Annotated in this window: 58 protein-coding genes and 1 pseudogene (2 of these 59 running past the window's edge); 35 read left to right on the forward strand and 24 right to left on the reverse strand. The window is 62.1% G+C overall.

The annotated features are described in order from the left end of the window. Together NKF25_RS20595 and NKF25_RS20600 are read right to left on the reverse strand one after the other, a co-directional pair. A protein-coding gene (locus NKF25_RS20595; RefSeq protein WP_253228515.1) for a hypothetical protein crosses the window boundary here: on the reverse strand, positions 1-78 show its start. Its footprint begins 141 nt before the window's first position; 78 of the gene's 219 nt are visible here — the first part of the coding sequence; it begins with the start codon at positions 76-78; its stop codon lies off the left edge, out of view. After that, positions 75-335, reverse strand: coding sequence for a hypothetical protein (locus tag NKF25_RS20600; RefSeq protein ID WP_253228516.1), 261 nt, complete (start codon positions 333-335; stop codon positions 75-77). Before NKF25_RS20600 ends, NKF25_RS20595 begins: the two co-directional genes overlap by 4 nt. A gap of 205 nt (positions 336-540) precedes the next feature. Between NKF25_RS20600 and NKF25_RS20605 the strand changes: the two genes are divergently transcribed. Next, entirely contained in the window at positions 541-1530 is a 990-nt protein-coding gene (locus NKF25_RS20605) for a hypothetical protein (RefSeq protein WP_253228517.1), read from the forward strand. A 21-nt stretch (positions 1531-1551) separates the two neighbouring features. On the opposite strand, the gene NKF25_RS20610 is transcribed toward NKF25_RS20605, so the two are convergent. The 7 genes from NKF25_RS20610 to NKF25_RS20640 all read right to left on the reverse strand — a co-directional run bounded on the left by NKF25_RS20610 (position 1552) and on the right by NKF25_RS20640 (position 7921). Next, the gene (locus tag NKF25_RS20610) at positions 1552-3060 is read right to left on the reverse strand and encodes a hypothetical protein (protein WP_253228518.1); all 1509 of its coding nucleotides are present in this window, start codon (positions 3058-3060) and stop codon (positions 1552-1554) included. Positions 3061-3305: 245 nt separating this feature from the next. Next, positions 3306-3986: a helix-turn-helix domain-containing protein gene (locus NKF25_RS20615; RefSeq protein ID WP_253228519.1), complete on the reverse strand. Its 681-nt coding sequence runs from the start codon at positions 3984-3986 to the stop codon at positions 3306-3308. An 88-nt stretch (positions 3987-4074) separates the two neighbouring features. After that, positions 4075-4488, reverse strand: a complete 414-nt coding sequence (locus NKF25_RS20620; protein WP_253228520.1) for a DUF6114 domain-containing protein — start codon at positions 4486-4488, stop codon at positions 4075-4077. Between the two features lie 24 nt (positions 4489-4512). Further along, a complete protein-coding gene (locus tag NKF25_RS20625; RefSeq protein WP_253228521.1) occupies positions 4513-5118 on the reverse strand; it encodes a DUF6230 family protein in 606 nt (201 codons plus the stop codon). A 220-nt stretch (positions 5119-5338) separates the two neighbouring features. Next, positions 5339-6640: a malate synthase AceB gene (gene aceB / locus NKF25_RS20630; RefSeq protein WP_253228522.1), complete on the reverse strand. Its 1302-nt coding sequence runs from the start codon at positions 6638-6640 to the stop codon at positions 5339-5341. A 1-nt stretch (position 6641) separates the two neighbouring features. Continuing rightward, complete coding sequence (gene aceA / locus NKF25_RS20635) at positions 6642-7700, reverse strand: isocitrate lyase (protein ID WP_253228523.1); 1059 nt, start codon at positions 7698-7700, stop codon at positions 6642-6644. After that, positions 7697-7921 (reverse strand): hypothetical protein, encoded by a 225-nt coding sequence (locus NKF25_RS20640; RefSeq protein ID WP_253228524.1) that lies wholly within the window; start codon positions 7919-7921, stop codon positions 7697-7699. The genes aceA and NKF25_RS20640 overlap by 4 nt, the downstream gene beginning before the upstream one ends. Before the next feature lie 304 nt (positions 7922-8225). Here NKF25_RS20640 and NKF25_RS20645 point away from each other — a divergent pair, with 304 nt between their 5' ends. The 3 genes from NKF25_RS20645 (at position 8226) to NKF25_RS20655 (ending at position 10719) form a co-directional block, all read left to right on the forward strand. Next, on the forward strand, positions 8226-8579 hold the full coding sequence (locus tag NKF25_RS20645) for a hypothetical protein (protein ID WP_253228525.1): 354 nt from the start codon (positions 8226-8228) through the stop codon (positions 8577-8579). Positions 8580-8714: 135 nt separating this feature from the next. Beyond that, the gene (locus NKF25_RS20650) at positions 8715-9377 is read left to right on the forward strand and encodes a hypothetical protein (protein WP_253228526.1); all 663 of its coding nucleotides are present in this window, start codon (positions 8715-8717) and stop codon (positions 9375-9377) included. A 46-nt stretch (positions 9378-9423) separates the two neighbouring features. Then, the gene (locus NKF25_RS20655) at positions 9424-10719 is read left to right on the forward strand and encodes a hypothetical protein (protein WP_253228527.1); all 1296 of its coding nucleotides are present in this window, start codon (positions 9424-9426) and stop codon (positions 10717-10719) included. 1 nt (position 10720) lies between these two features. On the opposite strand, the gene NKF25_RS20660 is transcribed toward NKF25_RS20655, so the two are convergent. After that, a complete protein-coding gene (locus NKF25_RS20660) occupies positions 10721-11959 on the reverse strand; it encodes an MFS transporter (protein WP_253228528.1) in 1239 nt (412 codons plus the stop codon). Between the two features lie 125 nt (positions 11960-12084). Between NKF25_RS20660 and NKF25_RS20665 the strand changes: the two genes are divergently transcribed. Beyond that, complete coding sequence (locus tag NKF25_RS20665; RefSeq protein ID WP_253228529.1) at positions 12085-12396, forward strand: hypothetical protein; 312 nt, start codon at positions 12085-12087, stop codon at positions 12394-12396. Positions 12397-12439: 43 nt separating this feature from the next. Then, positions 12440-13843 (forward strand): carotenoid oxygenase family protein, encoded by a 1404-nt coding sequence (locus NKF25_RS20670; RefSeq protein ID WP_253228530.1) that lies wholly within the window; start codon positions 12440-12442, stop codon positions 13841-13843. Positions 13844-13846: 3 nt separating this feature from the next. Here the strand turns inward: NKF25_RS20670 and NKF25_RS20675 are convergent, their stop codons facing one another. Both NKF25_RS20675 and NKF25_RS20680 read right to left on the reverse strand, forming a co-directional pair. Next, complete coding sequence (locus NKF25_RS20675; protein ID WP_253228531.1) at positions 13847-14995, reverse strand: mechanosensitive ion channel family protein; 1149 nt, start codon at positions 14993-14995, stop codon at positions 13847-13849. Between the two features lie 112 nt (positions 14996-15107). Beyond that, positions 15108-15521: a hypothetical protein gene (locus NKF25_RS20680; protein WP_253228532.1), complete on the reverse strand. Its 414-nt coding sequence runs from the start codon at positions 15519-15521 to the stop codon at positions 15108-15110. 125 nt (positions 15522-15646) lie between these two features. Between NKF25_RS20680 and NKF25_RS20685 the strand changes: the two genes are divergently transcribed. Both NKF25_RS20685 and NKF25_RS20690 read left to right on the forward strand, forming a co-directional pair. Further along, positions 15647-16984, forward strand: coding sequence for a PQQ-binding-like beta-propeller repeat protein (locus NKF25_RS20685; RefSeq protein WP_253228533.1), 1338 nt, complete (start codon positions 15647-15649; stop codon positions 16982-16984). Beyond that, positions 16981-18189, forward strand: a complete 1209-nt coding sequence (locus tag NKF25_RS20690) for a PQQ-binding-like beta-propeller repeat protein (RefSeq protein WP_253228534.1) — start codon at positions 16981-16983, stop codon at positions 18187-18189. Before NKF25_RS20685 ends, NKF25_RS20690 begins: the two co-directional genes overlap by 4 nt. Here NKF25_RS20690 and NKF25_RS20695 read toward each other — a convergent pair. Beyond that, positions 18186-19835, reverse strand: a complete 1650-nt coding sequence (locus NKF25_RS20695) for an AMP-binding protein (RefSeq protein WP_253228535.1) — start codon at positions 19833-19835, stop codon at positions 18186-18188. The genes NKF25_RS20690 and NKF25_RS20695 overlap by 4 nt on opposite strands. Positions 19836-20012: 177 nt before the next feature. On the opposite strand from NKF25_RS20695, the gene NKF25_RS20700 reads away from it, so the two are divergent. Next, the gene (locus tag NKF25_RS20700; protein WP_253228536.1) at positions 20013-20426 is read left to right on the forward strand and encodes a hypothetical protein; all 414 of its coding nucleotides are present in this window, start codon (positions 20013-20015) and stop codon (positions 20424-20426) included. A 92-nt stretch (positions 20427-20518) separates the two neighbouring features. Then, positions 20519-21196 (forward strand): helix-turn-helix domain-containing protein, encoded by a 678-nt coding sequence (locus tag NKF25_RS20705; protein WP_253228537.1) that lies wholly within the window; start codon positions 20519-20521, stop codon positions 21194-21196. A 5-nt stretch (positions 21197-21201) separates the two neighbouring features. Here NKF25_RS20705 and NKF25_RS20710 read toward each other — a convergent pair whose 3' ends face one another. Further along, positions 21202-21837 (reverse strand): helix-turn-helix domain-containing protein, encoded by a 636-nt coding sequence (locus NKF25_RS20710; protein WP_253228538.1) that lies wholly within the window; start codon positions 21835-21837, stop codon positions 21202-21204. A gap of 146 nt (positions 21838-21983) precedes the next feature. Between NKF25_RS20710 and NKF25_RS20715 the strand changes: the two genes are divergently transcribed. The 4 genes from NKF25_RS20715 (at position 21984) to NKF25_RS20730 (ending at position 27311) form a co-directional block, all read left to right on the forward strand. Further along, on the forward strand, positions 21984-24503 hold the full coding sequence (locus tag NKF25_RS20715; RefSeq protein WP_253228539.1) for a PAS domain S-box protein: 2520 nt from the start codon (positions 21984-21986) through the stop codon (positions 24501-24503). Between the two features lie 60 nt (positions 24504-24563). Then, the gene (locus NKF25_RS20720; protein WP_253228540.1) at positions 24564-24965 is read left to right on the forward strand and encodes a hypothetical protein; all 402 of its coding nucleotides are present in this window, start codon (positions 24564-24566) and stop codon (positions 24963-24965) included. A 229-nt stretch (positions 24966-25194) separates the two neighbouring features. After that, positions 25195-26355, forward strand: coding sequence for a glutathione-independent formaldehyde dehydrogenase (locus tag NKF25_RS20725; protein WP_253228600.1), 1161 nt, complete (start codon positions 25195-25197; stop codon positions 26353-26355). A 698-nt stretch (positions 26356-27053) separates the two neighbouring features. Beyond that, positions 27054-27311, forward strand: coding sequence for a hypothetical protein (locus NKF25_RS20730; protein ID WP_253228541.1), 258 nt, complete (start codon positions 27054-27056; stop codon positions 27309-27311). On the opposite strand, the gene NKF25_RS20735 is transcribed toward NKF25_RS20730, so the two are convergent. From NKF25_RS20735 to NKF25_RS20745, 3 genes are all read right to left on the reverse strand, one after another. Beyond that, positions 27308-27589 (reverse strand): DUF6360 family protein, encoded by a 282-nt coding sequence (locus NKF25_RS20735; RefSeq protein WP_253228542.1) that lies wholly within the window; start codon positions 27587-27589, stop codon positions 27308-27310. The genes NKF25_RS20730 and NKF25_RS20735 overlap by 4 nt on opposite strands. 80 nt (positions 27590-27669) lie before the next feature. Next, on the reverse strand, positions 27670-29448 hold the full coding sequence (locus NKF25_RS20740; RefSeq protein ID WP_253228543.1) for a ferredoxin--nitrite reductase: 1779 nt from the start codon (positions 29446-29448) through the stop codon (positions 27670-27672). A gap of 107 nt (positions 29449-29555) precedes the next feature. Beyond that, a complete protein-coding gene (locus tag NKF25_RS20745) occupies positions 29556-29876 on the reverse strand; it encodes a hypothetical protein (RefSeq protein WP_253228544.1) in 321 nt (106 codons plus the stop codon). A gap of 327 nt (positions 29877-30203) precedes the next feature. Between NKF25_RS20745 and NKF25_RS20750 the strand changes: the two genes are divergently transcribed. From NKF25_RS20750 to NKF25_RS20765, 5 genes and pseudogenes are all read left to right on the forward strand, one after another. After that, positions 30204-30353, forward strand: coding sequence for a hypothetical protein (locus tag NKF25_RS20750; RefSeq protein ID WP_253228602.1), 150 nt, complete (start codon positions 30204-30206; stop codon positions 30351-30353). Continuing rightward, positions 30350-31147 (forward strand): annotated as a pseudogene (locus tag NKF25_RS24495) (CbiX/SirB N-terminal domain-containing protein); the annotation flags it as partial. The gene NKF25_RS20750 and the pseudogene NKF25_RS24495, both read left to right, overlap by 4 nt. A gap of 51 nt (positions 31148-31198) precedes the next feature. Continuing rightward, positions 31199-31876 carry a DR2241 family protein gene (locus NKF25_RS24500; protein ID WP_342766344.1) on the forward strand — a complete coding sequence of 226 codons (678 nt, stop codon included), beginning with the start codon at positions 31199-31201 and terminating at the stop codon, positions 31874-31876. After that, positions 31873-32706, forward strand: coding sequence for a uroporphyrinogen-III C-methyltransferase (cobA, locus tag NKF25_RS20760; protein WP_253228546.1), 834 nt, complete (start codon positions 31873-31875; stop codon positions 32704-32706). The genes NKF25_RS24500 and cobA overlap by 4 nt, the downstream gene beginning before the upstream one ends. Then, a complete protein-coding gene (locus NKF25_RS20765; RefSeq protein WP_253228547.1) occupies positions 32706-33734 on the forward strand; it encodes an anthranilate phosphoribosyltransferase in 1029 nt (342 codons plus the stop codon). Before cobA ends, NKF25_RS20765 begins: the two co-directional genes overlap by 1 nt. Positions 33735-33737: 3 nt before the next feature. On the opposite strand, the gene NKF25_RS20770 is transcribed toward NKF25_RS20765, so the two are convergent. The 3 genes from NKF25_RS20770 to NKF25_RS20780 all read right to left on the reverse strand — a co-directional run bounded on the left by NKF25_RS20770 (position 33738) and on the right by NKF25_RS20780 (position 35787). After that, positions 33738-34403, reverse strand: a complete 666-nt coding sequence (locus NKF25_RS20770) for a bifunctional precorrin-2 dehydrogenase/sirohydrochlorin ferrochelatase (RefSeq protein WP_253228548.1) — start codon at positions 34401-34403, stop codon at positions 33738-33740. Further along, the gene (locus tag NKF25_RS20775) at positions 34400-35242 is read right to left on the reverse strand and encodes a DUF3891 family protein (RefSeq protein WP_253228549.1); all 843 of its coding nucleotides are present in this window, start codon (positions 35240-35242) and stop codon (positions 34400-34402) included. Before NKF25_RS20775 ends, NKF25_RS20770 begins: the two co-directional genes overlap by 4 nt. A gap of 74 nt (positions 35243-35316) precedes the next feature. Then, entirely contained in the window at positions 35317-35787 is a 471-nt protein-coding gene (locus tag NKF25_RS20780; RefSeq protein WP_253228550.1) for a cupin domain-containing protein, read from the reverse strand. 199 nt (positions 35788-35986) lie between these two features. Here NKF25_RS20780 and NKF25_RS20785 point away from each other — a divergent pair, with 199 nt between their 5' ends. After that, entirely contained in the window at positions 35987-36265 is a 279-nt protein-coding gene (locus NKF25_RS20785; protein WP_253228551.1) for a hypothetical protein, read from the forward strand. Between the two features lie 20 nt (positions 36266-36285). Here the strand turns inward: NKF25_RS20785 and NKF25_RS20790 are convergent, their stop codons facing one another. Continuing rightward, the gene (locus NKF25_RS20790) at positions 36286-36594 is read right to left on the reverse strand and encodes a cupin domain-containing protein (protein ID WP_253228552.1); all 309 of its coding nucleotides are present in this window, start codon (positions 36592-36594) and stop codon (positions 36286-36288) included. A 124-nt stretch (positions 36595-36718) separates the two neighbouring features. On the opposite strand from NKF25_RS20790, the gene NKF25_RS20795 reads away from it, so the two are divergent. Next, positions 36719-37111: a hypothetical protein gene (locus NKF25_RS20795; RefSeq protein ID WP_253228553.1), complete on the forward strand. Its 393-nt coding sequence runs from the start codon at positions 36719-36721 to the stop codon at positions 37109-37111. Here NKF25_RS20795 and NKF25_RS20800 read toward each other — a convergent pair. Further along, positions 37103-38782 carry a right-handed parallel beta-helix repeat-containing protein gene (locus tag NKF25_RS20800; protein WP_253228554.1) on the reverse strand — a complete coding sequence of 560 codons (1680 nt, stop codon included), beginning with the start codon at positions 38780-38782 and terminating at the stop codon, positions 37103-37105. The genes NKF25_RS20795 and NKF25_RS20800 overlap by 9 nt on opposite strands. A 378-nt stretch (positions 38783-39160) precedes the next feature. Between NKF25_RS20800 and NKF25_RS20805 the strand changes: the two genes are divergently transcribed. The 4 genes from NKF25_RS20805 (at position 39161) to NKF25_RS20820 (ending at position 42353) form a co-directional block, all read left to right on the forward strand. Continuing rightward, positions 39161-40369 carry a polysaccharide deacetylase family protein gene (locus tag NKF25_RS20805; protein WP_253228555.1) on the forward strand — a complete coding sequence of 403 codons (1209 nt, stop codon included), beginning with the start codon at positions 39161-39163 and terminating at the stop codon, positions 40367-40369. A 208-nt stretch (positions 40370-40577) separates the two neighbouring features. Then, complete coding sequence (locus NKF25_RS20810) at positions 40578-40823, forward strand: hypothetical protein (protein ID WP_253228556.1); 246 nt, start codon at positions 40578-40580, stop codon at positions 40821-40823. Between the two features lie 136 nt (positions 40824-40959). Continuing rightward, positions 40960-41883, forward strand: a complete 924-nt coding sequence (locus NKF25_RS20815) for an EamA family transporter (RefSeq protein WP_253228557.1) — start codon at positions 40960-40962, stop codon at positions 41881-41883. 62 nt (positions 41884-41945) lie between these two features. Continuing rightward, the gene (locus NKF25_RS20820; RefSeq protein WP_253228558.1) at positions 41946-42353 is read left to right on the forward strand and encodes a hypothetical protein; all 408 of its coding nucleotides are present in this window, start codon (positions 41946-41948) and stop codon (positions 42351-42353) included. A gap of 117 nt (positions 42354-42470) precedes the next feature. Here the strand turns inward: NKF25_RS20820 and NKF25_RS20825 are convergent, their stop codons facing one another. Then, positions 42471-43490 (reverse strand): bifunctional oligoribonuclease/PAP phosphatase NrnA, encoded by a 1020-nt coding sequence (locus tag NKF25_RS20825; protein WP_253228559.1) that lies wholly within the window; start codon positions 43488-43490, stop codon positions 42471-42473. An 87-nt stretch (positions 43491-43577) separates the two neighbouring features. Further along, positions 43578-44027: an ester cyclase gene (locus NKF25_RS20830; RefSeq protein WP_253228560.1), complete on the reverse strand. Its 450-nt coding sequence runs from the start codon at positions 44025-44027 to the stop codon at positions 43578-43580. A gap of 161 nt (positions 44028-44188) precedes the next feature. On the opposite strand from NKF25_RS20830, the gene NKF25_RS20835 reads away from it, so the two are divergent. The 10 genes from NKF25_RS20835 to wtpA form a co-directional block, all read left to right on the forward strand. Further along, positions 44189-44617, forward strand: coding sequence for a hypothetical protein (locus tag NKF25_RS20835; RefSeq protein WP_253228561.1), 429 nt, complete (start codon positions 44189-44191; stop codon positions 44615-44617). A gap of 124 nt (positions 44618-44741) precedes the next feature. Then, on the forward strand, positions 44742-45758 hold the full coding sequence (locus tag NKF25_RS20840) for a universal stress protein (RefSeq protein WP_253228562.1): 1017 nt from the start codon (positions 44742-44744) through the stop codon (positions 45756-45758). 221 nt (positions 45759-45979) lie between these two features. Next, positions 45980-47344, forward strand: coding sequence for a diaminobutyrate--2-oxoglutarate transaminase (locus NKF25_RS20845; protein WP_342766345.1), 1365 nt, complete (start codon positions 45980-45982; stop codon positions 47342-47344). Next, a complete protein-coding gene (locus NKF25_RS20850) occupies positions 47341-48852 on the forward strand; it encodes an aspartate aminotransferase family protein (RefSeq protein WP_253228564.1) in 1512 nt (503 codons plus the stop codon). Before NKF25_RS20845 ends, NKF25_RS20850 begins: the two co-directional genes overlap by 4 nt. Continuing rightward, entirely contained in the window at positions 48849-50654 is a 1806-nt protein-coding gene (locus NKF25_RS20855; RefSeq protein WP_253228565.1) for an IucA/IucC family protein, read from the forward strand. The genes NKF25_RS20850 and NKF25_RS20855 overlap by 4 nt, the downstream gene beginning before the upstream one ends. Further along, complete coding sequence (locus NKF25_RS20860) at positions 50651-51244, forward strand: GNAT family N-acetyltransferase (protein WP_253228566.1); 594 nt, start codon at positions 50651-50653, stop codon at positions 51242-51244. The genes NKF25_RS20855 and NKF25_RS20860 overlap by 4 nt, the downstream gene beginning before the upstream one ends. After that, positions 51241-52647: a lysine N(6)-hydroxylase/L-ornithine N(5)-oxygenase family protein gene (locus NKF25_RS20865; protein ID WP_253228567.1), complete on the forward strand. Its 1407-nt coding sequence runs from the start codon at positions 51241-51243 to the stop codon at positions 52645-52647. Before NKF25_RS20860 ends, NKF25_RS20865 begins: the two co-directional genes overlap by 4 nt. A gap of 2 nt (positions 52648-52649) precedes the next feature. Continuing rightward, positions 52650-54473: an IucA/IucC family siderophore biosynthesis protein gene (locus NKF25_RS20870; protein ID WP_253228568.1), complete on the forward strand. Its 1824-nt coding sequence runs from the start codon at positions 52650-52652 to the stop codon at positions 54471-54473. A gap of 236 nt (positions 54474-54709) precedes the next feature. Next, on the forward strand, positions 54710-55333 hold the full coding sequence (locus NKF25_RS20875) for an archaellin/type IV pilin N-terminal domain-containing protein (protein ID WP_253228569.1): 624 nt from the start codon (positions 54710-54712) through the stop codon (positions 55331-55333). Between the two features lie 146 nt (positions 55334-55479). Continuing rightward, positions 55480-56285 carry the 5' portion of a tungstate ABC transporter substrate-binding protein WtpA gene (gene wtpA / locus NKF25_RS20880; protein ID WP_253228570.1) on the forward strand. It continues 301 nt past the right edge of the window, so 806 of the gene's 1107 nt are visible here — the first part of the coding sequence; its start codon is at positions 55480-55482; its stop codon lies beyond the right edge, outside the window.

The raw sequence follows: 56285 nt of genomic DNA on the forward strand, positions 1-56285 counted from the left end.
TACCGTGTCCCGGCCACAGTCGGGACAGGATTCGACGATATCGGTCACGAACCCGTCACCGGACTTCGTCGCGGTCATGGGAAAATCACCCCCGTCGCCGGCCCGGGGCCGAACTGGAAGCGGTCCCGACGGCTTTCCATCTCCCAGCGATATCGGTACGCGGGCGATTCCCGCGGTTCCGCGTCGACTACGACGTCGGTTTCGTGTTGTGGGACTCCATAGAACGTCAACTCCGGGTCGGTCCTTCGCGTCGAATGCTGTGGCGGCCCGTAGAGCGTCTCCTCGATGGAGGGGGTTCTCCTCTCGGTCGTGTCGTTCCGGACTGTAGATTTCATTTGTTTTCGACTCCGTTTGGACCGTCTGTGGTCGTGGGTGCGATTCGCTGACCTATTTCGTACCAGCGTGCGGGATAGAAAAGGAGGTTCTGACCACTTTCTCAAAACGTCGGTCACGATATCGTCCGAGAAACATACCGAGAATTACAAAACAATAATTATAGTTTGGGAGATGATTAAATAGATGGGCATGTTGTAATCGATCATGGGTTCACCGGGTACAGTCCGACTACTGAGCGCCCTTCGAGAGGGGACGCTCGACGAAATTCGACCGGTACTGGACATCGAGACGGGGACGGTCACCTACCCCGACGCGGACGAGTATCTCGACGACTACGACGGGGACACCTTCGAGGTGCTCGAAACGCTGTCCGAACGCGACCTCCTTCACCGCGAGTTTCAGGAGAAACAGTACATCTGTCCTCGCTGTGAAGCGAAGGGAATGCAGTACACGACGGCGTGTCCGTCCTGTGAATCGCCGAACACGATCCGAACGGACAGCTATCGCCATCCCGAGTGTGGCTACGAGGGGATGCGGGAGCAGTTCGTCGGCGAGAACGCCGTCGTCTGTCCGAACTGCGAGACCGAACTCGACTCGCTGAAACACCTCGAATCGGATGCGGCACACGTCTGTGAGGACTGTGGCGACGTCTTCGAAAACCCCGTCAACCGCCTTCGATGCCGTGACTGCCATCACGTCGCCGATCCGCTCCAAACCATCGAGCGGGTGCTGTACCGGTACTTCTTGAGCGAAGACGGAGCCACATGGGTAGACGAGCAACTCGTCGCGCGGCAGGCCCTCGCCGAAGCGTTCGAGGACAGGAAACTCCGAACGGAGATCGACAGTACCGTCACCGACGCGTCGGACGAGGAGGTCCCAGTCCACGTCTACGCACGCGATGACCTGCTGAACGACCACGTCATCGGCGCGGTTTACGAACGTCCCGACAAGGACGACATTTCGGCCCTCAGAAGCCTCGCATCGGGTGCTGGCGCACGCGCGACGCTCGTCACCACGTCCGGGACCATCGTCGGGAACGACGCCGGAACGCTCCTCACGGACGGCGACCTGACGATCCTTCGGTTGACGAGGGAAGGGACGCTGGAACGCGAGTACGAGGTCGTAGAAGGGACGCATCCGAACAACTCGTTCGTCGGCCGTCTCGCCGACATCTTCAAACCGCAGAACAGCTAAACCGTCGTCGACAACGGGAAGTCAGAATTTCGTCACCGACGAACTAGCTGTCCGTTCCAACAGCGATCCGTCGTCCGTTCCGCCGGTTCCGTTCTTCACCGCCGTTCCTATCGTGGAGTTACCGCCCGCGTCAGTACCGGTGCTGGCGTTCCCACCGGCAGTCGACGTATTTTGGACGGCATCCGTCGTGCTGTCAGCGGTCGTCGTGAGACCATCCACCGTCTTTCCCACGCCACCTGAGACTTCATCCGACGTGTTCTCGACACCATCTGCGACCCCATCTGATGTGTTCTCGATACCGTCGCCGACCGTCTCGGTCGTCTCGTCTACCGTCCCAGTGGTTTTACTCGTGGTGTCGTCCACCGTGTTCGTCGTCGTATCGACGCCGTTCGTGACTTTCCCTGTGGTATCGTCCACTTCATCCGTGGCCTTGTCGGTCGTTTTATCGACCGTATCCGTCGTATTGTCCACCCCGTCCGTGATCGTATCGGCACTCCCGTCCGCTTTGTCCGCCGTCTTGTCCACACGGTCCGTGATTTTGTTTGTGGTGTCGTCCACCTCACCAGTGAGTCCGTTCGTGGTATTATCGACCCCATCCGCCGTCTCATCGACGCCGTCCGTGACTTTTTTCGTCGTATCGTCGACCGAGTCCGTCGTGTTATTCACGCCGTCTAAGACTTTTTTCGTCGTGTCGTCAACCCTGTCCGTGGTGTTATCGACACGGTCCGTGACATTGTCAGTCGTATCGCTTATTGTATCAGTCGTGTTGTCCGCGCCGTCCGTGACTTCGTTCACCGTATCATCCACCGTGTCCGTCGTATTGTTCGCGCCGTCCGTGATTTTATCAGTCGTATCGTCCACCTCGTCCGTCGTGTTATTCACGCCGTCTGAGACCTTTTTCGTCGTATCGTCCACGCCGTCTGTGACGTTCCCGGTGGTGTCGTGTACACGGTCAGCGACATCGGTGCGAGTATCGTTCACCCCGTCCGTGACGTTGTCGACTCCGTTTCCGACTTTCTTCTTCGTATCGTTGACCCCGTTTGCTGGGTTGTTGTCCTCACCGCTTCCCTCAGTGGAGTCGTTCACGATGGTCCCCACTCGGTGAGTCGTGTCGCCGGGTGCAACCGTTCGATTCTCGTTTACACCCGAGTTCGATCCAGTGCCCGCGTCGTCGTTCCCGTCATTCGCTCGGTCTCCCCCTATCAGTAGGGAACGGAATTGGCGGCCGATCCCCTTCGGGACGTCGAACGTTATCGCGTCGGCCGTCGCCCGTTCGAACCGCATGTTCGCCCCCCGAAGTTTCGTCTTCTTCAACACCGCGTCGTGAAACGTCATTCTGATGCCCGCATCGTCTCCAGTCGGCTTCACCTCTAGACAGACCGACTCCGCGTGTATCCGTTCGACCTGAACGCTGAGCGCTGTATCGTTCGTCCGCGGACCATCACCGATATTTCCGGACATCGCCCCCTCGACGTCGAGACTGTGGGCGTTCTGCCGGTAGGCAGGGAAGTTCATGGTCCGGAGCGTCACGTTCTGGAAGCAGCGTTTCGAGTCCGATAACGACTGCTGGGCGGATGCACCCGACGTTTCACGGTGTGTGCCCGCCGCCGGAGATACCGAAGCGATCACGAGACAAAGGATAACCACGAGGATGGTTCGGTGTTTCATCGAATATCACTATCTTCTATGATTGTTCCTACCATACGACCGCAGAGGAATATTTATTCCCGCATTCATTCACGGTTATTTATATCCCGTCGAATCTTCGTTGGACGTCACTCCTGGTGTCCGAAAAGGGTCGAAAAGAGGTGGTACTCCGCCTTTCGGAGGTGTTCGTCCACGGTGCTCGGCGCACAGCCGAGTCGTTCCGCGATGTCCGCATGTGTCGCTCCTCGTGGGCTCTGATAGTGACCTTGTTTGACGGCGGTTTCGAGCACCTCGTGTTGCCGATCGGTCAGCCCCGAGAAGAGGTGGTCGGAATCCGGTGCGTACTCCCCCGTCTGTTCCACGCGGATATCGATTTGTTTCGGTAGCTCGCGGAACGCCCGTTGTATCATCTCCTGCTTGCCGACGACGGTGGCGAGAATGTCGTTGGAGTCGGTGTACGTGAGCGGCGTATTGATTATGAGTGCATACTTCTCGACGACGTACATGAGCGTTCCCGCCGGCTCACCCGCTTCGACGTGTATGTAGATGTGAAACAGATCGTCTTGGACGTCGAGTATATCGTAAGCCAAGACCGACTCGTGTGCATCCAACTCCTCGACGAGTCCGTTCGAGTTCCCACGCAGTCGATAGAGAAGTACACCACCACCGCTGAAGAGGGAGTTGACGTGGAGGAGTTGATCCCGTTGGACGTCGGGTCGTGCAGCGATAATGTCGCCGACTGGATGGATTCCCTTCCCGTCCAGGACTAATTTGAGGGTTAGATATCTCATCATCTTCGATCCTATCACGCACTCATTCTCGAAACGTACATAATTATTTGTTGTCTAAACTGAAGACTCGACAATACGATTCGCCCAAAATGGAACCCTCCGACGATCACACTGCCGGTGTTGTTTCTTCGGTGTCGGTCTCGGTGGTCTCAGATGGTTCCCATGCGACACAGAGCGCACCGCCGAGCGTGCCGAGTATCATCCCCACGCCGAACCCTCCGAGCGCCCCGAAGATCGAGGCGATCGAAAGCAGGATGCCAGCGGCACCGAAGAACTCGGCGAATTCCGGGCGCAGTAGAGCGAAGACACCGCTCAAGAAGACGAAGACTGCGAACACCAACCCCGCAAACATGAACGTACTCGGAACGAGCGCGAAGGTTATCGCCAGCTGTGCGGGGATGATACCGATGACGAGTCCGGCGAGGATGACGAGGAGTGCACCCCAGAACGGCCGGTCGTGGCGCCACGACGCGAACCTCGTCCGGTACGATGCGAACTGCGTTATGTGAATTGAACTCATATTGTGATCCTCCGTTCGCTCGGATCAGTTTCCTCCCGCTGCACACTGGCTCTTCGGGAAGCTAGTGGTGTTTTTCGGGTTCACGACCGTCTTCACGTGTGCTCCGGAGAGCGTGATGCTCTGTAGGAATTGGCTTTGTGCCTTGATCCTCCCGTCATCGATGACGATGGTCGGTGCCGAGAGCGAGAACGAACTCTTCATGCTGTTGGGATCGGACAGCGTCTTTTGGTTCTCCATCTTGAGGTTCCCTTGGAGATAGGTGAACTTCTGTGTCATTCCCCTGAATTTCACCGTCTTATCAGAGGAGATCATGAGACGGACGGTGGTACCACCGCCGGGCATTCCCTTCGGAATTTCAACGTCCTTGTACATTTTTAACCCCTTGATCGATCCTTGGTTGATTTTTGCAACCGCCGATGGGTACGTTCCGCACTCGCTCGAATTCTCGAGCGATGCGTACTGCGTGAACCCTTGACCCTCTAGTTGGTCGAAAGTGACGGTGAATCCACCCACACCTGCCGTGGGCACTGCGATGGCTGTTCCTCCAGTCGCGATTGCGCCGACAGTGGCGGCTTGTAGCACCAACGCTGCACCGATCACGATCGCGAACTTTTTGGTATTGATTGCCATACCCGTACAAAGATAATTTAATACATTAAGGATTGGCGCGGTTTTACACGGTGATATACAAGGGGGTGGATTTTAATTCAAAAATATTATTATGAAATAGATATGATATTAAAAATATATCGATACTACTCCCCGGTCGATCGACTTCGTCGTGGCACGGGAAAATCGAACTGCAAATCGATGGGCGAACGGTCGCCGACGAGTGCCGGTGAACCGTTCGTCAGCCGACCTGCATCGCTCGTTCGACCACGTTCTCGCCGTACAGTTCCGCCAACGCCTCGTGTTGGTCGGGCCGGTTCTCGTACACGTCTTGGAACACGGCGATCGGCGTCATCGCGGCTTGGTACGTGGCTTCGTCCCACATTCGGTCGTTCTCGATGTCGACCTCGACGCCGTCGATGACGACGGTCGTCGCCTGCGTCATGGCGATGGCACCCCTCCCCGCTTCCTTCGCGGCTTCGAACTCCTCCATCGAATCGACGATGTCGTCCATGCTCGGGACGTATTCGGTCATGTCCAGCAGTTCCTCGCGGAGTTCGTCCTCGTCGAGTTCCCGCTCGTCGTCGCCGACCCGAAGGCGATAGCCGTCGCCGGTCTCCGACAGTCCGACTCGATTTCCGTCGTAAAACTGCGTGTCGTCCTCCCGTTCGAGGTCGGTTCGTTGACCGTCAACGTCGAGCAGCCATCTGCCGGTTTCCGGCGGCAAGGGTGCCTCGTTCGCCGTCACGACTTGGCCGGGGGTCAGCGACCAGATGCCGATCATTCCCTTGGCCCGGTTGGCGGTCATGCGCTCTCGGTAGCCGTCCACGTCCCGGATGTCGTCGTACGGACCGTCGACCGCGATGAGTCCGGCGGCGCTCGCACCGCGCGACGTGTTGTGGCGCAGTTCCTCCCACTCCGGGAGGCCACCGGTGGGCGTCATCGCACGCATGTCCTTGGTGTAATCGACTTCGCCGTCCACGAGCATGAACAGGCGTTCGAGGTTGTTGTCCGGCTTTCCCATCTCCTCGCGGAGGTCGCCCATCGCCAATTCCGCCGCTCCGCTCTCGATGATGACGGACATGGCGAGGCTCCCCTCTTCGAGGCCGTGTTCGTTCTCGACGAGGGTTATGAACTCGTCAGCCTTCTTCCAGTCGTCGATGCCGCCGACTTCGGGAACCACGAACCCGTCGATGTGCTCGATAGCTCCCCGCTCGGGGTCGGCGATTCGCAGGATGTGCTGGAATCCCTGATAACGGGTTCCGGGGGCGTCCCGGTGCCAGACGATGCGCGGGTGGATTTCGCCCGGGAACTCCTCCCCGTGCTCGGCCACCACTTCGACGATGTTCTCGGCACCCTCGTCGCGCATCGACGGGGCCGTCGCGTCCTCGTTGTCCGGGACCCAAACGTCGGGGGCCTGCATCCCGCGTAGTTGTGCCGCGCTCCGTAGCATCTTGGCGGAGTCGTCCTCCCCCTCGACCGCCGTCGGCGAGGTAAAGAACGTCCGCACGAACGCTCGTTCGTGTCGTCGTTCCGTGGTCATATCAGTCGTCTCCCTGCTCGGAAGCGACCACCTCTTCGTCATCCTCCGAGTTAGAGGTAATGGGGGTCGATTCGTCCTCGCTGAACCCTTCGGATCCCTCGATTCGCTCGCGAGCCTCCGGGTCGAACTGCGTCTCGATGTCCTGATACCGACTGACGAACGAGAGTTCGTGGTGCGATTCCGTGGGGTGGTCGAGGTATCTGCCTTCGAGGTCGAACTGCGCCTGCTCGTCGTCCTCAGCGAGTCGTTCGAAGTCCTCGTAGACGCTGTGTGCACCCGAGTGGAGCGCGAACAACGTGATGAAGATGTACTTGTAGCCGAGGTCTCCCAGTTCCTCGAAGATGAGCGGGTCGTCCTCCTCCGACCACGCGAACGACGAGGAGTAGTTGAACGCGAGTTTCAGATCGGGATGGGTCTCGTGGATGGTTTCGGCGTACTCGACCGCGTCCTCCCGACTCGGGTCGGGCATCTCGGGCCAGACTATATCGACGCCCGCGTCGGCGTAGATACGGCCGCGTTCGAGGTGTTCCTCCCAGTCGCCGTTCGCTGACCCGTAGGCGTCGGTTCGGGCGATGATGACGGTGTCCTCGGACTGCTTCGCATCGACGGCGGCCTCGAAGCGGGCGCGGGCTTTCTCGCGGGAGACGATTTGCTTGCCCGCGATGTGGCCACAGCGTTTCGGCGTCGTCTGGTCCTCGATGTGGATGGCGGCGACACCGGCCTTCTCGTACTCGCGCACGGCCCGCCGGACGTTGTGGATGCCGCCGTAGCCCGTGTCACAGTCGGCGATGACGGGGAGGTTGGTGGCTTCCGCGATGCGTTTCGCGTTCTCGACCATCTCGGTCATCGTCACCATCTCCAAATCCGGGAAGCCAAACTGGCCGAGCACGGTCGAATAGCCGCTCATGTACGCGGCGTCGAGTCCGGCCATCTCCGCCAGTCGGGCGTCGAGGGCGTGATAGAGCCCGGGTGCGAAGACGTAGTTCTGGTCGTTCAGCATCTCTCGGAATTTCTTTCCGGCGCGGTTCTCGATGTCTCTTGTCGGTGTTTCGGGTTTCATCTGTCGTCCTGTAGGGTGGCTTCGATTCGGTCGAGTTGTGCTCGGAGCGTTCGGAGTTCACGCGTGAGTTCCGGCAGCGTCTCCGTTCGCTCGGCGGTGCGATAGCCCGTTCGTCGTCCGGTCGTCGGTCGGTACGGGGTTGGTCGGCGCTCGGTTTCGGGGATGAGCGGAACGAGCGGTGCTTCCTCTTCGGTGCGGTCGTAGCGTGTTCGGTCGGTCATATACGTCGTGTCGTTCGGTTGAATTTCGTGGGGCGAGTCGTTCTGCGAGCGGTTCCGTCGCGTGCCGATGAGCGTGCTGCGTGTACGAACATGTGTTTCACTGCAGTTCTGGCGAGGACAGTACCGACAATAAACATTATGATTTATAATGATAATATTCATTAATGAGGTTTAACGCCCCAAGGCCGTTCAAGGACGTATTAGTGACGCGTGGTACCACATGACGTCCTGCTCCCTGATTTCGGCTTCCCGTGCGCTTATCTCCGTTCGTCCCCGAGTTATCGTATGAAACGAAGGTGGGAGCGTGCGGAATAGGGTTCCCCGCCGATGGTGGCTCCTTCGGATGCTGTTGCTGTTCGCGTTCCTCGCCGGGGGTCGAGGAGTTCTCGGCGGCAAAAAACTGCAGGACGTGCCGTACGTCCCCGGGACGAACAACACGCTCGTGCTCGTCGCGCTCGTCGGCGCTGTCGTCCTCATCGGCGGCGTCCTCGCGTATCGAGCGGGAGCGCTGCCGGGAACGTCTTCGGCATCCGAAACCGAAACGGACGCGCCGGAGGACGGGTACAACTGTCGATACTGCGGGCGGAACTTGGAGCGGTACCGCAACCGGTGTCCCTACTGCGAAACGCGTGACCCGGTCGGTAACGAGGACTGGTAACCGGATTTTTGGGAGGGATACGAACGGCCGGAGAGTTGTTGGGCCGTTGGGATTATGCGCGTCCCTCCCGATACACTATTCTCATGGAGAGACGACAGTTTCTCGAACGATTGGGGGGAGTAGTGGCCGGAATCGGTGTCGTTGGGGGGGGTGGCCAACGGCGCGCAATCGGACGTGTACCGGAAACCGGTCATCACGTCATCGCTGATTCGTGAATGGACGCTCGAAGACGAGCGGACGGACAAAACGCCGATTCAGCAGGCGGGTACGTCACTCGGTGATGCCTACACGAGCACGCTCATTTACAGAGACGCGGAACTCGCATCGGTGCTCGACAAGTACGTCAGCGGGAATTTCGACGGTATCGTTGGCGCGTTCATGGCGACACGCGTCACGTTCGACTCCCCGGTGGCAATCTTCGCCCAGCCATCGCTGGTCGCCGGAATCGCAAAACGGCGATTCGAGGAGACGTTGAGTAGCCTCGGTTTTTCCGACATCCGCGAGCGTTCCGCGTCGGAACGCGAGACGACGAACGAACAGGCCATCGCGGAGTACGAAGCCTACTACGACGCGAGCAAATACATCACGCGACCGAACTCGCCCGTCTACGCCCTCCCGTCCGTCACGTCCGACGGGCGCGTGAAGACGGTCCTGTATCTGGAGGTGTTGAAACCGGGCGAGACGCTCCTGATAACGTCGGGTGTTCGCCCGACGAATCGAATGCTTCGTGACGTGTTCCACCGCGATCCGAACGCGTACCGGACGGAACTCATCCGACTGATGCACAGCGTGAAGTAGGAAAACGGCGAAAAGCCTGAAATCCATCGAGTTCGATACGCAAGCGATGGCCAATTCTCCCGCTTCGGAGCGTCGATTTCTCCCGTTCTTCAGGCGCTACACGAAGACGTGGGTTCACGCGGTGGCGACAGCGGGACTGACCGCGTTCGGCACGTTGACCTTCGTGGACCAGGCCTTCGCGCTCGTCGCCGTCGCCATCTACGTCCTCCCGCCGGTCGTGCTCTACCTTCGCGGCGCGAATCCCGGCGTCGAAGGCGGCGTCGTTTCCCCGGAACGCGGCGACGGGGAGACCACGAAAATCGACCCGGACGAGGATGACGAGGGGGAAGTGGATGGCAAAAGGGGGGAGGATGACGGGAAGGACGAACGCGAGCGCGAACCGCGGGAATCCAACTCTTCGAAGGAATCCGAACCGACGGGAGGATCCGGACCACTGAAAGGGTCCGACCCCTCGAACTCCCCGGCGTGGACGCGCGCGTCCACGCCGGATGCCGGAACGTTGTTCGACGCCGTCGTTACCGAAGACGGCGCGTACGCCGCCGGTGAAGGCGGCGTCGTTCTCCGCGGTACGACCGCGAAGAACGACTGGGATTTCGTACTCGAAGACGGACCGGGTGCGAACAGGGCCGACCTCCGCGGCATCGATTCGACGAGCGACGGTGCTACGGTCTGGATCGCAGGGGATGGCGGCGCACTCGGTCGGATCGAGACGGAAACCGACCGACACACCGACTACTCGGCACCGAACGGAGTCACGGACAATTGGACGGCCGTCGCGGCCGCCGGAACGGCGGGCGACGAGACGATTCTGCTCGCCAACGGTTCCGGGCAGGTGCTCCGCGGGCGATACCGAGACGGCGACCTCGCGTGGGATGCGCCCACGAAACCCGGAAGCGGGTCGAGTCTGTGCGCCGCGACGATGGTCGATTCGTCCGTCGGCTACCTCTGCGACACGAACGACGGCGTGTTCGAGACGACGGACGGCGGCGGGAGTTTCCGTCGAATCGGCATCGAGAACGTGGACGGCACCCTGACCGACGTGGCGGCGGTCGAGGACGCCGACGGGCCGTACGTGACGGCCGACGACGGCGTCTGCTGTCGATACGCCGACGGGACGTGGACGCCGAACCGTCTCGGGGATGCGGAACTTCGGGCGATTTCGATGACGGACGAATTGGCAGTCGTCTGCGGTGCGAGCGTCGTCTTCGAGCGGCGGAACGGAACCGAGTGGGAGCGTACCGTCGTCCCAGCGGACGGGGACCTTCTCGGTGTCGGGGTCGGGTCGACCCGTGCCGTCGCGGTCGGTTCGGAGGGAACCGTCGTCGAGCGAAGTCGGCGATAGTTCACCGGAGGAACACGAGCGCGGCGACCCCCGCGACGAACGCCAATCCCGCGCTCAACAGGAAGGTCGGTGACCAACCGATCCGAATCACGAGGAGGCTGGCAACCACCCCGCCGTAGATGCCGCCCCACAACTTCGCCGTGAGCATCACGGCATAGTTTTCCGAGGAGTACTCCTCGCCATAGTACTCGCCGACGAGTCCCGGAAGGATGGAAAACGAGGGAGCTCTGAAGAACATCGTCAGCCACGCGAGCGCGACGAACACCCACTGTAATCCCATCCCCCCCGAGACGACCAGCGCCGTGAGCGCGATACCACAACAGACCACCGAACCGGCGAGGGCCCGTTCCCGTCCCAAGCGGTCGGACGCGGTTCCGATGACGATGACGCCGGTTGCCTGCCCCAAAGCGACCATGGACGCCGCCGCCGTCGCGGCCGTCACGGAGAGGCCGAGGTGAGTCGCATACACGATGACCTTCTCGATGAGCACGAGACCGACGCCGTTGACGACGGCGAAGAGGACGTACAACAGCCAAAACCGACGCGTCCGAATCATCGTCCGCCACGTGACGTTCGATCCGGCGGCCGTCGAATCGGCGGCCGCCGGATCATCGTCTTTCGAACCGGGGGTCGTGTCAGACCCGTCGTCTTCCGATTCGTCGTCCCACTCTTCCTCGGGATCGTGAATGATGAGACCGGCGACCACACCCGCGACGCCCGCGGCGACGCCCAAAACGAACAGGGTCGGGGAGAAGGAGGTTTCGACGGCGCTCTTGATGAACGGGATGAGCAGAAAGCTCGTTCCGCTGAACGCCATGCTCACCGCACCGGTCGCCATCCCGCGGCGCGAGACGAACCAACGCGAGGGGGTGTTTATCGCGACGTCGTAGGCGATGCCCATACCTGCCCCGCCGAGCGCGAACCAGAGGTAGAGCGCTGGGAGCGACGGGACGAAACTGGCACCGACGAACCCGCCGAACAGCAGGGCCGCGGCCACGAAAAACGGGAGACGGGGGCCGTAGCGGTCACGGATCCATCCGGCGGGGAACGCGGTGAGCGTCTCCGCGACCACCAACACCGAGAATATCGCCCCGAGTTCCGTTCCGGAGGCCGAGGCGTGTGCTCCTAACTCGCCGCGAATCGCTGGCCACGAGAACTGATACGTTCCGGCGGTTCCGACGGCGAGGACTGCGGCGACGATGTACCACCACCGTGCGGAGCGGAAACGGCCACCCACCATCCCAGAGTAGCTACTCGATACGTCACCACACAAAATATACTCGGCGGTTGAACTGTCTCCGCTGGGTCCTGTCCCCGGCACATCGTCGAATACAGAGCTAAGTCGATGCGGTGCCAGTAGGTCTCATGAGCCTCGAAACCCTGTTCCGAGTGTTCGTGGCTGGCGTTCTCGTCGTCGCGCCGACGGTACTGTTTCTCGGTCTGTGGCGGGGGATGATGGCACTCCGCGACGGCGACCTCGTCAACCGGACGATGAACGGCGATTTCGGACCGATACCCGAATCGCCGATAACGGCCGCCATGTTCGGATACGGTGGCGTACAACGGTCCCGAACGACCAGTTCGACGGCCGGAGGACAAGTACGATGTGGACAGTGCGGTGCGGTGAATCCCGAGTACGCCGACTACTGCGGAAACTGTCTGGACGAACTGAAGTGATCGGGCCTAACAGTTACGATTCGTCGGTGCCTCATCTCACGAAATGACTGCCCGGTCCTCCATCGGTTTTCGCTCGTTGACCGACGAGATCGACCACGATTGTTCCGTCACCGGAACCCTGCCGGACTGGCTCTCGGGCACGCTGATTCGAAACGGTCCCGGCGCGTTCGAGATGGCCGGTTCGTCGGTGGACCACTGGTTCGACGGGTTGGCGATGCTCCACGCGTTCACCTTCGGCGACGGCGTCACCTACCGAAACCGATTCGTTCACAGCGACGCCTACCGATCCGCCCGAGAGGGGAACTTCGAGAGCGGGTTCGCGACGGGGAACACGACGCTCCGCGACCGCCTGAAGGCGTTCTTCTTCGAGAAACCGTACGACAACGCGAACATCATCGCCGAACGGATCGGCGACGACTATCTCGCATTGACGGAACTGCCGCGCTGGGTCGCGTTCGACCCGGACACGCTCGAAACGCTCGGTCACGTCCAGTACGACGGGCCGGAACCCGCCGGAAACCTCGCCTGTGCCCACCTGAAACGCGACCCGGTGACGGACGAACTCGTGAACTTCGAGACCTCGTTCGGGCGGAACTGCCACTATCACGTCCACTCGATACCCTCGGCGACCGACCGCGAACACATCTGCTCGATTCCCGTGGACGAACCCGCGTACATGCACAGTTTCGCGCTGACGCCGAACTACGTCGTCCTCACCGAGTTCCCGTTCGTGGTGAACCCGCTCGACTTCATCAAACCGGGTTCACAGGGCCCGTTCATCGAGAACTTCACGTGGAAACCGGAACGCGGGACGCGCTTTTTCGTCATCGACCGCCGACGCGGGACCGTCGTCGCGGCACTGCGGACGGAGGCGTTTTTCGGCTTCCACCACGCCAACGCCTACGAGGACGACGGCGAAATCGTCCTCGACCTCGAAACCGTGCCGGATGCGACCGCCATCGAGGTGTTGTACCTTGACAACCTTCGAGACGGTAATTTCGGCGGGCTGAGCGGCCGATTGGAGCGCTTTCGTGTCGATCCCGAATCGGAAACCGTCGAGCGCGAGCGGATGTACGACGGGACGGCGCTCCCGACGACGTCGCCCGACCGCTGGTGTCGAAAGCACCGATACGTCTACGCGCAATCGCCCGACCCACAGATGACGACGTGGCCCGAGGCGATTGCGAAGATAGACACCGAGACGCACCGGGCGGTGGAGTTCGCGGACGAGGGCAACTATCTGGGCGAACCGATTTTCGTTCCCAACCCGGACGGCGAGCGTGTGGACGACGGCGTCATCCTGACGCTCTCGCTCGACCCCGCAACCGAACGGTCGTCGCTGATCGTCGTGGACGGCGAGTCGCTCGCCGAACTCGCACGGGCCGAGGTCCCACACCCGATTCCGTTCGACTTCCACGGTCGATTTTTCCCCGAACTGACCGGCTAACGGTCACTCGGAACGCTCGGAGCGCTCCGAGCGTTCCGACCGGCCGCGTCGGTCGCGCCGTTCGCTCGCGATTCGAAACCCGTCGGTGTCCTCTCTTCCGGCGATTTCCCGCTGTGGGACGGGGATTTTGATCCCTTCACGGTCGAACGCCGTCTTCACCGACGCGATGACGTCGGTCGTCGCGCGCCATCGGCGGCGACTGCTCGGTCGGTCGATCCAGAACCGGAGTTCGAGCAGGACCGCCGACTCCCCGAACCCCGTCAGCACGGCGTCCGGTTGCGGGACGTTCAACACCACCCGGGAGTTTTCCATCGTCTCCTTCGCGATGTCGATGGCGCGATTCGGGTCCGAACCGTAGTCGATGCCGACTTCGACCTCCAACCTGAGCCGTCCCTTTCGGTTGTAGTTGACGAGCGTGTTCGACCCGACGAGGTCGTTCGGGAGGATCACGTACTTCCCCGAAAACGTCTCGATTCGTGTGGAAAACAGCGTAATGTCGGTGACGATGCCGTCGGTTCTCGTCCCGTCTTCCAGCGGCACCTGAATCCAGTCCCCGATCTCGAACGGCCGCGAGAACATGAGCGTGAACCCGGCGATGAGAGCACTCAATGTTTCGTTCGCGGCGAGACCGATGATGATGCCGAGGAATCCCGCGCCGATGAGGAACGCACGGATGTCCACCTGCCAGACGCTCAGCAACAACAGCGCAGCGAGGAGGTACACGCCGACCTCGGTGAGGCGGGAGAACACCTCACCCTGATGTCCCGTGAGTTGGCCGGTTTCCGTGGTAAATCGATCCACGGCCCGGACGAGCATGCCCGATCCGATGTAGGCCGCCGCGACGACGCCGACCGTGATGAGGACGCGGATACCGGTGGACCGTAGGTCGACGTTCGGCGCGTTCGGTTGTGCGCTCGGCCAGAGCGACAACGCATACTGGCCGATGAGGAGCGCGACGATGCCGCTCACGACGAGGAGAAAGACGTCCACCGCGCGTGGGTCGGTTCGACGCTTCAATCTGGGGGCGATCCGCCAGAGAAACCACACGGCGAAGACGAGAACCACCAGTAGAAACGTCGATTGCAGGACCCTGGCTCCCGGGATGGGAAGCAACGGAACGGGTCGGAACGAGTCGAGGGACAGCGGTGTCATGGCGAATCTCCGAGTGGTCGCTTTCTCCGTACCACGAAAACGAACCACAGAATCCGGACAATCGCTCTCTGCTTCAGTGTATCGGGTGGAATCGGTGATTTCGCCGCGACGTTCACTCCGCGCTCGAATTTCCCATCGTCTGGACGGTCCACTCCTCGGAATCGCGCAGGTAGTTCGGAATCTCCTCGGCGTCCAGTTTCTCGTGGATGTGGATGGTGTCGTCCTCGACCGCGCCGCGTCCGAGGTCGATGAAGAGCCGTTGGAGACCGTTTCGCCACTCCGCGTCCACCAACTGTCGCCAGCACGACTCGAAGGCGTCCTGTTCGGTTTGGCTGGGACCGCCGCTCTCGCGGGCGATTTCGAGACAGCACTCCGGACAGTTACAGACGGAGACGGGTTTCGTGAGGGCGTGAATGTGGCCGTCGAAGGTGACGACCGGCGCTTGTTGTTCCATCTGTCCGTGGCGTTCACACGTCGCGTCGTCCGGTTCCGTGCCGATGTAAATCGGGCGTCTGTTCTGTGACATGGGTCGGATGAAAAGGGTCATCGGTTGATAGGAGTATCAAGCTACTGGCGGCGATCAATTTATCAGAGGGACGAGGTGGCGCACAGAAAGCTCATATAGGGGCCGTAATAATCGGCACAACTGACATGCCCTTCCAGCGTCCCACTCGGCGGCGGTTCCTCGCCGGTCTCGGTGCCGGTGGCGTGACCGCCGTTTCCGGGTGTGCTTCCTCCCGCTCGACACCCGCGACCGCGGCGCTCGATTGGCCATCGGACGAGTGGCCGGTCGCCCACGGGACGCCGACGAACACGGGCTACACCCGCTCCAAGAGCGCACCGCGAACGAACCCACCGATGCACGTGTGGAAACTGTGGGAACGCGTCGAATCGGAGGACGAGAAAAAGAACATACTCCATGGGACGACCTCTAGTCCCATCGTTTCGAACGGAACGGTATTCGTCGCGACTGGACTTCCCAGCGGATTCACCATCGATGCCGACGGCAAACTGTACGCCCTCGACGCAACGACTGGAAAAACGAAGTGGTCGGCAACGCTTCCGAAGGGAGGAACCGGAACGCCAGCGGTCGCCGACGGACTCGTATTTGCGGGGTCGGCCGACCGCGCGCTGACGGCGTTCGACGCCGCGTCGGGTGCGGTTCGATGGAGAACAACGACGAGCGCACCCGTGGGAACCCCGACCGTCGCGGGAGGCAACGTTTACGTCGGCGACCGACACGGGTCGGTTCACGCGTTTCGGCGGACGGACGGAAAGCTCGAATGGCGGTACGGACAACGAACGCTCGGGTCGTTCTTTTCCGAGAAAACGTGGTGGATTCGGTCGAAACCGGCCGTTACGGACGACACGGTGTACGTCTCGACCGGCATCGGACAGAACGGCCGTACGACCAGCAGCAACCTTCTCGCGCTCTCCCGCGACGACGGGGGAGAACGCTGGCGGTACGAATTTTCACAGGACAGGTTTAGTTACGAACCGCCGCGCGCGCCGGTCGTCGCGGACGGAACCGTCTTCGTCTCCGATACCTCGCTCCACGCAGTCGATCCGTCAGATGGAACGAAACGGTGGCAGTTCGCGTTCGGCTACCGCCGACCGGTAAGTGCGCCTGCAGTCCACGACGGAAGCGTCTACATCGGCGCGAAAAACGTCTACTCAATCTCCGCCGAGGATGGTACCGAACAGTGGCGGTTCGTGAACCGGGCCTCAATGGCCACGATGGAACATCGTGTCCCGATGGAGAGCGCGCCAGTCGTCACCGACGAAACGGTGTACATCGGTGCTGGCGCGCTCGACTCGTCGTCCGGCGAAAAGTTGTGGGGCGACCTCGGGAATCAGGACGACAGTCAATTCTTCCTCTCCGATACCAACGAAAACGCCACGCTCGAAGGCCCCGCAATCGCGGGAGACGCGGTGTTCGTGGCGACGGAGTACGGGAGCATCATCCGGTTCGCGGATGGGGACGCATGAACCGCCGCGCGTTCCTCGTTACGGGCGGAATCGCCCTCGGTGCCGGGTGCTCCGGTCTGATGGGCCACTCGAAGCAGAAGACTCCGAAACCACCCGCGGAGTGCGCCATCGATTCGGACGTAACCCCCGGAACACCGGGATGGCCGAGTGCGTCGGGTGGCTCGAAGAACACGCGCTCGGTGCCGTCCGCAGATGGTCCGAGGCCGCCGTTGCAACTCGACTGGACGTTTACGACGGGCGGGCACGCGGCCGCCCCGGACCCCATCGTCGCGAACGGAACCGTCTACGCGACCAACTACGACGACGAAGTGCACGCCGTGGACGCGGAGACGGGGGAGCATCGCTGGCGAGTAACCATTCCGGTGAATTCGCGGGTGGCGGTCGCCGGAAATCGGCTGTTCATGGTGAGCGACGAGTCGCTTCGTGCGCTCGACACGGAAACCGGCGATGGCGTGTGGACGACCGAACTGACCGCCGAATCCAGCAGAATCTCGGGAAGGATACAGGTGACCGAGGACACGGTGTTCATCTTCGGACGCCTGTTCCTCTCCGCATTCGACACGAAGACGGGGGAACGACGATGGCGGTTCACAAGCGGCCTCCAAACCGAGAGCACACCGGCAATCTCCGACGGTGTCGTGTACGTCGGGAGCGACGACACCTACGTCTACGCGCTGAATGCGAAGACCGGGCAGCGGAGGTGGCGCTACAAAACAGATGGTCGCGTTTCCTGTGACATCGCGGTCGCTGCCGGTACCGTCTACGCCGGGTCGGAAGACGGGCACGTGCACGCCCTCGACGCGAAAACGGGGGAGAAACGCTGGAAACGCCGGGCTAAAAACGTCGAAATCATCGCTGTGGACGGTGGCCACGTGTACGCGGGTGGAGGACGGGGTGACACCTCGACACTGCACGCGTTTACAGCGGAAGAGGGGACTGCGTGCTGGTCCTCGGACGAGGACAAATTGGGATACACGGGCGTCATCGCCGCGAGTTCCGACAGGATCTATCTTCCGGTCGAGTTTTTCAGCGGCGGGGAGACACTCGGCGTGCTGAACCCGCAGACGGGCGAATGCGTGTGGCGAGACGAGGAATCCGGCATGAAGTTCCAAGGCGGCCTGGCCGTCGACGACGGTGCAGTGTATATCGGCGGTTGGGACGACGACAACGTGTTGGTCGTCGCCCGATTCGTCCCGAAGAACTAATCCTCGGTTTGGTCGCGCAGTTCCGTCCGGCGAATCTTTCCGGTCACCGTTTTCGGCAGTTCGTCCACGAACTCGACCTCCCTGGGATACTCGTGGGCGGACAATTCCTGTTTGACGTGGTTCTGAATGTCCTCGACGAGTTCGTCCGACGGGTCCGCGCTCGCGCTCGGGACGACGTAGGCCTTGACGATGTTGCCGCGTTCGCGGTGGGGTTTCGGCACCACGGCGGCCTCCGCGACGGCGGGGTGTTCGCCCAGCGAACTCTCGACCTCGAAGGGACCGATGCGGTAGCCCGCGCTCAGGATGACGTCGTCGGCACGCCCCTCGAACCAGAAGTAGCCGTCCTCGTCCAGATGACCGAGGTCGCCGGAGAGGTACCAGTCGTTCACGAAGCAATCCGCGGTCTTCTCGGGCTTGTTCCAGTACTCAGCGAAGAAACACGGATAGTTCCCGCGTTCGGCGATTTCGCCCGTCTCGCCGGGTTCCAGCGGTTCGCCGGTCTCCGGGTCCACGACGGCGGCCTCGATGCCCGGCAGCGGCTTACCCATGCTTCCCGGCCGCACCTCCATCGTCGGGTAGTTGTTGATGATCATGTTGCCCGTCTCGGTCTGGCCGTAGGTGTCGTGGATGGTGACGCCGAGCGTGTCCTCGCCCCACGCGACCACGCCCGCCGACAGCGGTTCGCCGATGGAGAGCGCGTGACGGAGGTCGAGGTCCACGCCCTCCAGCACGGACTCGTTCTCGCGGAGCATGCGGTAGGCCGTCGGGACGCTGAACAGCACCGAGATGGGGAACTCGTCCAGCAGGTCCGCCCACGTTTCGGGGTCGAACTCGCCCTCGTAGGTGAACTGGGTCGCCCCCCAGAACCACGCGCCGAGCGTGTTGATGGGCCCGGTCAACCACCCCAAATCGCCCGTGGACCAGTAGCAGTCCCCTGGTTGCAAATCGACGGCGAACTTCTGGGTCGCGGCGACGCCCGCGACCCAGCGGTGTTTGTGGAGGACGCCCTTCGCCAGTCCCGTCGTGCCGCTCGTGTAGTAGAGCAGCGCGTTATCCTCGCCACCCGTCTCGGCCATCTCGAACTCCTTGCTCGCGTTCGCCATCTCGGAGTGGTAGTCGATGTCGTCCCGTTGTGTCCCGGTTCGCTGCTCCCCGATGACGATGACGTGTTCGACCGATGGGGCGTCTTCGAGCGCCTTGTCCATCGTCTCCCTGTTTTCCGGCGTGGTGATGACCACCTTCGCATCGCAGTCGTCCAGTCGATAGGCGATGCCATCCGGACCGAACCGTTCGTTGATGCCGCCCCAGACGCCGCCCGCCTTGAGCGTCCCGATGAGCGCGACGTAGTGCTCGGGAATCCGCGGCAAGTAGGAGAACACGCGGTCGCCCGAATCGATGTGCTCCGAGAGGACGTTTGCGAAACGGTTCGATCGCTCCGCGAGTTGCCAGAACGTGAGCGTCTCGCGCTCGCCGTTCTTGCCCGCATAGTACAGTGCTACCTTCCCCCGGTCGTTCGCGTGGCGGTCACAAACCTCGTGCGCGATGTTCAACCGTTCGGGCGCGTTCCAGTCGGCGTCCGCATAGATGTCGTCCCACTCGAACGTCTCCCGCTCGCTGTCATAATCATGCAGATTGTGACCAGTCATCACGACGTATGTCGTAGACTGCACGTATAATCGTTATTCACATTTGCAATCATTTCGGCGGCGGCTTCCTTTCGGCACCCGTCGCACCGAGGGTTGTGTGTTGAGAGCCGCCCCCTCTAAAAGAGGGTGAAAACGAAACCAGAGAAAGAATGCCGATACTGATAGTAATCCGTGTGAATGGATCCCTCCGAGTCGTCACCCCTGTCATCTGAACCGCCACCCACCGAGGACGACGAGTCCTACCGAACCTCCTCGCTCGTCATCGATACCACGGACTCCGTCACTCGGCTTTTTTCGGTTCTCGCGAACGAAGAATCGCGTCTCATCATCTACACGCTCTTCCGGGAGGAGAAAACGACGGTTCCGCTGACGAAAATCACCCAAACGGTCGCGGCGACGGTTGATGGCGATACTGAATCGATCCGTGAACGGATAGTTCGCGTACATCTCCCGAACCTCGGTTTACTCGGGATCGTCGATTACGACCTCGCCGGAGACCCGCGCGTGTGGCTCTCGGAGAACGTGGACATCGTGAACAAACGACTGCTCCACGATGTCGTCGAACAAACCGAGCGATACGAACGTTCATAAACGGGTTGCAACCGGAGCCCAATAGTAGATGGTAGTTGACTGCAAACCCGTAGCCGGTGACGGAGAGTGACATATTCAGGGAGCATGTTTGAATGAGCACGGTCGTGGAATTCACCCTACCGACGGACGAGTTCGTCCTCGCCGAGACGTTTCGCGCGGTTCCAACCGCCACGTTCGAAATCATCCGATTGGTGGCACACGACGCGGACCGCGCATTTCCGTACCTCTGGGTGTCGAACAACGATATGGAAACCGTCGACGAGGCGCTCGCCACCGACCCGAGCACGGAGAACCTGGAACGAGTGTCCACGTTCGACGGGACGAGCCTGTATCGGATGGATTGGATCGACGCCATCGAGGTCATGATTCAAATCCTCGTTGAGGAGAACGGAGCGATCCTCAACGCCAACGGGACGAGCGAACGCTGGAAGATGCGGGCGCTGTTTCCGGACAGGGACTCGTTCTCACGCACGCACGACCATTGCAAGGAACGGGAGTTGACGATGACCATCGACCGCATCTACCCGCTCACGGATTTTCCACACGGCCAGTTCGGCTTGACGAAAGAACAGTATGCAGTGTTGGCCCTCGCCACTAAACGCGGATATTTCGACGTCCCACGCACCAGTTCGATGGCCGACCTCGCGGACGAACTCGGCATCAGCCAACAGGCGGTGTCGGAGCGGCTTCGGCGCGCCCACGACACGTTAGTCCGTGGGGCACTCGCGGTCGGTCCCGAGATCACGACCGAACCGGAAATCGGCCGATAGAAACGTTACGTCGGTATCGAATTCCCGATGAGTTGATCGTGTGCACGTCGGATCCGTTCGGACACCGCCTGGTGTGAGACCCCGATTCTGTCCGCCAGTTCGCCGACCGTGATTCCGCGTGGAATGTCGTAGTACCCGTGCTCGAACGCCAGTTGCAACACTTCCAATTGCTCTTCGCTGAAGTCGATCTGCTCCCCGGAAACGCCGTCCAGTTGCTGAAGCCGTCGAATCTCCATCGAGATACCACAGTCGGTACACCGATGATACAGCCTCGATGCCACCTCTCGGGTGGTGGTTCGGAACCGAAACGTCCAGTGTCGTTTCGTGGCGGAAACGTGACTGATGACGACATCATCTTCGAGGATCGTCTCGAAGACGGACTGCGGCGTCGATGTCCAGCGGACGGCAAAGAGCGTCGAACTCGCGTCCGAAACGATCGTTTTCACCGAAGCGAGGGTCGGATCCGTTCGGAGCACGTCGGCGACCTCTCGGTCGCTTTTCACACGGAGGAGCGGCGGGCCTGTCTCAGATCGGTACGAGATCGTGGGAAGGAGTTCGAACCGGGCCTCCGGGACCGATACGAACGTCTCTTCCAGGGCGAAATCCGCGACGGGAATCGCCACTTCGACGAGCGTGTTCATGTAGAGTAACGTCCAGCCAGCACCCAGTGGCTTTCACTCGTATATACAAGTCTTTTATATCCCCTCCAGTAGGCGTATTCCAACGACCGATCGGTCCGATTTCGAGCAAAAGTCTATTACACCCTCTACCCGTGCGTATCCCAACGATGTCTGAACCGTTCCGTTCGGACGATAGTGCTCGGGCGAACTCCTCGCTCGTCGAAACGGAAACGGGAGAGGAAGCCGCCTTTTTCAAGCATATCGTCCGAGACGCGCTCGATGCGGTGGTGACGGTATCCGGTGACGGAACCATCGTGTTCGCAAACGAGGCTGCCGGTCGAATGTTCGGCTACGACGTGGACACACTCCTCGGGGAGTCGATACGGAGGCTGTTTCCGGAACGTCACCGCGACGAGTATTTTGCGGAGTTCCGTGAGCAAGTCGAGGATGCCGACACGTCCACCGAATACACCGGCCTCGAACGAACCGGAGTCCGCCGGACCGGCGAGGAGTTTCCCATGTCGTTTTCCTTCCGTCGGCACCGGTATCACGATCGAACGCTGTTTACCACGACACTGCGCGATATCACCGACAGAAAGCGTCAGCAGAACGAACTCGAAATCGCGACCGAGAAGTATCGAACGCTGGTGGAGGCCGCACCCGACGCGATTTTCCTCGCCGACGTAGAGACGGGCAAGATCCTAGAAGCGAACCGAGCGGCGGCCGAACTCCTCGACCGACCGATAGAGGAACTCGTCGGAATGCACCAGTCCGATCTCCATCCGGAAGGGGAGTTGGAGCGATACAAGAACCTCTTCGAGCGGAGGCATGACCTCGACGAGTCGACCCCTGACGATCACAACATGTCCGTGATCGATTCGAACGGGAATCGAATCCCCATCGCCATCAACTCGACCAGTACCGAACTGAACGGTCGTCGGGTCGCACAGGGGATATTTCACGACATCAGCAACCGGAAACGACGTGAAGAAGCGCTCAGTTCGCTTCACGAGACGACGCACGAACTGCTCGAAACCTCATCACCCAAGCTCATCTGCCAGCACGCAGTGGAAACGGCCGTCGACGTGCTCGACCTGCCCGCTTCCGGTATCTATCTCCACGCGGAAGACAGGGACGTACTCGAACCCGAGGTGCTGACCGACACGGTCGAGGAATTGTTGAACGACGCGGTTCCGACGTACGCGCTCGACGACAACCTCGTCGGAACGGTCTTCGAGACGGGTGAACCGCGGGTGATCTCCGACTTCCAGACGACGCCGAACGTGGCACAGCGGGACACGCCGATGAGAAGCGCCATCATTACTCCGTTAGGCGAACACGGAGTGTTCATCACGGCGTCCCCGTCGCCGCGGGATTTCGACCGAATCGACTTCGACCTGATGCGTGTGCTGGCGGCGAACACCGAAGCCGCCTTGACCCGCGCGGAACGCGAGCGCGACGTCGCCCGCCAGCGCGACGAGTTGACGACGCTGAACCGTATCAACGCCATCGTTCGGGATATCAACCAAGCGCTCGTGGCCGCGCCGTCACGCGAAGAGATCGAACGAACCGTCTGCGAGCGACTGGCCGCTTCGGACGCCTATCACGGTGCGTTCATCGCTATGGGGTCGTCTACCGAAGAAGGAATGTTCGTCCAAACGGCCGCCGGAATCGACGACGAATATCTAGACGCGATGCCGGAGAACACCGCGGAGAGCGGACAGGGACCCGCCGCACTCGCGCTTCGGACAGGGGAACTCCAGATCGTGGAAGACGTGAAGTCCGATCCGTCATTCCCGCCGTCCCTTCGGAATGCTGCGCTCGACCAAGGATACAACTCTGCAGCCTACATTCCGATCGTCTATGGGGAGACCACGTACGGGGTATTGACCCTCTATACCGACGATCCGGCCGTCGTGGGCGAGCGCGAGCGGGACGTTTTCAGCGAGTTGGGGGAAACCATCGGTCACGCCATCAACGCGGTCGAAAGCAAGCGACTCCTCTACTCCGATCGTGTCGTCGAACTCGAATTCTCGCTCACGAACACGGAGTCGTTTTTCGTCACGACGTCCGACGAGTTGGAGTGTTCGCTCGACCTCGATGGGGTGGTTCCGTCGAGCGACGGAACGTACATCTTCTACGTTACCGCGAGCGGCGTTTCGCCGGAGCGGATACTCGAACGGGCGTCCGAATCATCGATCGTCGAACGTGCTCGTCTGGTTCAAAAGCGGGACGAGGAAGCCATGCTGGAGGTCGCGTTTCACCGTACGGCGACGATCGCGCAAGCGCTCATCGAACGCGGTGCGTACGTCCTGCGCGGGTCGATAACGGACGGTGAGGGAAGCATCGTCGTCGAAGTGCCGGGAAACACCCGTATCCGTCCGTTCTTGGACGCAGTCGAGTCGGTGTACTCCGAAGGGAACCTGCTCTCGAAGCAGTCCCGCGAACGACCGTTTCACTCGACGTCCGGCTTTTATCACGAACTCAGCGAGACGCTCACCGAGCGACAGGCGGAAATTCTCCACGCAGCGTATCTCGCGGGATACTTCGACTATCCCCGTGCGAGTTCCGGCAAGGAGTTGGCCGAAACGCTGGACATCTCCTCACCGACGTTCCATCAACACCTCCAAGCGGCCGAGCGGAAGTTCCTCACGCTGCTGTTCGCGGGACAGTCGGGTATCGTCTGAGTTCGATACCTCAGTATTGAGGCAAAGGACTGGTACCCTCAGAACAGTTCGTAAGAGATGATGAGCGACTCGGAGCAACCAAACGACACCCATTTAGACACGAGTCGAAACCATCCGGAAGAGGAGTGTGACAGTTCGCTCCCCACCGGAACCGTGGAGCGAATTCTCTCGGACCAACAGCGACGTGTACTCTGTGAGTATCTCTCGAACAACGGGATCGCCTCGATGGACGAACTTATCGATCTACTTGCGGACGAGGGGTGTAGCGACGAAACGGCGTTGATTCGGCTTCACCACATTCATCTCCCGATGTTGGAGGACTGTGGGATCCTGGCCTACGAAGCGCGAAGCGAGACCGTCCGGTACTGGGGGCACGAGGAAGTCGAACGGAGAATGGACCTCTGCCGGACCATCTCGTCCGCGTTGGACGAAGGGAAGAGCAGTCCCAAGACCCGAACGTAATCGAACGGTACGGCCATGCGGAATCGCTGGCGTCTTTTCCAAACCGCTTGCCCTCATAGTGATCGTTCGGTACCGGCAACCATTCCCACCCAGGTAGGACAACTGTTCGACAATTTTCGGGCGGAAAGGAGTGGTTTGGGGGCTCTGTTCACGCCGAAGATACCATATCAATTCGAATAACGACATACGTGAGAATGGCGTGCCCTCTTTGGGGTGGAAACATATGTCAATGGACGCGGTCGTATACCAAGGACCGCACGACGTAGAAGTCGAAGAAGTAGACGAACCAGAAATCGAACACCCGAACGATGTCGTCATCGACATCACCACGAGCGCCATCTGCGGGTCGGACCTCCACATGTACGAGGGACGGACGGACGCCGACCCCGGCATCGTCTTCGGTCACGAGAACATGGGTATCGTGGACGAAGTGGGCGACGGCGTGACGACGCTCGAAGAGGGGGACCGCGTCGTCCTCCCGTTCAACGTCGCCTGTGGCGTGTGTAAGAACTGCGAGAACGGCTATACTGGGTTCTGCCTGAACGTGAACCCTGGCTTCGCCGGTGGGGCGTACGGATACGTCGCAATGGGGCCGTATAAGGGCGGACAGGCGGAACGGCTCCGCGTGCCGTTCGCGGACTTCAACGCGCTCAAACTCCCGGAAGGGACGGAACACGAGGATTCGTTCATCCTGCTCGCGGACATCTTCCCGACGGGATGGCACGGGACCGAACTGGCGAACCTCCAACCCGGCGAATCGGTCGCCATCTTCGGTGCTGGCCCGGTCGGACTGATGGCCGCCTACAGCGCGAAGATCAAGGGCGCGGCGGAAATTTACGTGGTCGACAGGGTCGACAGTCGACTCGAACTCGCCGAGAAGCACTGTGATGCGACGCCCATCAACTTCGAGGAGAGCGACCCGGTCGAGCAGATCAAGAACATCCACGGCAGCGGCGTGGACAAAGGCGTTGACGCGGTCGGATACCAAGCCGTGGACCCCGACACCGACGTGGGCGACGACGCCTACGACCCGGCACGGGAGAACCCCGCAGTGGTTCTCAACCAACTGATTCAGGTCGTCCGGGCGACCGGACAACTCGGCGTCCCCGGCCTGTACGTCCCCTCGGACCCCGGAGCACCGGACGAGATGGCCGCACAGGGCCGCCTCGGCATCGACTTCGGGAAGTTCTTCGAGAAGGGTCTCAAGGTCGGGACCGGACAATGTAACGTCAAGGAGTACAACCGCCAACTCCGCGACCTCATCATTCAGGGCCGCGCCGACCCGAGTTTCGTCGTCTCACATCGCGTCGAACTCGATGACGCGCCCGAGATGTACGAGCGATTCGACAGCCGTGAAGAAGGCGTGACGAAAGTGTTGCTCGAACCCTGAACTAACTCGATTCTCGCTTTTTTTGGTGTCGTGATATGGGGAGGAACAGGTACCGACACAGCTACGGCACTTCGTGGGGACGAAGCGTCCAATTAGCAGTGCTGCACTGCTTTGCTCTCGTAATACAAGCCAGAACCGGGTTCTATCCTGAAAATTATCCCCACACAATCCGTCTTGCCATGGACCTGTGTGGTCGTATCGACGGTTACCGGAGTATCGTCCACCGAGACCATGACGACGTAACGGCCGGAATGCTTGACTGGGCGTTCGGTGTAGTAGACGGACGATTTTGGCGACATACCCGAGTACGTCTCCAGGTGATGAGTCTCTGCCAGTACAATCTTCGATGCATCCTTTACCCGTAGGTGGACATCGACCGCGTGATTTCGCTTGTTTTTGATGGAGATGAAGTTGATTCTCGATTTCGGTTCGGGCTTCGAGCGCGAGAGGCATCCAGCACCGGCAATCAGGGAGCTACTGACGCCCCCCAGAACAGCACGACGTGAGAGATATCCCATCCGTATACGGGAGATTAATCACACTCAGCATATGCTTTGAGGTCGTCATTCGCCACCCCGTAGAACGAACACCGTCCAACCTGACTATCGATCGATATGCGAAACGGTAATGAATACCTTGCAAACAATGAGTGCTAGTTAATGTCTGTCGCACTCCTTCGTTCACATGGTGGTTAGCATATGCGAACACGAGTGCGACGATCGGCAGGCAGAACCGAGAAAGAGCGGCAACTCCAGCAACTCGCGCGGCTTCAGCGGCAGATAACCGAACAGCGACGAAAGATCGCCGAGATGGAACGGATCCGGGACGAGATGCTCCGCAGGGGGGCGGGCTCAGTCGCGTACGAGGGAGTCTGTGCGGAGTGCGGTATCGGCGTCATCGTTCGGAAGAACGACTCGCTTCGCTGTACCTCGTGTGACTTCCACTACAACCTCTAAGCCTGCGCGTCCTCGACCTTCTCGGCGTAGCGTTCGAGTTCCCCGGCGAGCGTCCGCGCCTCGTCGGGCGAGAGCGACACCGTGTCGGCGTGCGCCGGGAGGTTGTCCAGCGTGCCGTTGTCCAGTTCGAGTTGGAGCAGGACTTCGTCCGGATTCTTCCGCGGCGTTTTGACGTTCAACACGGCCATTGCTTCGTCCGTCCAGCCGTGGCCCTCCGCGACGGCGTCGAGCAGGTCGAACGTGGTGTAGGCGTTCACCGAGAGGACGCGGTCCGCCATCTCAGTCATCCCCCGAAACCGCGCGAGACGGTCGCCTTCGGCGCTGCGACTCGCTGGCTTCCGGGACTCCTTTGCTACGCTCAGTCATCGCCGGAAATCGGGTCGGCCGGGCTGTTGGGGGCCGGACTGGCGTCCATGTCGTCGTCCTCGGCGTACGGGTACCACGTCTTCTTCGTGTTGTGCATGTACGGGTCCTCGTAGCTGGTCTCCTCGGGGCTGGCGAGGGTTTCGAGTTCCTCGGCGTGGAGCGAGTGCACGAACTCGCGGAACGTCTGGCCGTCCTCGCGTCGGGCCGCGAAGCCGTCGATGAGGTTGCGAATTGCGCCGGGCACCTCGTCCACGGCGATGCGCTCCTGGATCCACGTCGCGAAGCTCGGTTCCTTGCCGAGTCCGCCGCCGACGCCGATGTCGAGGGCTTCGACGGTTTCGCCGTCCTTGCGCGTCTTCATGCCGCGCAGGCTGATGTCGGCGATCTGCGGCTGAGCACAGGACGCGGTACAGCCGGAGAGGTGAATGTGGAAGTTCTCAACGTCGTCCGGAAGTTCCACGTTCTCCTTGAGCCAGCGCGAGAGACGCACTTGGCGGTTCTTCGTCTCCACGATGGAGAGCGAACAGAACTCCGTTCCCGTACAGGCGATGGAACCGCGCTGGAACGGGTGCGGGTCGGGGCTGTAGCGTTCGAGGACGGGTTCGTCGAGCAGGGCGTCGAGGTTCTCCTCGGGAATGTCCGTCAGGATGATGTTCTGGCGCTGGGAGAGTCGCGCCTCGCCGGAGCCGTACTTCTCGGCGATGTCGGCCAGTTCGATCATTTCCTCGGCACCGACGCGGCCGACGAGGACGTTCAAGCCGACGTAGTAGTTCCCGTCGGGTTGCTCGTGCACGCCGACGTGGTCGGCGTGCCCGTGGTCGTCCGGGACGCCCGCGTTGTACGAGTACTCCTCGCGTAGGTCGTCGCCCGCCGTCTTGAGGTAGAAATCCACGTACTCCTCCTGAAGCGTCTTACGGACCTTCTCCGGCCCCCACTCGTCCACGAGGAACTTGATGCGGGCGCGGCGGCGGTTGTCGCGGTTACCGTAGTCGCGGAACAGTCCCGAAAGCCCACCGAGGACGGGGACGACCTCGTCGGGTTCGGCGAACACGTCGATGTCGCGGGCGAAGCGCGCTTCGCGGCCCGCCAGACCCCCGCCGACGCGGACGTTGAACCCGCGGACGGTCTCGCCGTCGATTTCCTTCTCGGCGGGTTCGATTCCGATGTCGTTGATGTCGCCCTGGCCACAGCCTTCGCGGCAGCCAGTCACCGACACCTTCCACTTCCGGGGGAGGTTCTCGTATTCGGGGTTGCCCTTGAAGTTCTCGTTGAGGTCCTTGACGACGGGAACCGCGTCCACGAACTCTCGTTTGTCCTTTCCGGAGACCGGACAGCCGACGATGTTCCGCCACGAGTCACCGCAGGCCTGCTTGGTGGAGAGACCGGCGTCTTCCAAGCGGTCCCAGATCTTCGGCACGTCTTCGATGTTTATCCAGTGAAGTTGGACGGCCTGTCGCGTCGTCACGTCGGCGTAGCCGTTGCCGAACTCCGGGTTCGCGGCCGGGCCGGTGGCGAAGTCGCGGGCGATCTCCCCGATGACCCGGAGCTGACCGGGTTCGAGGTAGCCGCTCGGCGGCCCGATGCGCATCATAAAGTAACTTTCCTGGCCGTCGCGCTGGTGGTACAGCCCCCACCATTTGAACCGCTCGAACCACTCGTCGTGTTCGTCCTCCGGGATGGCTTCCCAGCCCTCCTCGGCGAATCGACGCATGTGGTCCTTGATCTCTTCCCCATAGATATCGTCCTTCCATTTCTCTACGTCGGTCGGCATGGGAATCGCTACAGCACACACGCCTAAACACCCCATCCCCGCGTCAATGCCCGCCGGGGGTCGGAAAAAGCGGCAAGTATCGCGGAGACATGGCAGCGCCCCACTCCTTATTCCGAGAACCGGGTGTTCGACGGCCGTTGGCCCCCTTCGTAGTCGATGGGGCGGAATTCGTCTCCGTCGGCGCGTCCGATTCGAAGCCACCCCGTCGCGCCCCGTTCCCCACAGCCGATGCACTGTCCTGCCGCACGGGCTTCCACCCACGGACCGTCCACTCCGATGTCGGTGAACACCTCGACGAGGAACAACGCGGTATCACAATCACAGACGTCGTGGTCCACGAGCGGCCAGATATCGCTTACGCCGACGATTCGGGTATTGTTCACGTTGACCCACGCACCCTCGTCCAGCGTCCGAACCGCAGTTACCATGCCCTATCTCCGCGTCTCCGAACCCTCAATACATCGGCGGACGCAATCCCCGCCGAATCGCCTGACGCGTCGAAACGGGCGGAACACTCGATACCTACACGGCCAACCTATTTCCTGCACGAATTGCCGGAATACGGGAGTCGGAGATAGCAGTGGTTCTTACCGGTATGTGGGAGCAGTGGCCGGAATTACGGGTAGAGACGCGATTTAGGGGATTCCCGTCATAGGGTGTCCTGATGAATATCAGTGATGTAGCGACACGCCGACTCGTGGACGAGTCCGTTGTCGAACCGACAGCGGTAGTTTCACAATGGGGTGTGACAATCAGTGACTAAGGAACACGTGAGCGAATGCCACAGAAACGAATCTCAAGACGACGACCACCTACAAGACGTCCCTGATGGTGCAGGATGTACGGAAATCTGGGAGCACCTCTCCGACCGACGGGACGAGGAGGACGAAGAACCCGAAGAATGATCGAGGACACGGCGCTCGTACTGGTTGGTCACGGTTCACACCGGAACGCCGGGTCGGCGAGACCCGTCTACGACCACGCCGACGAGATACGCGCCCGTGACCGCTTCGCGGAGGTTCGGGAAGCCTTCTGGAAGGAAGCACCGTCACTGCGCGAAGTCCTCAGAACGGTCGAATCGACCGACGTAGTCGTCGTTCCCCTCTTCACCAGCGAGGGGTATTTCACGGAGCAGGTGCTCCCCCGTGAACTTCGGCTCACCGACGAATGGGACCTCGACGTGGACAAGCGAGTTCGCTACGCCGACCCGGTCGGGACCCACGAATCGATGGCCGACGTCATCGTCGAACGTGCCGAACACGTCACCGACGACCCGAGCGTCGGGGACGGCGTCGGACTGGCCGTCGTCGGCCACGGCACCGAACGAAACCCGAGGAGCGCGAAGGCGACCCGCGACCACGTCGCGGGTCTCGAAGCACGCGAGCGCTTCGACGAGGTGCGGGCGCTGTTCATGGACCAAGCGCCGTACATCGACGACCTGACCGATCACTTCGAGAGCGACGAACTCGTCGTCGTCCCGCTGTTCGTCGCCGACGGCTACCACACCCAAGAGGACATCCCGGAGGACATCGGTCTGACCGACGACGCCGAATCGGGGTATCCCGTCCCTGCCGACGTCGATGGCAAACGGGTCTGGTACTCGGGTGCCGTCGGAACCGAACCGCTCGTCGCGGACGTCGTCATCGAGCGAGCGCGAGCGACGCTCGATGACGGGGATGAGCCGGTCGAAACCACAGAGCAGGCCGCCGACGCCGAGCGTAGCGAGGCCGAGACGGCCCGCGATGCGTTTTTGGGCTGGCTGGCGGACGGCGGGAGCGACGAACACCACGACGCGACCCGAACGTGGGGGCAACTCGCCATCACGACCACGCGGACCGCTGACGGTAGCCGTCGATACGAGATTCGGCACGTCGAGGACCGCGACGAGGAATTGGACGAACTCGACTCCCACGCCGACCCCGCAGAAACGCGCGACCGGGTGCGGTTCACGGACGACGGGGAGTACCGCCCGCTGGCAACGGCGTCGACGCTTCCCACCGGCTGGGTGCTTTCGGACCTCGACGCCGCCGACCTCCTGCGGGCCGTCGAGTTCGTCTACCCGGCGACGATTTCGAACTGGTACCGCGAGCGGAACGGCGAACTCGACGTGAGCCACTTTCGGGAGACGGCCGAGCGCCAAACCGGCGTGTACGCCGACGTGGGGGACATCGGACGCGAAGCGCTCGACCACGCCGTCGAAGCCTGCTGTGTGGATTCACAGTGCAGTGCGCGGCGCGAATGGGACGCGGCGGACGACGACGAAATCGCGGTTCCGCGCGGGGACGGCGAGTTCCCCTGCCGGGAGCCGTGTTCGTTGTTCATCGCGAAGGTACGGGAGTTTCAGAAGATGGAGGAGTGCGGGGAAGACGACGCCGAAGACGGCTACCGAGCGCGGTACCGGAGCGCACGACGCGGAGGACGAACATGAGCATGCACACTGGAACGGTTTATTTGGTTGGTGCAGGACCGGGCGATCCGGAACTGCTGACGGTAAAGGCGCGGAGACTACTCGACGACGCGGACGTCGTCTGTCACGACAACCTCGCGGACGACCGAATCGTGGAGTCGTGTCCCGAGACCACGGAGCGGATGTACGTCGGCAAGCGACCCGGTCCGGACGGCGAGCGAACCACACAGGAGGAGATAAACTGCCTGCTCGTTCGACTGGCACGCGAAGGGAAGGACGTCGTTCGGCTCAAGGGCGGCGACCCGACGGTGTTCGGCCGCGGCGGCGAGGAAGCAGAACACCTCGCGGCCGCCGGAATCGACTTCGATATTATCCCGGGGATTTCGAGCGCCGTCGCCGCGCCGGCGGTCGCCGGAATCCCGGTGACCCACCGCGACCATGCCTCCTCCGTGACGTTCGTCACCGGCCACGAGGACCCGACGAAAGCCGAGAGCGCGCTCGACTGGGACGGACTCGCGGCGACGGTCCGAGCGGGCGGGACGCTGGTGATCCTGATGGGCGTCCGTCGCCTGCCGGACAACGTGACCGCACTGCGGAACGCGGGACTTCCCGAGGATACGCCCACTGCGATGATCGAGAAGGCGACGCGTGACGACGAATTCACCGTTACAGGGACGCTCGACACCATCGTGGAGCGGCGCGACGAGGTGGGCATCGAACCGCCCGCGGTCACCGTCGTCGGCGACGTCGTCTCCGTGCGCGACCGTGTGGCCGAGTTCCTCGAAGGTGCGCCGTCGGTCGGCGTGCCGTCGTTCGCGGACGCCGCCGTCTCGGAGCGAGGTGTCGAGTGATGACTCGTGAGTTTCGGGACTTCGTCGGACACGTCGGCTCCGGGCCGAAGTCCGCCGACGACATGAGTTACGAGGAGGCCAAGTTCGCCTTCGGGGAAATCCTCGCGTGCGACGTGTCCCCCGTCGCGCTCGGCGGTTTCTGGGTGGCGAACCGCTGGAAGCGCAACACGCCCGAGGAACTGGCCGGTTTCGTGGACGCGATGCGCGAGGAGTCGGTCGAAATCGCGGCACCGGACTGTGACCCCGTGGACTGCGGCGCGAACTACGACGGCAAATCCCGGACGGCGCTCCTCGGCGTCGCGTCGGGACTCGTCGCGGCGGCCGCCGGAACCCCCGTCGTCGCCCACAGCGGCGACCGCGTCCCCATGAGCGAGGGCTCTGCCTACCGGCACGTCCTCTCCGAACTCGGCGTGGAAACCGACCTCTCACCCGAAGAAAGCGCCGCGATGACGGACGAGGTCGGCTTCGGTTTCTACGACCAAGCACAATTCAATCCTGCCGTCGCCGCCCTCGAAGACGACCGGCGGGCGCTCGGCGTGCGGACGTTCGTCAACACCGTCGAAACGCTCGCCAACCCCGCTGACGCGTCGGTCCATCTCGGAAGCTTCTTCCACACGACGTTCGGCGAGCGGATGATCAACACGCTCTCCGAGAGCCGAACGCAGGACGTCGAGCGCGTGCTGATGTTCCAGGGATTGGAGGGCTACGACGACGTTCGACCGGGCCACACGACGTACGTCGAGTGGGACGGCGCGGAGATCGAGACCGACCGCCACGGGATGGACTTCGACGGCGACGCGCTCGCCGTCGAGGACGTGGCGACCGACTCCGCCGAAATCACCGAGGCGGTTCTCACCGGCGAGCGCGACGGTGACCTCGCGGACGCCGTCGCGTTCAACGCCGGACTTCGGTTGTACGCCCGCGACGACGTGAACACCATCGACGATGGCGTCGAGCGAGCGCGGGACGCGCTTGCCGACGGATCGGCTGAGGACCGGTTCGTCGCGCTCCGACAGTTCGAACCGTAACCATTACAAAACTCGTTCCACGATCGCATCCGCTTCCTCTCTCGCGCTTTTCTCGTCCTCGGCGTTCCATACGGCATCCGAGTCGACAACCGCACGAACGGCGTCGCGCCGTTCGTGCGGGGGAACGTCCCTTCGTTTCAGTGCTTCCCGCAGGTCGCTCGTGACCGCCGCGACGGTTTCGGCCCCCTCCAGTTCCGGTTCGATCCGTTTCCTGAGTTCCTTGCTCAGTGCCGGACTGCGCCCGCCGGTTCCGACGGCGACGACCACGTCGCCGTCGCGGGCCGTCGCGGGAACGACGACGCTTCCCGACTCCCGTTCGCCGCTCCGGTCCGCGCGGTTGACCAGAATTCCGCGCTCGCTCGCCGCTCGCTCGATGGCCGCGTTGCACTCGTCGTCGCTGGTCGCGGCGACGACGAGTGCGGGTTCCGTCCTGTCGAGCCACGAATCCACGTCCCCCGGCGAGACGTGCGCCCGGACGAGTGAGGTGCGTGCGCCTCGCTCGTCCGATTGTCGGTGTTCGCCCAGTTCTTCGAACTCGTCAGTGAACTCCGCTCCGACCACGACGACCGTCGCTTCGCGCGCGAAGCGACGGGCCTTCCGGTAGCCGACCCGTCCCCCGCCGAAGACGAGTACGCGCTCCCCGCGGAAGTCGTGAAGCAGCGGAATCATGCGTGAAGCGTGAACTCGACCGTCTCGTACTCCCCGGCGTAGTACGCCCGACAGAAGTCGTCCTCCGTCCCGTAGTCGCCCTTCGGGACGACTCGAGCGGCCACGGAGACGGTCAGGGGCGACTCGTCGAACGGGTACGGATCCAGTTCGAATTCACCGTCGCCGACCGGTCTCACCGTGATGGAAACCTCCTCGCCGGGTGCCGTCGGCACGTCCTCGATGGTCGTCTCGTCCGGCGATTCGGTCGTCCCGAGGATCAGCGACAGGACGTCCCACACTTGTAGGAGTTCGTAGTTACACCAGAGGCGACTCGTGGGTCTCTCGGGCGGTTCTCCCTGCTTGTGAAGCGCGGTGAGCAGTTCCATGTCCTCGTCCGAGAGTTCCTCCTCGTCCTCGTCGGCTTCCATCAACTCGCCCGCCAGTCTCGTCTGTCGTTCCTCCTCCTTCGCCACGAACTCCTCGAACGCGGGTTGCGTGTCGGGCCACGACGTGGAGAGGCCGTAGCGTCGGCGGCGGAGTCCCGAACCGTGCATGGACGCCAGCAGTCCGGCGTAGGTGTTCAACTCGGCAACGCTGCTGATGCCGCCGTCGTAGAATTCGACCCACTCGTCGGCGGGTACGCTCACGAAGTTAACGAGGTCGCCGTCTTCGAGGTGTGGTTTTCGATCGTACTCCCACCAACCGTCGTCGTGGGTGGTCGCCACGAGGGTCATCGCGGCGAACGGCTCCGGGCGCTCGAACGTCTCGTTTCCCCAGTGCTCCGCGAACTGCCCCGCCAACGCCGCGTGGTCGGGTTGCGTGATGAACCGATATTGGTCGTCACCGTGGGCGATGAGCATCGGTCGAAATTGGGTCGGGCGGAATAAAAGCGTGTGCCGACCCGCCGTCCGAAGACGGCGAGTCACCGCCGGACTCACTCCATCTCGGCGTCTGGGCCGATGGTGATGACGTTCGTGCCGAACGGTTCCATCGGTTTCTCGAACGTCGCGGTCAGTTCGTCGTTCGGGAAGATTCCGAGGATACGAGCCGCCTTCCGTCCGACGTTCCGGATGCTGTGCGGTTCCTCGGCCGGAACGAGCGCGATTTCCCCGGTCGAGAGTTCTATCGTTTCGTCGCCGACCGTCGCCTCGACGGTTCCGGCCGTGACGTGCAACAACTCCTCGTTGCTGTCGCGGTGTGTCGGCAGGTAGTTGTCCGGTTCGAGTTCGATGCAGACGAGCATGATGTCCTCGCCCGCCACCTCGCTCGCTTGCGGGGTCCCCGGCGACAGCGGGAAATAGCCCCGCAGTCGGGCGTGGTCGTCCCCCTCCTGCCACACATCCGTTCCCTCGAACTGATAGAGGGGTACGGATTGTAGTTTCTCGTCTCGCGATTGGACTGCCATGATTCCTCCTGATGGTTCTCGCAGTGGGGGCACGTAGGACGAAAAATTCACCTCCGTTTCCCCAAGTGACGCTAGGCCGATCCGGAGCATCACCCTTTCGTGGGGCAGTTTTCCGACAGTAGGACGTAGCTACCGTCCCGTCCTCGAATCCGTACGAACCGCATACTCTTGCGCGACACCGTCGTGGTCCCGACGAGCGATGACACCCGAGACGTCAGCACCCAACGAGTCCGCATCGGACGCTTCAGCCTGTTCGCGCTGCCGAGACGACGCCGTTCTCCGCGTCGTCCGCACCGAAATCGAAGGGCGTTCTTCCCCCGTCCGAACGTCGTCCTCCGACGCCGCGGACTCCGCGACCGTCTGTCGGGACTGCTTCGCCCGCCTCCGCGCCGACCCGAACGCCTCGTTCAACTCCCTGTTCGAGACCGGGGACGCTCCCGACCTCACGCGTCATTTCATCAAAATCGAACGGTTGTAGTCCGCAGTCGGATCCTGTTTTCAATACTCCGGCGGCACGTACAGGTTGACGGTTTCCAGCGGTTCCTCCCCGGTGTTCGTGATCTCGTGTGTCTCCCTTGGCTCGATACAGACGAGGTCGCCCGCCGACAGGCCGACCGTCTCGCCCGCCACGACTGCCTTCCCCCGTCCCGAAATCACGAACAGCCACTGTTCGCTCCCCTCGTGGCGATTCTCGGGTCCGCCCGTCGATTGTCCGGGCGACAACACCATCGAGGCGGCCTGTGCCCGTTCGGTTTCCAGCAACACGTCGAACCAATTCGCCGCGTCCGCCGTCGTCGTTCGTTTCATACGCCCCGTTCGTCCCGCGTCGGCAGAAACGTTCGGGCGGGGATCGGGTGGGATCGGACGGAATCACCCGTTTGACGCCGTCGGCGCGGATTCGTTTATCCCCGTCCGGCACGTCCCTTTCTGTATGCCACAACGAAAGTTCGCACGGGAGGCGGCGGGCGGCGGATTGCTATCGGTGCTCTATCGACTGCGACGCGGGGATGCGGTCACGGTCGGAACCGACACCGGCCCGCTCCGGGACCCGCGCGAGTTCACGGTCGAACGGGTCGCCGAGGAGCGCACGGCGCGGGACGGTGAGATCTACTACCGCGTTCACCTCCGAGGGCCACGGGACGGCCACTACGTGTTGATGCCCGAGAAACCGCAGGGAAAGGGCGCACACGTGCCGCCGGAGTTGTTTTACCAGCATCCGACCGACCGCGACAGGTGGGACGAACTGGAGGAGGAAACCGAGGGAAGCGTCGTCTTCCTTCGGCTTTCCGCGGGGGAACCAGCCGCCGCGGGTCGGTCAGACTGACTCCACGAACAGGTCGAGTTTCGAGTTCGGCGAGTTCGTGCTGAGTCGCACGCCGTCGAAGTCGCCGCTTTTCGCCGTCCGATACTCCACGCCACGAATACCGCCACCGACGCGCCCGAACGTGAGTTTCGGACGCTGTGCGTAGGGCTTATCGAATTTCACCGTTGCGTGTCCCGATTCGTCGACGGCAACGCCGCGATGAACGTCGAACGCTGGCGTGTTGTTCCGGACGCGCGACGTCGGACTTGAGACGTGCCACGGTCCCCGAACGTCGGACCAGTTGGCTTCGTAGCAGTTGTCCGCCCCGTCGCCTTCCACGATTGCCGGTCCGCCGCTCCGGTAGATGCGGTTTCGCCGGACGAGATTCCCCTCACTCCGGACCAACATCCCGGCTTCGTGGCCCTTTCCGGCCGCGTAGTTTCGGATTCGGTTGTTAAGGAGTTCGTGGTTCGTCTCGCCACCGGCGGCGACGAGTCCGATGCGGTCGAGATCATTGAGGCGGTTCCCTTCGACCGTGACGAACCGGGCGTCGGCGAGCATGATTCCCGTCCGCCCGGTCCCCGAAATCGTGTTTCTAGAAACGATGCCGTCCTCCGCGCCGTCGATCCTGATGCCGTCGCTCGCGACGTTTCGAATCCGATTTCGCGCGACGACGAAATCGGTGATGCCGTCGGTCACGTTGATTCCGCGACCACCGTAGCCGTAGAGGTCGTTGTCGACGGCGGTGATGTGGTTCGCGTGGGCGATATCGAGCGAGATACCCGAGTAGTCGTCCCGTTTCTCCTGTGCGCTGACGTTGTCGGCGATTCGAACGGCGTGGGTCGTCCCGTCGAAGCCAAGGTGAAAGAACGACTTGTGGTGTCCGAAGCCGAGGTTGTTCGCGATGAGGACGTAGCCGCCGTTACCCTGCGTTTTATCGCCGCCGAGACCGATCAGACTGCCCTCCCGGTTGTTCCCCAGCACGTTGCCGACGACGGCGATGTGTTTCCCTTGTCGATGGCGTCCCCGTCGCCAGATGTCACAGGAGATAGAGCGGTCGAGTCCGTTCGTGACGGTATTTCCGGAGACGACGACGCGCGTGCCGCCGACCTGGATTCCCCTGTCACCGATGTCTTCGATGCGATTGCCGAGGATGCGGACGTTCCGGCTCTCCCGTTCGGCGCTGATGCCGCTCCCGCCTGTGCTGTGTTCGTGGTAGGGATGCGTTCGCGTCACGTAGTTTCCCGAGATAGTGACGTTCTCGGCGTCACGGACGATGATGCCGTGACAGAGCTTCGTGAAGATGCTCTGCTCCTCGGGGTTGCCGTCGAAGCCGATGCCGCGAATCGTGACGTCCTCGCAGTGACGATGATGACCGATACGGAACCCGCCAGCGTTGGCGTCCGCCGCCGGTTTGATGAGCGTCCGGATGCCGGGACCGACGACGGTGACGTCGCTCACGTCGATGTCGAGCCACCCCGTCGTTCGATACGGTGCGTTCTTTCCCGTGATGAGGACCGTCTCGCCGGGCGAGAGGTTCCTGAACGTGGCTTCCAACTCCGCCGTCGAGGTGACGATGGAGTCGACGACCCCGAGTTCGTTCTCACGGCCGCCGCTCGCCCCCCATCCCGCAAGTGCGAACGCCAACCCAGCAGTTCCCCCCAGTACCCGTCGCCGTGGAATTTCGGGCATTCTCCGTGAGATGCACGACGCGAACCACCCACTGATTTGTGGCCGAAGTATCACGTTTCGACGATGGCCGGGCGGCGGTGTGCGGACGGTTTCGTCGGGAAGTAGACATCGGTTGTGCCGATTCAGGGTTTGAGATACCCCGGTTCAGGGTTCGAACCATTCCGTTGCAGGCCGTAGAATACCCCTTTCAGGCACTGCAACACCCCCCCGAAGGTGGCGAATAACAAACTCGTATTCCGCCGTTTCGCCTCGTGAGATGGTTCCTGCCGAACGTTCAACGACGAGCTACAACGCGGTGACATGCACGCCTCCGAGAAACGGACGAGCGAACGAATCCGAGAACGAGTTCGAGCGCGATTTTTGCACGAGGGGAGTGCTGTGACCGGCACACCGACATCTACTCGACGCGGGTTCTGTGCGTCCGTCGGCGCGGTTAGTCTCTCCCTCCTGAGCTCACCCGTTACCGCCCGCTCGACGGATGGGCCGGGCGGGCGGGTCGTGTTCATCTACGACGATTCGCCGGAGGAGGATTACACGGAAACGTTCCCCGTGCATCAGGACGAAGGCGTTCCGGGCTGTATCGCGGCGGTGTCCGATCGTATCGGGCATTCGTCGTGGCTCTCGCCGAAGCAGTTACGGGAGATGGAGGGCGACGGCTGGGAGATCATGTCCCACTCGGTTCGGCATCGAGCACTGGGAGCGATCGCTGTCACGCAGGACATCGAACCGGGGGATACGAAGGTGTACGTCGAGTCGAACTTCCACAGTCGGGTTCCGGGCGACGAAATCGTGGTGGAAAACGATAATCGGTCGGCGACGTTCACCGTCGCCGACGGTGGCGAGGATTCCTCGGGGGAGTACCTCGTGAGCGAGAAACCGCTTCGGACCGGATTCATGGCGGTCGACGGCGTCACCGAACGCTACACTGACGAGCGGATCCGCCGTTCGCTCGCGGATTCGAAGCGGACGCTGGAGGGATTCGGTGTGGATATCTCGGCCATCGTGCTCCCGTTCGGACGGACGCAGGGACGGGTGCAGGAACTGATTCCGGAGTACTACGACGTGCTCGCCAACCAGCATCACGGCGGGTTCAATCCGCGGAAATCGCTCGATCCGTATCATCTCGGCCGAACGGTGTTCCGCGGCGACGACCTGTCGGCGTCGGAAATCGGCGACTTCCTCGACAGGGTACGAAAGGAGAGTGCACTCGGGATATTCGTCGGACACAGTCGGGAGGAGACGCTCACGCCTGCTCGCGTTCGGGAGACGATTCGCATGTCCAAGGACCGGAACCTCGAAATCACCACCCTCCGCGACGCCCTGACCGATTTCGGGGTCGTGACGGGAAACCGGGCCACGACAACCGCGACGACCCGGTCCACAGCGACGCAAACGACGACGGATACCGCGTCACGCTCGTCGGCAACTGGTGGTCGGACGGCGACGCCGGACACGACGTCCGATGCGGGCGGAACGGATGGCGACGGCGAGTCATCGCCGTCGCCGTCGATGGAACAACTCGGTGCGGTGTCCGTACTCGGAGCGCTCGGTGCCGGTGTCCTCACCTACGCCCGCCGGAACGAGTGAGTATCGTCCCTCGACGTTCTGGAGTCGATACTGACAACTCCCTGCTTTCGACCCGATTTCGAGTCGGGCGGATCGACCACGAATATCCGTTTCAGCCCCTGAGAACTTCACGAACGAGAACAGTAGGGCCTCAATTCTTTTACAGGGGACGGGAGTAACCTTCTCCGTATCGTGCGATAGAACACAGCGGGTAACTCAGAAGGTAACCATGTCCACACAACGCCATCCCACTCACGGCGCGGCGAGCACGCGTCCGAACGACGAACGCTACGCGGTGGTCGTCATCACGAAAGCCGAAGGGATGGAGGTAGTCCTGCACGGGCTTCAACGGCGACGGGCGGAACGAATCGCGTCCCGGAAGAACCGAAACCGTGACGCGATGACGAACGTCCAACCCGTGCGGGAGGACGAACTCGAAGAGCGTAGCGCCCAACTGAAACACCCCGACGACTGATCGCTGCGATACACATCACGACGGCACTCCACGGGCCGTCGTATTTTTTCAACGAACTCTCGTCTCCGAGGTTACCCTACCGGCCAACCTCGCTCCCGTCAACATCGCTTTATCCGTCCCCCGTGTCGGAACGGACGTGAGAAACTCCCGTTTCGTCGCCGCGCTGTTCGCCTACGTCGCGTTGGCGTGGGGCGGTTCCTACGTCGCCATCTCCGTCGGTCTGCACAACCTCCCGCCGGTGTTCTTCGCCGCGAGCCGTCTCGACATCGCGTCGGTCATCCTCCTTCCGGCCGTCATCTACCGATACGACGACTGGCGGCCGAAACTGACGGGTGATTGGCTGACCATCGGTGCTGCCGGGTTGTTCGTCGCCGCCGGAGCGAACGCCTTCCTCTTCCTCGGCCAGCAGTCGACCCCCGGCCCCGTCGCCGCCGTGATATTCGCGCTCAACCCGATACTGGCGTCGCTGTTCGCGTGGCTGCTGTTGCCGAGCGAGCGGCTATCCGTCGTCTCGGTGTTCGGCATCGTCCTCGGTATCGTCGGCGTCGCAGTCGTCGCGGAACCGAGCCCAGACATGCTCCTCTCGGCGGCGGGACTCGGTCCGTGGATCGTCCTCTGCGGTGCGGCCAGTCTCGGTTCCGGAACCGTCCTCACGCGGCGATTCGAGACGACGCTTCCGACGCTCGTGACCACCAGTTGGGGCCTCCTGTTCGGCGGTCTCTTCCTCCACCTCGTGAGCGTGGGTCTCGGTGAGCACGTCTCGACGGGGTGGAGTTCGACGCTCCTGCTCTCGGTCCTCTATCTGGGGCTGATCGCCACCGCCGGGGCGTATTCGGCGTACTTCGAACTCATCGACCGCATCGGCGCGGTTCGAACCGCGCTCGTCTCATACGTGGTTCCCGTCGTCACCGCCATCGCGAGTTGGGTGATCGTCGGTGAGACCATCACCGTCCACACCGTCGTCGGGTTCGTCGTCATTGCGGTCGGCTTCGCCCTGACGGAACGGCGGACGCTCATCGCCGGGCTTCGTCGAAGTCGTTGGATCGGAACGGACGCGTGAGAGGGACGGAACGAAGTGGCGGAGAAAGAAATTAGTTGTTTTGTTGAGAATATTCGGCAAACATGGTCCGCACGGTTTCCGACTGGTTCCCCGACCGCTCGCCGACGTGGGGGGAAATAACGATAGTACTGTTCTCCAGTTTCGGAACGGTGACGAGCCTCTTGGACCTCGGTACGATTTCGTGGTGGTGGGTCGCCGCCGGATTCGTCCTGACCGGGACCGCCGCCGGTCCCGCGGGAACCACGACGGTAGGAAAGCGGTTCGGACAGTGGTTCCGGGACATCGGCGTCACCGGGCGAGCGTCTGCGATCATCCTCTTTGCCGTCGTCGTCTGGGGAACGAGGTTTACCGTCGATGTTCCGGTTGTCGGGGTCGAGAGCTTCGTTGCCGGGATGTGGGTCGCGCTTATCCTCTATCTTCTCGCGTACATCGTGAAGACCCGCGAAATCGACGGCTGGCGAACGGGGTAAGGTGGTGACTGTTTCCGAAAAATCCCTCGAAATCGAGACCGGTATCGTCCTCATCTCCGTCATCGTCCACTCGAATCAGCTCACGGACGAGTGATACGGAGACAACGGTCGAATGTCCTAATCCTCTTCCAGCGCCAGTTCTTTGAAGAACCGTTCGGACACGATGTCGAACAGTCGCTCGTTGATGGCGGGCGAGTCCATGTCGCTGTCGGCGAAGATTCCGAGCGAGACCTGTCCCCCGGCGCGGTCCTGATGCCCTCCGGCGGTGCCGAAGTCGGCGAAGGCCCCGTTGAGGACCGCGCCGATGTCGATGCGGGGGTCGAACGACCGGCCGCTGAGCCAGAGGTCGCCGTTGACGATACCGATGACGAGCACGGTTCGGATGCCTTCGAGCCGAAGGAGGTAGTCCGCGGCCTGCGGAAGCGCGCCGCTGTCGGGGGTTTGCCCGATGCTGGAGACGAGGACGGACCCGCGCAGAGTGCGGTAATGGATCGCCCGCCCCACCGCGTCCAGCGTCTCGGGCGTGAGCGACGACCCGTACACCTCCTCGATGAGGTCGATGTCGGCGTGCGGGAAGAGGTCGAGCGCCGCTCGGTAGTCGAGTTCGGTCGGGTAGCGGATGTCGTCCAGTCGTTCGCGGTGGATGGCGAACAACAGCGCCGAGGCGACCAAGCGAGGTGGCTTCCCGTTCAAGTTGGTCACGTACTCCGCGAGTATCGCCGCCGTCGAGCCGTACTCGGGGCGCGCGTCCACGAACGACGCCTCCGTCTCGGCGATCGATTCCACGTTGTCGATGACGACGTCGGCGGAGACGGTCGGCGGCATTTCCACCTTCGTCCCCGAAATCGAGTGGTCAACGAACGCGACGAGGTCGTACTCCTCGAAGGCGGTATCGTCGATCTCGTTCAGTTCGATGTCGAAGATGCTGATGAACGACCGGATCTCCTGGTGCGTGATGTGGCCCTGATAGAAGATGTCCGTGTCGTGTACGCCGTTTTGTGTTGCGATCCATTCGAGCGCGTAGGCACTCGCCAGACAGTCCGGGTCCGGTTGGTGATGACAGACGATCGCGAGCGACTCCGTCTCCTCTAAGGTGGTTGCCAGTTCTTCTGGTTCGCCGACAGCTATCTCTCCCATTCTCCATCCCCTGTATCACTATGTGTGTGTCAAACAGGAAGCTACCGGTTGGTTTCGCCGTCGGCCGGAAAAATGGAAGTCGAACGGCTATTCGGTCATCTCGATCAGGTCGTCCGGCATCGGAACGACGCCGAGTTGCTGCATCATGCCGAGCATGTCCCAGTTGGCCCACGTCTGCGTGATTTCCCCGTCCTCGACGCGATGCATGGCGAGACCACTGATCTCGAACGTCTGGCCCGTCGGCTCGTGACCCATGAACTCGCCTTCGTGGGTGCCGGTCTCGGTGCCACGGAAGACGACCAAATCGCCTTCGCCGATCATCTCCTCGATGGCGACTTCGGCGTCCGGGAACGCCTCCCCGAACATTTGGATCATCTCTTTGAACTCCTCGGGACCCTGTGCACCCGACGGTGCGTCGGGGTCGTATCGGACGTAATCCGGCGCGAGCAGTTCGTCTGCGACCGCTTCGTCCCCCTCGTTCACGAATTCGTTGATCAGTCGATTGACTATTTCTTTGTTTTCGTCTACGTGTTCCATACTATCCCCCCAGACACCGTTACGCCGTCGGGGTACAAATTGTTGTCTGGGAGTCATCTCCAACTGAAACCGGGTGCAGAATAGCATCCATCGGCTGTCGAGTTGAATACGATAGTCGACTGGCAAACACTTATTTAGCGATCGGTGTGCAACTATGTGTCATGGCGAGCAACGCCGATTACAAGCAAGCGGTGCTCGACTCGAACCCGGACGACTGGCGAACCGACGATGCGCCGGACTCGTTCGTGTATCCGAACCGGGACATCACCATGGAACGGATCGGAGACTGGACGCCCACGTCCGCCCCGTGGGAGGAATGGACCGCCGCCGACACGCTTCGACGTGCGAAATACCGTCTGTATCACGACGGTGCCGCGTTCGACCAGTTGGACGTTCTGGCCCTCGACGACGGAACGTTGCTACCGATGCCCGACTACGGTCCTCCGGAAGAGAAACCCGACGCCATGCCCAACGAGTACGTCCTCACGCTGACGCGCTATCAGGACATGCTCGGCCGTATCGCCACTGATGGCGATTTCAAGAGCGCACGCGCTGACGTAGGCGTCGTCGTCCGTGAAAAAGGGAGGTGAGAACGGGACGGCCAGCGATCGAATCAGCCCCTTCGGACCGTTCACCGACTGACGAGAAAATTCAACTCGAAAACCGTTCTGACGGCGCTGGTGCATTGATATGTCTGCCCGGTGTATGCCATTCATGATTTTCGACCCAACGGCGGAGCACGACCCGCTCGAAACGGCCGACAGTCTCGTCACGGATGGCGGAACGACGGAGGAGAGCATCGAAATCGAGTTCGTCATGGAGGAGGACGAGGACGTCCACGACGGGGACCGAATCCTCGTGCCGATTCTGGACACCCAGACGGACGACGAACAGGAGTACGACATCAAGCGACTGCTCGGGGCCGCGTCGTCGCTGGCCCGTTCCCGGGACGGCGTGGTGCATCTGGTCAACATCCTGCTCTTCCCTGCACAGACACCGCTCGATACCGTCGCACGGGACTCCACGATCGAGGAGGAACGGAAGAAAGCACGTGATGACGTAATACGGCTTTTGAATTGGGCCGAGGATAACGGGTTTCGAGATTCGATGCAGGGGAGCGTCTGTCTCGCGCACAAGGAGGCGAGGACGTTGCACCAACTGGTCGATGAGGGAGAGTACGACGCGGTGTTTCTCGGGACGCGAAAGCAGACCTCACAGCGACAGCGGTTGCTTCGCGGCGACACGATCGAGCGGTTCCTCGAAACCGCGACCTGTGACGTGTACGTCGAACGGTTCGGACTGGAACCGTACGTCGAGGAGTTGGGTTCCTCGGCCGAACAGGCACACCGACTACTGCTGGCCGTCGCCGATAGCGTTCACTCCGATTTGGCGGTCGACCTCGCACATGCACTGGCGACGGCCGCGGGCGCTCGAATCGATATCGTTCACTGCGTGTCGACGGACGCCACCGAGGAGGAGATGGAGGCGGCGAGACGACTCATCGAGGACGTCGAAACCCGACTCGGTGACGTCCCCGAGGCGAGTTCGAGTATCGTCAAGACGGAACACGCACCGGAAGAGATCATCCATCGCTCGAACAACTACGACGTGACCATCCTCGGCGCGACGCGCGAAACGCTCCTCCAACAGTTCATTTCCGGGTCGCTCCCCGAACGCGTGCGTCTCGGTGCGAAAAGTACGGTGTTAATGGCGAAACGCGGCGAAGACTGATCCGTCGAACACGTTTTCATTTCGACGAAATAACCGCAGTGGATTTGATAAATATTACATCAGTATTCCCGAACATTGTCGCACAGCAATGTTTTAGGACAGCCTAAAAATCGGAGCTTTTACGGTGGATTAGGTCGGCCTAAAAACTGTATGCAACGATGCAAGCCCCAAAGGAAACGGAGAGCGACGGCTTTGCGACTCGATTCGACGGGGAGGGTCCGATGACCCGCCCCGAAAGCGAGCGACTGCTCGAAAAGCAGGCGCGTCGCGAGTCGAACGCCCGAACCTATCCGCGACATCTCCCGCTCGCCATCGAACGAGCGGAAGGCGTGAAAGTCGAGGACGTGGACGGGACCACCTACTACGACTGCCTCGCGGGCGCGGGGACGCTCGCGCTCGGCCACAATCACCCGGCCGTCGTGGGGGCCATCGAGGAAGTCCTGGACGCGAACGGACCGCTTCACACGCTCGACATCACGACGCCGACGAAGGACGCCTTCGTGGACCGACTGTTCGAGAGCCTCCCCGACGACTTCTCGGACTCCGCCCGCGTGCAGTTCTGTAGCCCGGCCGGAACCGACGCCATCGAAGCGGCGCTGAAACTCGCCAAGACGGCCACCGGAAACCGCTCCGTGCTCGGGTTCCAGGGCGGCTACCACGGAATGACGCACGGTGCGCTCGGGTTGATGGGCGACACGGACGCGAAAGAGGACGTTCCGGGAACGATGCCGGACGTCCACCACCTGCCGTATCCGTACGACTACCGCTGTCCGTTCGGCATCGGTGGCGAGGACGGCCACCGAACGTCGAGCCGATACGTCGAACGCCTGTTGGACGACCCCGAGAGCGGCATCGTCTCTCCCGCCGCGATGGTTCTCGAACTCGTACAGGGGGAGGGCGGCGCGATTCCCGCACCCGACGACTGGACGCGCGAAATCCGACGCATCACCCGCGAACGCGAGATTCCGCTCGTCGTGGACGAAATCCAGACGGGTCTCGGTCGGACGGGCGAAACTTTCGCCTTCGAACACGCGGACATCACCCCGGACGTGGTGACACTCTCGAAGGCAGTCGGCGGCGGACTCCCGCTCGCAGTCGTCGTCTACGACGAGTCGCTCGACGTGTGGGAACCCGGCGCACACGCCGGAACGTTCCGCGGCGACCAGTTGGCGATGGCCGCCGGTGAGGCGACCATCGAGTACGTCCTCGAAAACGACCTCGCGGGACACGCCGAACGGATGGGGAAGCGACTCCGCGACCACCTCGAAGGGACGGGGGAGGCGTTCGACGCCATCGGCGACGTTCGCGGCCGCGGCCTGATGCTCGGAGCCGAAATCGTGGACGTGACGTCCGAACCGGACGAGTTGGGGAGTTTCCCCGCCGCACCCGACCTCGCGTCGGCCATCCGTGCGGAGTGTTTCGACCGCGGCCTCATCGTGGAACTGGGCGGACGTCACGGGAGTACCGTCCGGTTCCTGCCGCCGCTCATCGTCACGAAAGACGACGTCGACGCCATCGCGAAACGGTTCCACGAGGCGGTCGGTGCGGCGGTCGAACAGGAACGACAGGGGGTGAAGACCACATGACGCCGATGGAACGGGAGCGGGACGAACGGACGTCCCCGAAATCGCTGTTCATCGGCAGCGACGAGGGCGATGACGCGTACCGAACCGCCATGAACCGAGCGGTGGATGCGGTGCTCGACTCGTCGGACGGCGACCCGTACTCCGGTCAGTCGCCCGCGTCGCTCCGTGACCGATTCGCGGACGAGCGGATGATTCCCGAGGAGGGAGTGGGCATGGAGGGAGCGATCGAGGCCGCCGCGCCGATACTCGGAAACTCGGTCCGCGTCGAGAACCCGACCTGCTTCGCCCATCTCCACTGTCCTCCGATGATCCCTAGCTTGGCCGCCGAGGCGATGCTCTCGGCGACGAACCAGTCGATGGACTCGTGGGACCAGAGTCCGGCGGCGACGACGGTGGAAACTCAAATGGTCGAGGAACTGTGTTCGCTCTTCGGCTACGACGCCGACGCTGGCGACGGCGTGTTCACCAGCGGCGGAACGCAGTCGAACTTCCTCGGCCTGCTGTTGGCCCGCGAGTGGTTCGCCAAGGAGCGCTTCGGTACGGACGTACAGCGCTCGGGGCTCCCGCCGCGCGCGAAGGCGATGCGAATCCTCTGCTCAGAGGAGACCCACTTCACCGCCGAACAGGCCGCCGCCCATCTCGGACTGGGAGAAAACGCCGTGGTGACCGTCGAAACCGACGACGACCGCCGGATGTCCCCGGACGCACTCGACCGGACGGTCGCGCAACTCCACGAGCGGGAACTGATCCCGTTCGCGCTCGTCGGCACCGCCGGGACGACGGATTTCGGCAGCATCGACCCGCTCCCCGAACTCGCGGAACGGGCCGAGGAACACGACCTCTGGTTCCACGTGGACGCGGCCTACGGCGGCGCGCTGGCCGCGAGCGACCGACATCGCGAGCGTCTGGCGGGTATCGAGCGGGCCGACTCCATCTCCGTCGATTTCCACAAACTGTTCTATCAGCCCATCAGTTGCGGCGCGTTCCTGCTCCGCGATGGCTCGCAGTACGAACACATCGCACGGAACGCCTCGTATCTCAACCCGGCGGGCGACAACGCGCCGAACCTCGTCGCCAAATCCACCCAGACGACGCGGCGGTTCGACGCGCTCAAACCGTTCGTGACGTTTCAGGCGCTCGGCCGGGACGGATTGGCGACCCTCATCGACGGCACCATCGACCTCGCCGAGGACGTCGCGTCCCTGCTCGCGGACGATGAGGCGTTCGAACTGCTCGCGGAACCGACGCTCAACGCCGTCGTCTTCCGGTATCGGCCGACCGAGAACCTCTCGGACGAACGGGTGGGCTGGCTGAACGAAGCGATACGCGAGTCGTTGCTCCGTGAGGGGACGGCCGTCGTGGCGCGGACGACGGTGGACGGTGTGCCCGCGTTGAAGTTCACGCTCCTCAACCCACGGACGACGCTCGATGACGTGGCCGAGGTGCTCGACACGATTTCCAAGCGCGGCGATTCGCTGTGTGCCGTCTCGCCGGAGGTGAGCCGATGAGCCATCTATCGGAAGTGGACGAGCGGACGGCCGCCGACGCGTCGGCGGTCGCCGGGTCCGCGACGACGCACGCCTTCCTCAACTCGTATCTGCGGGAGACGGGCGCGGGCGAACTCGTCGATTCGACCGCACCCGCCGGGCAGGCGATTCGGTTCGAGTTGCCGACCGTCGGCGTCGAAATCGTCGCGCCGCTGTCGTACCGCTCCCCGACCGGTCGCCACCTGTTCGACCTCCCGGTGCGGTTCCGTGCGGGCGATGATGACGACTGGACGGACCTCGACTACGCCACGCTGGCGTCGCTCGTCGTCAAGGAACTGTCGTTGGAACGCTCGGGCGACAACGTCGCCGACGAACTGCTTTCCCGCGTGCTGTCGAGCAAACGTGCGACCGAGCGGTTCGTCGGCGCGCGCGCCGACGACTCGGAGCGACTGTACGGCACCGACTTCGAGTTCACGGATGCGGAACAGTCGCTCGTCTTCGGTCACCTCCTGCACCCGACGCCGAAGAGTCGGGAGGGTATCGCACACCGCGACGCGCCGACGTACGCTCCGGAACTGCGCGGGTCCTTCCCGCTCCACTACTTCCGGGTCTCCCCCGAACTCGTCGCGCACGATTCGGCACGGGGCGAATCGGCAATCGAGTGGGTGAAGGAGGAACTCCGCGAGGATTCGTCGGTTTCCGAATCGTTCGTGTCCGAACACGTCGAGAACGACGACGCGCTGATTCCGGTCCATCCGTGGCAGGCCGAGCATCTGCTTCGGAAGCCGTTCGTGGAGTCGCTCGTGGAAGACGGCTCCCTCGAACATCTCGGTGCGGTGGGTCGGGAGTACTTCCCGACGTCGTCGGTTCGAACGCTGTACAGCCCGGAATCGTCGTTCATGGTGAAGGGGTCGCTCGCCGTCACCATCACCAACTCCGAGCGGACGAACAAGCGGCCGGAACTGGAACGCGGCGTCGCCATCACCGAACTGATGGACACGGAACTCGGCGACGAACTGCGCTCGCGGTTCCCGGGGTTCGACGTGGTTCGCGACCCGGCGTATCTGACCGTCGAAGCGGGACCTGAGCCCGAATCCGGGTTCGAAGTCGTCCTCCGCGAGAACCCGTTCCGCGGCGAGGATGCGAAGAGCGCGACACCCATCGTCGGCCTCTGTCAGGATTCGATCGGTGGAAACTCGCGGCTCGGGAACATCGTGTTGGAAATCGCGGCGCGGGAGGGTCGGAGCACCGCCGAGGTCAGCGAGGAGTGGTTCCGTCGGTACCTCGAAATCTCGGTTCGTCCGGTGCTGTGGCTCTACCTGACCCACGGCATCGGGCTGGAGGCCCACCAGCAGAACAGCGTACTGACGCTTGCGGAGGGGTATCCGGACACGTTCCGGTACCGTGACAATCAGGGCTACTACTTCGCGGAATCGACCCAAAGCGATGTCGAGGAGTACCTCCCCGGCGTCGCCGAGCGTGCCGACACGCTCGTTTCCGACGCGCTGGCGGACGAGCGAATCAGGTACTACGTGATGCTGAACAACACGTTCGGCGTCATCAACGCCTTCGGCTGTGCCGGACTCGCCGACGAGCGCGACCTGCTGGCTATCCTCCGCGAGGAACTGGAATCGCTCGCGGAGTTCGAGCGCGAGGAGTCCTCGTTGGTGACGAGCCTGCTCACCGAGCGCCGACTGCCGTGCAAGGCGAACCTCCTGACACGTTTCCGCGGCATGGACGAACTGACCGGGACGCTCGAAAACCAGTCCGTCTATTCCGAGGTCCCGAACCCGCTCGTGACGGAACTGGAGGGACCGCGATGACCGGGGCCGCCGGACTCGTGGCGTCGAACTACGACTACCAGACGCACGACGACGACGCGGAAGCGACCATTTCGTTCCGACAGGCCGAGATGGGGAGCGACCTCGGTCGGCTTCACCGCTGGTTGAACGAACCGCACGTCCTGCCGTACTGGCAGTGGGACGACCCGCTTCCCGAATTCCGTCGGAAGCTGGCCGACAAGTTGGCCGACGACCACCAGACGCTCTACGTCGGCCACCTCGACCACGTGCCGATGAGCTACTGGGAATCGTACTGGGCTTCGGACGACGACCTCGCGGAGCACTACGACGCCCGGCCCACCGACCAAGGCATCCACCTGCTCATCGGCGTGCCGGAGTTCCTGGGCCACGGTTACGCGAAGCCCCTCCTTCGGGCGATGACGGCGTTCCAGTTCCGCCACGACGAGACCGACCGGGTCGTGACGGAACCGGACGTTCGGAACGAGAAGGTCATCGGCGTCTTCGAGGCGTGCGGATTCGAACCCCGACGCGAGTTGTCCTTGGAGGAGAAGGACGCCCTGCTCATGATCTGTGAGCGCGAGCGGTTCGAGTCGGAGGTGTTGGGCCGATGACCGATTCCTACGACGTGGTCGGCGTCGGCCTCGGCCCGTTCAACCTCGGGTTGGCGGCGCTGTTGGACGACACAGACTGCGACGCGCTGTTCTTCGAACAGAAGCCCGAGTTCGAGTGGCACGGCGGCATGCTAATCGAGGACGCGACCCTCGAAGTGCCGTTTCTCGCCGACCTCGTGACGCTCGCCGACCCGACCAGCGAGTACAGCTACCTGAACTACCTTCGGGAGACGGACCGTCTCTACGAGTTCTACTTCTACGAGACGTTTCAGGTTCCGCGGCGGGAGTACGACGACTACTGCAAGTGGGTCGCCGACACGCTCGAAAGCACGGCGTTCAGCCGCCACGTAACGGACGTTCGCTACGACGAGGCCGACGAGGTGTTCCACGTCACCGCGCGCAACCCGGAAAGCGGCGAAACGGTCGAATGCGAGGCCGACGACGTCGTGGTCGGCGTCGGCAGCGTTCCGCACGTTCCGGAGGCGTTGCAGGGACATCCGGAGTCGGACGTGTTCCACACCGCGAGTTACCTGGACCGGAGGGAGCGCTGTCTCGACGCCGAAGCCATCACGGTCGTCGGGTCGGGCCAGAGCGCCGCCGAGGTGTTCCTCGACCTGCTGAAACGCCAACCAGAGGCGGGCTACCGCCTCGACTGGTTCACGCGTTCGGACGGCTTCTTCCCGATGGAGTACTCGAAACTCGGGCTTCAGTACTTCACGCCCGAGTACACCGAGTACTTCTACGACCTCCCACAGGAGCGAAAGGACTCGATCCTGCCCGAACAGGACCTGCTGTACAAGGGAATCGACCCCGAGACGAGCGAGGGGATATACGACCTGCTATACGAACGCTCCATCGGCGATTCGGAACCCGACGTGGGAATGCTCGCGATGACCGAGGTGGAGGACATCGAGGAGGCCAGCGACGGCTACCGCCTGACCTGCGAGCAGCGACAGACGGGCGAACGGTTCGCTCACGGGAGCGACGTGGTCGTCCTCGGAACCGGCTATCATCGCCCACAATCACCCTTCCTCGCCGGAATCGAGGACCGAATCGGTCGCGACGCGAAGGGTCGAATTCGCGTCGCCGAGAACTACGAGATCGAGTTCGACGGTGCCGGACGGCTGTTCGTTCAGAATCCCGGACTCCACAGCCACGGCGTCGGCTCACCCGACCTCGGGCTGTGCTGTCAGCGAAACGCCGTCATCATCGAATCGCTCCTCGGCGAGGAACGGTATCCGACCGACGAGGACACCGTCTTTCAGGACTTCTCCGTCGAGCGGTTTTGTGAAAAATCGCCCGACAGCGAACGATTGAGCGACGGTGATCGGTTGAGCGACGGCGAACGCTCGGACGACGAACGAGCCTCCGACGAGCGGACAACGACCACACGGGAGGATTGACCATGCAACAGACACCAATTCACGACGCGGACGAGACGAACGGGATCGAGTACGAACAACTTGAGGACGCACTCTCCCCCGAAATTTGGGAGAGCGTAGGCCGCCGACTGCTGGCGAAGATGCTGGCCGAGTTCAGCTACGAGGACCTCATCTCACCCCGAAAAACCGAGGACGGGTATCTCCATCTCGGATTATCGGACGGCATCGAATATCGGTTCGAGGCCGACGAACGGCTGTTCGACTGGTCGAGCGTCCATCCCGATTCCATCGAGCGCCGGGAATCCGGCGATTGGGAACCGGCGACGGATCCGGTCGAGTTCCTGCTCGACGCACAGAGGACCATCGGCGTCTCGGACATGACCGCCGGACACCTGGTCCGGGAGTACCGCAACACGATGCTCGCGGACGCCCACATCGAGGAGGGAACCCGCGACGGTGAACGGGACCTCACGTCGCTCGACTACGCGGAACTCGAAGGGGAGATGACGGGGCATCCGTGGATAACCTACAACAAAGGGCGACTCGGCTTCGGCTACGAGGACTACCTCGACTACGCACCTGAGCGGAAACAACCCGTGACGCTCTCGTGGCTGGCGGTATCCCGCTCGCGGGCCACCTTCAGCGCCGTGACCGACCTCGACCACGAGTCGCTGGTTCGGGACGAACTCGGCGAGCGCTACGGGAAATTCCGCTCGAAACTGGAGTCCAAGGGTCTCGACCCGGACGACTACTACTTCCTGCCGGTCCACGAGTGGCAGTGGGAGGACAGCATCGTCCAACTGTTCGCGGACGAAATCGCATCGAACGCCATCGTCCCGCTGGGTGACGGTCCGGACGAGTACCTACCCCAGCAGTCGATCCGAACGTTCGTGAACACCGACGAACTGGAGCGCCATCACGTCAAACTGCCGCTCAGACTCCTCAACACGCTCGTCTACCGCGGACTGCCGGGCGAACGAACCGAGGTCGCGCCGATAGTGACGGAGTACGTCAAGGAAATCTACGAGGACGACGAGTACCTCCGCGAGGAATGTGATCTGATCCTTCCCGGCGAGATAGCGGGGCTGAACTACGACCATCCCGATTTCTCACGGCTCGATGGCTCCGCCTACCAGTACGACGAACTGCTCGGTTGCGTGTGGCGCGAGAGCATCTATTCCTTCCTCAACGACGACGAACAGGCCATCACGCTGTCGGCGTTGATGCAGGTCGAGGGCGGAACGCCGTACCTCGAATCGCTCGTCGAGAAGTCCGGCCTGTCGATGGAGGAGTGGCTGGATGAACTGTTCTCGACGGTGTTGCCGCCGCTGCTTCACTACCTCTACCGGTACGGAACGGTGTTCTCACCGCACGGCCAGAACACGATGCTGGTGCTGAAGGAGGGTCGCCCACATCGACTCGCCGTGAAGGACTTCGTGGACGACGTGAACGTCAGCGACCAACCCTTGCCGGAACTCCAGTCGCTTCCGGAGGACCTCTCGAATGTCCTGCGAACCGAACCACCGGAGGGACTGTGTCAGTTCATCTTCTCCGGACTGTTCGTCTGCGTCTTCCGGTACGTCGCCGACGCGCTGGAGACACATTCGGACTATTCGGAGGAGCAGTTCTGGTTGGGTGTGCGTGATGCCATCGAGGCGTATCACGCCCAGTTCCCCGAACTCGAGGAGCGATTCGAACTGTTCGACCTGTTCCAACCCGAGTTCACGAAGCTCTGTCTCAACCGAAATCGGTTGCTCGACTACGGCTACGAGGACGCCGACGGTCGCCCGCACGCGTCGGAACACGGGACGGTCCCCAACCCGCTTCACGAAGTGGTGGACGAATAACACGATCCCGGACCGAATCGCGGTCGGTTTTTGACCTCCCCCAAATAGAACTAACAGAATAAATACTAAATACACACTACTATATTGTTTTTGGTCTATCAAACGCTCTAAGGCCCGATTAGAAGATAACAGAAACTAATCTATTTTGTTAGTAAACGAAAAGTTTTAAAAGATTACTGTTATGATAGGCATGCGTGTCCGGTACTCTCCGATACGGCACCGGACAAACGAGAACTATGAAAGACATACTTCAAAAGCGACTCGACGACCGCGGACAGGTCGGCATCGGGACGCTCATCGTGTTCATCGCGATGGTACTGGTCGCCGCGATTGCGGCGGGCGTGCTCATCAACACGGCGGGTTTCCTCCAATCGAAGTCTCAACAGACAGGACAGGACAGCAGCGCACAGGTCTCCAACCGCGTCGATATCGTCAGCGTGTACGGTAACGTCTCCGGCAGTGGTCATGTCGACCTCGTCAACTTCACCGTCATGCGCGGGTCGGGTTCGGACGACATCAACCTCTCCCAAGCGACGATCGAATGGATCGGCCCGGACAACGCGACGACGCTCGTCGGGAACAACTCCTCGATGGTCGGCAACAAAGTCGTCATTGCCCCGTCGAGCAACGAGTTCGCTATCAGTCCGATCAAGGACACCGATGAGTCGCGTCCCGTGCTCAACAGCCAGGACGACCGACTTCGGCTAACGGTCCCTGCCGACCTGCTCAGCGACGACGGCAACGGACTCTCGGAAGGTCAGACCGCACAGGTGAAGATTACTACCCAGTACGGTGCGACCACGGTCTATCAGGTCTCCATCCCGCAGTCGCTCTCGCAGAAGAAAGCGGTCACGGTCTAACGACCCACGAGACGAACTGACGTTTCTTTTCCGTTTACTCGACACGCCAGCGACGGCGTTTCGCACGTCACGACCCACCATCGTCGGAAGCGTCAGCAATTCAACCACAACCGTTATATGCTGATCGATACAACGATGTTCCATTCATGGGAAACCGACCGACGATAACGCGACGACGATTGCTTCGCGGGGTTGGAACGACAGGCGTTCTCGCGCTCGCCGGGTGTACGTCGAGTGACGACGGTGGCGATGGTGGGGGCGACAGGAGCACGAGTTCGGGCGAAACCGATTCGACCGACGGGGGAACTTCGAGCGAGGAAACGACCTCCTCCGACCTGAAGGGCTTCTCGGGGACGATGACCATCTTCCACGCGGGAAGCCTCTCCGCGCCGTTCGACGCCGCCGAGAAGAAAGTCGAGTCGAACTACGACGTACAGGTCAATCAGGAGGCGAAGGGGTCGGTCGATTCCACGCGGAAGATCACCAACCTCGGCCGGTCGGCGGACGTGCTCGGCGTGGCCGACTACCGCCTCCTCCGGGACATGATGCTCCCGAAGCACGCGAAGTGGTACGCGGTGTTCGCGACCAACGCCATGACCATCGCCTACACCGACAAATCGACGGGCGCGGACGAAATCTCCGCCGACAACTGGTGGAAGATCCTCGGGCGTGACGACGTGACGTTCGGTCATTCCGACCCCGCCGCGGACCCGAACGGCTATCGCTCCGTGATGTCGATGAAGCTCGGTGCGATTCCGCTGGACGGCGAGAAACTGTTCGACGAGAGCACGTCGAAGAAACTCATCGACAAGTCCAAGGTCCCGTCGAGCACCGAAACGGACCTCCTCAGTCAACTGCACTCGGGCGACCTCGATTACGCGTGGGAGTATCAGTCCACGAGCGCGAGCCACGACGTGAAGACGGTGGACTTACAGCCCTCGGTGGACCTCTC

The sequence above is a fragment of the Haladaptatus sp. AB643 genome, from assembly GCF_024136975.1.
Lineage (GTDB): Archaea > Halobacteriota > Halobacteria > Halobacteriales > Haladaptataceae > Haladaptatus.

Bases quoted from the DNA above. Each gene is read 5' to 3' on its own strand.
- NKF25_RS20600 (WP_253228516.1), bottom strand. From the start codon at position 335: ATGAAATCTACAGTCCGGAACGACACGACCGAGAGGAGAACCCCCTCC.
- NKF25_RS20605 (WP_253228517.1), top strand. From the start codon at position 541: ATGGGTTCACCGGGTACAGTCCGACTACTGAGCGCCCTTCGAGAGGGG.
- NKF25_RS20620 (WP_253228520.1), bottom strand. From the start codon at position 4,488: ATGAGTTCAATTCACATAACGCAGTTCGCATCGTACCGGACGAGGTTC.
- NKF25_RS20625 (WP_253228521.1), bottom strand. From the start codon at position 5,118: ATGGCAATCAATACCAAAAAGTTCGCGATCGTGATCGGTGCAGCGTTG.
- aceB (WP_253228522.1), bottom strand. From the start codon at position 6,640: ATGACCACGGAACGACGACACGAACGAGCGTTCGTGCGGACGTTCTTT.
- aceA (WP_253228523.1), bottom strand. From the start codon at position 7,700: ATGAAACCCGAAACACCGACAAGAGACATCGAGAACCGCGCCGGAAAG.
- NKF25_RS20640 (WP_253228524.1), bottom strand. From the start codon at position 7,921: ATGACCGACCGAACACGCTACGACCGCACCGAAGAGGAAGCACCGCTC.
- NKF25_RS20655 (WP_253228527.1), top strand. From the start codon at position 9,424: ATGGCCAATTCTCCCGCTTCGGAGCGTCGATTTCTCCCGTTCTTCAGG.
- NKF25_RS20660 (WP_253228528.1), bottom strand. From the start codon at position 11,959: ATGGTGGGTGGCCGTTTCCGCTCCGCACGGTGGTGGTACATCGTCGCC.
- NKF25_RS20665 (WP_253228529.1), top strand. From the start codon at position 12,085: ATGAGCCTCGAAACCCTGTTCCGAGTGTTCGTGGCTGGCGTTCTCGTC.
- NKF25_RS20670 (WP_253228530.1), top strand. From the start codon at position 12,440: ATGACTGCCCGGTCCTCCATCGGTTTTCGCTCGTTGACCGACGAGATC.
- NKF25_RS20675 (WP_253228531.1), bottom strand. From the start codon at position 14,995: ATGACACCGCTGTCCCTCGACTCGTTCCGACCCGTTCCGTTGCTTCCC.
- NKF25_RS20680 (WP_253228532.1), bottom strand. From the start codon at position 15,521: ATGTCACAGAACAGACGCCCGATTTACATCGGCACGGAACCGGACGAC.
- NKF25_RS20685 (WP_253228533.1), top strand. From the start codon at position 15,647: ATGCCCTTCCAGCGTCCCACTCGGCGGCGGTTCCTCGCCGGTCTCGGT.
- NKF25_RS20690 (WP_253228534.1), top strand. From the start codon at position 16,981: ATGAACCGCCGCGCGTTCCTCGTTACGGGCGGAATCGCCCTCGGTGCC.
- NKF25_RS20695 (WP_253228535.1), bottom strand. From the start codon at position 19,835: ATGACTGGTCACAATCTGCATGATTATGACAGCGAGCGGGAGACGTTC.
- NKF25_RS20700 (WP_253228536.1), top strand. From the start codon at position 20,013: ATGGATCCCTCCGAGTCGTCACCCCTGTCATCTGAACCGCCACCCACC.
- NKF25_RS20705 (WP_253228537.1), top strand. From the start codon at position 20,519: ATGAGCACGGTCGTGGAATTCACCCTACCGACGGACGAGTTCGTCCTC.
- NKF25_RS20710 (WP_253228538.1), bottom strand. From the start codon at position 21,837: ATGAACACGCTCGTCGAAGTGGCGATTCCCGTCGCGGATTTCGCCCTG.
- NKF25_RS20715 (WP_253228539.1), top strand. From the start codon at position 21,984: ATGTCTGAACCGTTCCGTTCGGACGATAGTGCTCGGGCGAACTCCTCG.
- NKF25_RS20720 (WP_253228540.1), top strand. From the start codon at position 24,564: ATGAGCGACTCGGAGCAACCAAACGACACCCATTTAGACACGAGTCGA.
- NKF25_RS20725 (WP_253228600.1), top strand. From the start codon at position 25,195: ATGGACGCGGTCGTATACCAAGGACCGCACGACGTAGAAGTCGAAGAA.
- NKF25_RS20730 (WP_253228541.1), top strand. From the start codon at position 27,054: ATGCGAACACGAGTGCGACGATCGGCAGGCAGAACCGAGAAAGAGCGG.
- NKF25_RS20735 (WP_253228542.1), bottom strand. From the start codon at position 27,589: ATGGCGGACCGCGTCCTCTCGGTGAACGCCTACACCACGTTCGACCTG.
- NKF25_RS20740 (WP_253228543.1), bottom strand. From the start codon at position 29,448: ATGCCGACCGACGTAGAGAAATGGAAGGACGATATCTATGGGGAAGAG.
- NKF25_RS20745 (WP_253228544.1), bottom strand. From the start codon at position 29,876: ATGGTAACTGCGGTTCGGACGCTGGACGAGGGTGCGTGGGTCAACGTG.
- cobA (WP_253228546.1), top strand. From the start codon at position 31,873: ATGAGCATGCACACTGGAACGGTTTATTTGGTTGGTGCAGGACCGGGC.
- NKF25_RS20765 (WP_253228547.1), top strand. From the start codon at position 32,706: ATGACTCGTGAGTTTCGGGACTTCGTCGGACACGTCGGCTCCGGGCCG.
- NKF25_RS20770 (WP_253228548.1), bottom strand. From the start codon at position 34,403: ATGATTCCGCTGCTTCACGACTTCCGCGGGGAGCGCGTACTCGTCTTC.
- NKF25_RS20775 (WP_253228549.1), bottom strand. From the start codon at position 35,242: ATGCTCATCGCCCACGGTGACGACCAATATCGGTTCATCACGCAACCC.
- NKF25_RS20780 (WP_253228550.1), bottom strand. From the start codon at position 35,787: ATGGCAGTCCAATCGCGAGACGAGAAACTACAATCCGTACCCCTCTAT.
- NKF25_RS20785 (WP_253228551.1), top strand. From the start codon at position 35,987: ATGACACCCGAGACGTCAGCACCCAACGAGTCCGCATCGGACGCTTCA.
- NKF25_RS20790 (WP_253228552.1), bottom strand. From the start codon at position 36,594: ATGAAACGAACGACGACGGCGGACGCGGCGAATTGGTTCGACGTGTTG.
- NKF25_RS20795 (WP_253228553.1), top strand. From the start codon at position 36,719: ATGCCACAACGAAAGTTCGCACGGGAGGCGGCGGGCGGCGGATTGCTA.
- NKF25_RS20800 (WP_253228554.1), bottom strand. From the start codon at position 38,782: ATGCCCGAAATTCCACGGCGACGGGTACTGGGGGGAACTGCTGGGTTG.
- NKF25_RS20810 (WP_253228556.1), top strand. From the start codon at position 40,578: ATGTCCACACAACGCCATCCCACTCACGGCGCGGCGAGCACGCGTCCG.
- NKF25_RS20820 (WP_253228558.1), top strand. From the start codon at position 41,946: ATGGTCCGCACGGTTTCCGACTGGTTCCCCGACCGCTCGCCGACGTGG.
- NKF25_RS20825 (WP_253228559.1), bottom strand. From the start codon at position 43,490: ATGGGAGAGATAGCTGTCGGCGAACCAGAAGAACTGGCAACCACCTTA.
- NKF25_RS20830 (WP_253228560.1), bottom strand. From the start codon at position 44,027: ATGGAACACGTAGACGAAAACAAAGAAATAGTCAATCGACTGATCAAC.
- NKF25_RS20835 (WP_253228561.1), top strand. From the start codon at position 44,189: ATGGCGAGCAACGCCGATTACAAGCAAGCGGTGCTCGACTCGAACCCG.
- NKF25_RS20840 (WP_253228562.1), top strand. From the start codon at position 44,742: ATGATTTTCGACCCAACGGCGGAGCACGACCCGCTCGAAACGGCCGAC.
- NKF25_RS20845 (WP_342766345.1), top strand. From the start codon at position 45,980: ATGACCCGCCCCGAAAGCGAGCGACTGCTCGAAAAGCAGGCGCGTCGC.
- NKF25_RS20850 (WP_253228564.1), top strand. From the start codon at position 47,341: ATGACGCCGATGGAACGGGAGCGGGACGAACGGACGTCCCCGAAATCG.
- NKF25_RS20855 (WP_253228565.1), top strand. From the start codon at position 48,849: ATGAGCCATCTATCGGAAGTGGACGAGCGGACGGCCGCCGACGCGTCG.
- NKF25_RS20860 (WP_253228566.1), top strand. From the start codon at position 50,651: ATGACCGGGGCCGCCGGACTCGTGGCGTCGAACTACGACTACCAGACG.
- NKF25_RS20865 (WP_253228567.1), top strand. From the start codon at position 51,241: ATGACCGATTCCTACGACGTGGTCGGCGTCGGCCTCGGCCCGTTCAAC.
- NKF25_RS20870 (WP_253228568.1), top strand. From the start codon at position 52,650: ATGCAACAGACACCAATTCACGACGCGGACGAGACGAACGGGATCGAG.
- NKF25_RS20875 (WP_253228569.1), top strand. From the start codon at position 54,710: ATGAAAGACATACTTCAAAAGCGACTCGACGACCGCGGACAGGTCGGC.